We start from the raw sequence: 57671 nt of genomic DNA on the forward strand, positions 1-57671 counted from the left end.
TGTAAGTTTGTTGTATAAGCTTCTATTGTATGGTAATTGTTGCCTAATGAAAGATCGTAAAGCTGATTTATAAAACGGTTATCTCTTCGTTCCAAAAAGATTGAAAAGCTGTTGGCACTCGTATTTAAAATGTATTTCACAATCCTTGTGTTGAAGCAGAAATTTCCGCTTTCGATGATTTCCTCTAAATCAAAAATAGATTTTATTTGATGATAGTTAAGGAAATTCTCAACATTTGGATGAATATTTTTATTAACCAATTCGGCAAAATAAAGCATGTGGATTTCGTTCTTTAAACCATATTCCTTTGCCATTTTAAGAATCATTCTTTCATGGCTTCCGGTAATCTTGATATCATCCAGAAACAAGAGTGTTTTGCCTTCTAAAAAATCTTTGTCGATGTGGAAAGAATCATTGCCGATCAACATCATCCGCTCTTCTGCGCTCAGTTCACCATAATCTTCCTTATAGGTAATGGTTCTGTGCACCTTAGCTTCTTGAATTGATAAACCGCCATTTTCGACCAGCCAGCGGTTCAGCTGACTTACGAAATAGTTTTTCATGGCAAAAGTTGCCGTTGGAATAAAACTATATGGGCTGGAAATAACCACAATCTGATCGGTGATTAAATTATCGGCAAGATAATATTTAATAAAACCATCGGCCAAATCTTTGCCGAATGATCGTGCAACCAAATCGTCGCCAAACTTAAAACGACTATAATCGTTGGCATCGAAACCAAAATCGACTGTGTTATCTATTTTATGGAGTGAATAGCTATATGGAATCATGAGAGTAGGTGTAAAATAGATAAATTATTTGAATTGATAAGCAAACCATTAATACCAATTGCATGTGCGCCCTTTACATCGGCTACGGGGTTATCCCCAACATGAATTACTTCTGTAAGTGCAAGCTCTGGATGTTTCTGCCTATCGATGGTATTTAACATCAACTGGAAGAATTCTGGATTGGGTTTAGACATCCGCACTTCATCAGAGTAAAGCTGAAAATCTATAAACTGATCGATCTGTAAATGATTTAATACTTTTCTCAATGTTTTACCTTTTATAAAACCAGTGTTGCTCAATATATTGGTTGAGCTTTTGCTTTCTGATTCTTTAATTTTAGATAGAACGGGAATGCAATTGTTACAGTATAACAGAGGCATGTGCGTAAGCAAAAGATCTTCCATTTCCAGATAAAGCGCATTTAAATCTACCTCATCATAATTGAAAGAAAAATCATTGATCATTGTGATGACCATGAGATACATTTCATCAGCATCTACATTTTTACCTGTTTTTTCGTTAATGGCATTTACCATTAAATCAACCTGACGGAATATTACAGCAATCTCTTCAATGCTTTTTTGCTTAGCATTAAAATTTTTAAAAAAGTATTTCGTTCGTTCCTGTTTAAACGTAGGATTAGATTTAATCAGCGTTAACCACAAATCGAACGAGTAATGTTTGTAAAAAGCCATTAATGGTTTGTTTTCCTTATCTAGTGTAAAATGAATACTAATATTACAAATTAGACTTACAATTTGAAATATGTGTATATAGAATTTACATTAAAGACGTACCCAAATTTAAGATTGCTCTAAAACCTCCTCAGCTTTATCAGCTACTTGGATATCGCTTTTATGTTTTTTGGGATAGTTAAATAATAAGGAAGAAAGTACGGGTAGAATAAATATGGCAACGGTAAAAATTGAGACAAAAAGGTCTGTTTTTTCGCCTTCTATTGCATGAGAAATTGGAGAATCGGGTTGAAAATGGGTAAATAACGATGAGGTTAATTTTATTCCCAAAACGCCGATAACAATGAAGGCAACGGTTTCTAAGAAAGTAAATTTTTCCATCAGTTTCACAAAAGCCTGAGCAACAAAACGCATGGCTAAAATACCAATGAAAACACCAATATAAATTAACCAGATGTGATCGGTAAAGGCAACCGCAGCAAAAACATTATCGATCGAGAAGGCAAGATCCATTACTTCTACCAAAGCCACAGTAGCCCAAAAAGTACCCACTAAGCCTACTGTAGATTTGTAAATCCAGCTTTTGCTTTTATCTACCTCTTCTTCGGCTTCATTATTCTTTGAATTTTTCTTTCTGAAATAATCAAAGGCAAGGTAAAGCAGATATAATCCGCCAAGAGGCTTAAGCCACCAAATTTTAACTAACCAAGCGGCTAAGAACAAACAAATTCCGCGAAAAACATAAGCACCTATTATTCCGTATTTTAATGCTTTATCTCGCTGGCTTTTAGGCAAATCCATTACCATTGTTGCTAAAACGGCAGCATTATCAACAGAAAGAAGACTTTCTATAACGATTAGATTTAAAATAATAAGTAGTCCAGCCTGAATATCATCGCCTAAAATTGTGTGTAAGAAATCCATAGATCTAATAGTAAGTTCGTCAAATTAAATTTAGTACAGCAAAGAAACAAATTATTCCCGTTCCTAAAAGTTTTGATCATTATATTTTGTATCAATAATATTGTTTATTAGAACATAGTAGAAATAAACTGTTACAAATTGTAAGTTTTTTTATTGTAAAAACTTACACTCGTTTTGAATCTAAGTGCAAATGCAATTGACAATCAACAACTTGACGATTAAAACAAAAATTAAACATCTGACATTCAGTTAATTATTTTATATTTGAATGTCCCATTCAATTATATTAAAACATATAACTCCCTGCATTAATATGAAGTATTTCATCATCCCACTTTTGTTTTTTTTTATTTTCACGGCTTGTAGAAAGCGAAACAATGGAGAAAACTCTGATGATCTTACCAATTCTACAATTGTTACTCCAGCTGGAAATGGAATTGCATCATCCACCACTCCATTCAAAGATTATATTGCAGTAAATGCATTTGAATGGGATGTTACCCAACAAAATCAACCAGATGTTATAGATGAAACTAGGCTTAATCTCTTAAAATCATTTTCAGGAATAAGGCACTATCTTGATTGGTCAAGAATAGAACCACAACAAGGCAAATATACTTTTAGTCCAACACATAACGGAGGCTGGGATTATGACGTAATCTACCAGAAGCTGAAAGATTCTGGCATTGATGTTTTAATTGATTTAAAAACCTGCCCAGATTGGTTATTCAATACTTATCCAGCTGATCAAAGAGATGCAGAAAATGTGCCTGCTCCTTACGGATCGGATAGAAGCCTCCCATCTTCTTATGTTATTCAAGCAAAAGCTGGCTTTCAACTGGCTGCGAGATACGGTACCAATAAAAATGTTGATCCTACCCTCTTCACTGTAGATGCATCTTTAAGATGGACGGGAGATAAAGCCAACACCGTTAAAATTGGTTTAGGTTTGATTAAGTATATTGAATGTGATAACGAACGAGATAAATGGTGGAAAGGAAAAAAAGCAGAACAAACGCCTGAAGAATACGCGGCTAACATGTCTGCTTTTTATGATGGAGATAAAGGCAAATTGGGTAAAAATGTTGGTATAAAAACAGCAGATCCAAATATGGTTGTGGTAATGGGCGGACTTGCTACAGCTGATCCTAACTATGTGATTAAAATGATTGAATGGTGCAAAAAAAATAGGGGAACAAAACCAGACGGAACCGTTGATTTATGTTTTGATGTAATTAATTATCATCTATATTCCAACAATGCCTTTGCGAATGGTGGAAATGCAACGGTTGGTGTATCGCCTGAGCTTTCTAACATTGGAACTGTTGCTGATAAATTTATTGCGATGGCCAAGGATAATGCCAACAATACTCCTGTTTGGATAACGGAAACGGGTTATGATATTGGAACACAAACACCACAAAGAGCTATTGCTATTGGAAATAAAACATCTTCTATAACACAAGCAGACTGGAATTTAAGAACATCGCTCTTATACGCTAGAAAAGGATTAAAGAGATGCATGTTTTACATGCTTGATGACGTTGATATCAACAGCACTACCCAATACTCATCTTCAGGTTTCGTAAATTCAAATTTAACAAGAAGACCATCTGCAGATTATATGCTACAAACAAAGAATCTTTTAGGGAATTACTATTATAATTCTACACTGAGCGCAGATCCGATTGTAGATTTATACAAACTAGACAAAAAAGAAATTTACGTATTGACGATTCCTGACCAAAAAGGTAGAACCGCAACGTATGAACTTAATCTAGGTGATGCTAAGCAGGCAATTATCCACACTTTGCAACCAGGTAAAGATGTTACCATAGATAAAACGGTTAATACCGTAAATGGAAAATTAACCATCGAAGTTTCTGAAACCCCGATATTTGTTGAGAAACTTTAATTAAAATAATCATAAAAAAATCCTCATTTGCTTTAAATGAGGATTTTTTTATGTTTTATTTGATTTCCAATTGAAAGATCGATCCTTTTTCTCCTGCTAGCACGATTAAATTTCCCTTCGGCGATTTTTGAACGGCATTAAAACTCTTATCAGAAATATGTTTCCAGTTTTGGCCATAATCGGTAGAAATATCGGTTCCGGAGGTTCCTGTAGCAACCAATGTTTTTTTATTAATGAAAGTAACGCCAGAGCGATAGCCAAAAACCGGAGTAGTTGGCTTTTGCCAGGTTTTGCCGCCGTTATTGGTTAACAATATATTGTTCGTATTTTCTTTGTCTTTAACATAATTACCACCAACTACAATTCCATTTTTAGCATCATAGAAATCCATTGAAAATGGACCTGTACTGTTTTCTCCCTGCCAAATTGGGCATTTGAATATTTGCCAGGTTTCTCCATAATCCGAAGAATAATAAATATTAGAAACCATTCCGCCGCTTGCAATCCAAACTTTTCCTCCTGGCAAAGTTTTAACTGTAGTACCACTAGCGGCAAAACCAGCTTCACCATCTGCTAATGGCAGTTTAAGATGATCTGAAATATCTACCCAAGTTTTACCGGCATCAGCGGTTTTCAATAATTGCATTTTATTTTTAATCGGATCACCAAAAATTATTCCGTTGTTTTTATCCCAGAAACCTAAGCCGTCTAAAAAAATAGCCGTATCTAAATTTTTATAGGTTTCAGTCCATGTTTCTCCTCCATCAATTGTTTTTAAAACATAAGCAGGAGAACCCGCATTAACAATTATTGCTTCTTTATCATTAAAGGCTTCAATGTCTCTAAAATCCAATTTGTCATATCCTTTAGGTTTTATCCATAGCCAGTTTAACCCGCCGTTAGTTGTTTTACCTACTGTTCCATTGCTTCCACTTACCCACATTACATGATCAGAAACGATATTTAATCCTCGCAAACTGGTTTTAGTATTTTCGTTTAACGCTTTAAGCGAATACGTTTGGGCAGCGCAAAAAAAAGGTGCTATTAAAAAGCACCAGATTATTTTTTTCATCAATTTTTTATTTAACTCTTCTGAATGTTTCCGATCGGCCAAGAAGTGAAATTCCAACATAACCGCGAACGTTTAAAACATCGTTCCCTTTTAAAGTCATGTTGCAACTATAAGTTTTACCACTTTTTGGATCGTAGATGGTTCCATCTGTCCATTTACCTTCATCGTAAACAAAGTCTTTCAAAATTTCTAAGTTTAACAATGGCCGTTTTTTTAGATTTTCTGCTGGATTATTAGCATCCAATTTTGGCTTTCCATTTAGATTTGGTTCTTTTAGCCAAGCCAGTTTGCCATAATATTTATCGCCTTTTTTGTAAATCTCGATTTGTCCTTCTCCTGATGGATTTAACCATTTACCCACAATGGCATCTTTATTTTGGGCAATTGCGTTATAAGATATCGCAACAAATAGTAGCATTAAAAATGGGAGCTTTCTCATAATAATTTTTAGTTAGTGTTTTTAAAGATAGTGATTTGACCTTTATAACAGTAAAAAACATCAAAAATTATGAGAAAGCAAAAATATCTTTAAAAATTACTTTGCAACCAGCATTGAAGTATAATTTTTACGATACGCATAAGCCAGAAATAAATTTGCCAAGAGCAAAACTACAGCCATTGGTAATTGGGCAGGGCCTAAAAATGCATGATAAAGCAAGATGTTTAAAGTAACCGGAAAAATAACCACTACTGCCAGCGGAACAAAGCGACCAATAATCAGCGCAAGCCCACATACAAGTTCGGTAATTTTAATTAATGGAAATAAATATACGGAAGCCATAACCCCCGACATAAACGTCTTTTGATCAGCAGACATTTCTGGCTGTTTCATTGGGAGATGCAGGAAATAAGCAACTGCTCCAAACACAAAAAGAGCTCCAAGAAGTACTCTGACAATGATAACTGCAATTTTCATAAAATCTAGTTTTGGTTAAGTGATGATTTGGTTAATTTAAATTTACAAAAAGCAAGATTAAAATCTCACTTTTTGTAAATTAAAGGAAAATTATTTCGTTTTGTAATCATGGTTAACCATCCACTGGATACCAAATTTATCTGTAAGCATTCCAAAAAGCGCTCCCCAAAACATTTTATCAAGAGGCATTGTTACGGTTCCTCCTTCCGATAAGCCATTGAAAAGTTTTTGTGCTTCTTCTTCAGTTTCTGCATCTACCGATAAAGAAATGCCCGTTCCATAAGTGGCAAGTGGCATTGGGGCAGTAACATCTGTACCCATCAAAACGTTTCCGCCAATTGGTAAAGCTATATGCATTATTTTCTCTTGCTCATCCGCCATCATGCCATCGCAAGCAGGGGTATCCTTAAAGCGCTGAACCGTTATAAATTCACCTCCAAATACTGATTTATAAAAGTTAAATGCTTCTTCTGTGTTGCCATTAAAATTTAAATACGAGTTAACTGTTGCCATTGTTGTTGTTATTTTATGCCCTAGGGCGGTTAATTATGGTTTGTTTTGTTCATTAGTTTTATCCAGTCTTTTACAAAGTCCTGAAGCTTACGAGCCTTAGCATTGATATCTTCCAAACTGTAAAATCTTGCCTCTCGCCTATCTTTCCACTCGCCTTGCAACAATCCATCACTTTCAATCATATTTCCATTATAAAAAATAAAAATAATCTGCACGTATCCTTTAGCTCGAAGATTAAATGCAGCCAAATCTTTTACATAATAAAAGCTTGGTGAGTTCCATTTTACCCTTTCCTGAAGCTGATTGCTGGCATCGAGAATTATAGACCTTAAAAGTTCAACCTCTGCTTTAAATGGATGTTCTAAATTAGCCATGTAGCGATCTACTTCTTCCCTTCCTGATAATTGAGTTTGCTTAGTCATTATCTATATAATTTATGCTAACTCTAACTTACTGTTAATATTTTTGAATTGCCAAACATGGCGTTGAGTATGCGCAATTACAAAATTTATGGCTTCTAATCTGGTTAAGTATCCATAAACTGGAAGTTTAAATGCCAAACAGGTTTTAGTTAAATCAAGATCTTTTGCTGAGGATGCGATATCATTTTTGATCGAAGTCAAGCTTTCTAAAAGCTCTTCTTTATGATATTCCTTTTTCTCAGGACAGATAAAATCTGGAGCATCCATCTTAATATCAAGGTTTAAAAAATCAGCCTTAATTTTGGCAACCATTTCATCTGCAGGCCTACTGGTTTCTCCCGTTGGTCCATTTAAAACCTCGCCAAAACCACTTGTAGCTAAAATTATGTGTTGTGCCAGTTGTCCGGCAGTCCAACTTCCTTCAAACGGAACCGCATTAATTTTATCTTTTCTTACAGAATTTAATTCGGATTGGAATGTTGAGAATGTTTCTTCTAATTCTTTAATTAGTTTTTCCATAATTTACATATAATTCATGCCGGGATAGTTTAACAACCTTCTCCATAAGGCAATTTGACCAATACAGTTTGCATCTCGGTAGGTGCTGAAGGATATCATCTCGAACAGTGTAATTTCCATGCCAGGCATTTTGTACATTTCATCTAATTTTTCTTCTGTAGCATTAATTAAAGCATCTTGTAGCAATGGAGAAATTTTTTCCCAATCTTTTTTAAGATCAGCTAAGCTTGGATAAACTGCATCATCAATAATTCCTTTATTATCTTTAAAAAGTTCATCCGTTACAGAATTTAATTCAATCCCAAATGATTTTGCCAGGTAATACCTTCCATATACTATACTTCCGGTAATCCACGCAATATGATTGGCTTTCGTATCCAATCTTTTTTGAGCATCTTCTTCTTTAATCCCATCCAATGCTCTAATTAAAAAATCTGTGTGCATTTCGAATAAAACTAAAATGCCGTACAGTCTATTACTAATTGTCTTTATTTTCATATCTATAATGATTGTTGGTGTAAGTAAAATTAAGTGATAATCCCGAAATCGGTACTTGCTGTAAAAGTCAATATTGGGGGGCATTTAAGACAAATTTTATATATTTATCCAAATTAAAATCCTAGCCTAATGATTAAAATAGCGGTATTACTCACTCAGCATTATAAATTATTAAGTGTTGCTGCAATTTTGGATGTTTTTGAAACAGCGAATAAGTTTCATCAAGAAATGGGAAAAGAATCGCCTTACGAGATTTACCTATTGAATAATGGAGACCATAAAAATGACTTTTTTAATGCTTATGCTTCAAAATCCATTGCCGAAGATGATGTATACAATTTAATTGTGATTCCTGCTTTTACCACCGATGATCTTAAATCTACACTAGGGTTAAACAGCCAATTTATTCCCTGGTTAAGTAAACAATATTATAAGGAGGCAGAAATAGCTACAGTTTGCACAGGTGCATTTTTACTTGGGTCAACAGGCTTACTGGATGGAAAAGTGGCAACAACTCATGTTGATGCGTGTTCGGCTTTTTCTAAAGCTTTTCCAGCGATAAAATTAAGACCAGATAAAACGGTTACACAAGATGGAAAACTTTATACAAGTGGTGGGGCAACTTCCTCGTTCCACCTGCTTTTACATTTACTTCAAAACCATTGCGGAAAAGAAATTTCGATAAAGGCCGCTAAAATTTTTGCAATTGATATGGATCGGCAAAATCAATCGTACTTTAGTTCCTTTCAGCCTGCCAGACATCACAATGATGATTTAGTGGCTTCAGCTCAAGAAAAAATTGAGCTTAATTATCAAGATGTGTCTACAATTGAAGAAATGATTAAGGATATTCCATCTAGTAGAAGAAATATTGTTAGGCGATTTAAACAGGTAATCGGCATTACCCCAATAGAATATTTACAACAAACCAGAATTGAGGCCGCAAAAAAACTTTTAGAACAAACGGCACAGCAAATGACAGAGGTTATATATAATTCAGGTTATAATGACCCAAAGGCTTTTAGAAAAGTTTTCCGCAAAGCTGTTGGTATGACGCCTTCTGAATATCGTGATAAGTTTCAGGCAAGATAAATGTGTTGTAGTAAAATAACTTTTAATGGGGTAAAGATTTTACCATCCTCAAATATCCAGATGAAGCTAGGCATTGTCTATATTAAAATACGTTTACTTTAAACATATAAAGTCTTATTAAAACCAAGTTTTATTTTATTAAAAACTTATCAATTAATGTTAGTAACATTTTGAAAATAAATGCGTTATTGAATAAAATTTATGATAACTTAACATTTAAATAACCTAACCAAATAATATTTCTTATGAGCACATTCCTATTAGCCGTTCTAATATTTTACGCTTTCTCATTTTGTATCATAACTTATTGCTATTATTCTGCCGAGCAGATTCCTAGATATTATGATGAATTTTAAATATTTTCGCTCTTATCTTCTTTAAAATTATTTATCCATATTAAAACATATTAATTTTTGATAGAGATGTGTTACGCCTCATGATTAGGCTTATGTTGGATTAAATTTTTCAATAAACAACCAATGCATATGGATAATGCCGGTTTACGAAGCTTCAGTCAGTTTTATTACCACACTCGTTCTACTCGAATTCACATCTGGATTAAAGCCAATCTTCATTAGAAAATCTCCACTGTAAATCTTGCTATCATCGATTGATGATTTCGTACCTGGATATAAATTGATCTCTTTAAGCTTATATCTTTTTGATGGGTCAAGTCCTTGCATTTTAATTGGAAACTTGCTATTTTCTCCAAACCTATTGTTAACCAGATAATTAAAAATGATACCGGACGATTTATCCGAATTTAAATACAACATGGATGCTATGCTTCCTTCTCTTGGATTTGATAAACGGAACTGATCTCCTTGCCAAATAACAGCTTTATTGTCATTATAATTTTTTATTGCCTCCTGGCAGTAACGAAGATCATTTTCTGGCAGTTTGCTCACCACAATATCGAAACCCAATTTGCCCATCATGGCCACATCCGTTCTAAATTTAATGGGCTGTTTGCCCCAATCGGTAACATGATTTGAACTGCTTATTGCTGGATAGAAATAGGAATACTCCCACTGAATAAAAATACGCTCCATTGGATCGGTATTATCACTAGGCCAAAATTCTGTAAAATATTTCAGTGCGGCATAATCTACCCTACCACCACCGCCAGAACAAAGCATCATTGGCACTTGTGGGTATTTGGCCCTGATTCTTTCCAAAACGGAATACAGCCCTTTAACATAATCGATATAAAAACTCGATTGATCTTTTAGGTGAGAAGAATAGGCATTGTAAATTACAGCGTTACAATCCCACTTGATGTAAGCCAGAGTTGGGTTATCGGTAAATAACTTATCTACAATTCCGTACACAAAATTTTGAACCTGCGGATTGCTCAAATCTAAAACCAACTGATTTCTAAAATAATATTCTTGGCGTTTTGGTTGTTTTATTACCCAATCTGGATGTTTTTCGTAAAGCTCACTTTTCGGATTGACCATTTCGGGCTCGATCCAGATTCCGAATTTTACATTATTATTCTGTGCTTCCTTAACCAAAGATGAAATGCCATTGGGCAATTTACTTTTGTTTTCCTGCCAGTCGCCCAAGCCTGCATGGTCATCGTTGCGTGGATATTTGTTTCCAAACCAGCCATCATCCAAAAGAAACATATCTACCCCAAGTTTTTTGGTATCCTTTAATAATTCGGCAAGTTTCTGTTCGTTAAAATCGAAGTACGTTGCTTCCCAGTTATTTAAAAGGGTTAATCGATCGCCCTTTCCATTCAGTAGCTGATAATTGCGAGCCCAGTTTTGAAGCTTTCTACTTGCACTTCCTTTTCCCTGATCAGAAAAAGTATACAGAAACTTTGGCGTAACAAAAGATTCGTTCGGTTTTAGTTTGTAGGGAGATGCATAATTATTCATCCCTGCAATAATGCGGAGGTTATCCTGATAATCCAATTCCAAATCGATGCGAAAATTTCCGCTCCATTCCATTGCGCCATACAAAACACTGCCCTGATTTTCAGTTGCAGGCTGATCTAAAGAAACCATAAATACAGAAGGCTGAAATAGATTTGCCCGAGTGCCCAACTTGCTATCAAGTGTTTTAATTCCGTGTGTTATTTTGCTTTCTTCGGGTTGCATTTCCTTTGCCCAATCGCCATGATATTGCCTTAACCAAAATTTTTCTGCCTTTAAATGTAAATTGGCCGAAGCAAATTTTTGTAATATAACATTTCCCTTTTCATGGTGTTCAATTTCTGTCCATTGCTCAATTACATCTTCTTTAAAGTATAATTTATAATTTAGCTTAACATAAAAATCGTAAGCAGGATCTTTAAGCACAATAGAAATAATAGATACGTTATCATCAATTTTTTGAGTGCCATGAGAAAGATATTCCAGATTGAGACTGTTATTTCCATCGCTATGTGTAATGGAAATTGCTGGTTCAACCAAATTTCTGGAACCTGATGGAGTATAAGCAGAGTTTAATTGTCCGGTGTAATCGCTGGTTTGCTTATATGTACCGCTTATTTCCGCATATTCTTTTTGCGAATTAAGTTTTTTACCAAAGTAAATGGTGTTTACATCTAAACCTGCCCCTATTTGAAGTACAAATGCATTGTGTTCGGTTTCTATCGGAATGATAACTTGAGCAATTGCAAGGTTCGAAATCACTAAAACGGTAAAAGTAATTCCAGTTCTCTTTATAAGGCTCTTAAGGGTTTTAGATAAGTTTTTCATTTGGTTATTTAGATTGGTAATCCGGTTATTCGCTTAAAAGGATTAATATAATAAAATACAATTTAGAAATTATTTTAGCTTTCTAATAAATGTTCGTCAATTCGGCTACAACATTTACCAACTTGGTTAATCCTGTATTTTCAGGGTGATTGATCTTTGTAATACAAATAAATCACAAAAAAAATGAAAACAATCTTCATCACAGGCGCATCAACAGGTTTAGGAAAAGCTACAGCTAAATTATTTCAGGCAAAGGGATGGCAAGTAATGGCCACTATGCGCAATCCACAAAACGAAACCGAATTACAGCTGTTGGAAAACATTTATTTATTGCCTTTGGATGTTACCAGTAAGGAACAGGTTGAAGCTACAATTCAAAAAGCGATTAATTTTACTGAAATCGATGTTGTGTTTAACAATGCTGGTTACGGTTTGGTTGGTCCACTAGAATCCTATTCGGAAGAACAGATTGCCCAGCAAATAGATACCAATTTAACTGGCGTTATCCGAGTAATCAAATCTTTTATACCATATTTTAAAACGCGAAAAAACGGCCTATTTATCACCACTACATCCGTTTGTGGATTTTCTTCCAACCCTTTATCACCGGTTTACAATGCTACAAAATGGGCATTGGAAGGATTTAGCGAGAGCATTTCTTACGATTTAGCTCAGTTTAACATTGGTATTAAAACCGTTGCTCCCGGTGGGATTAAAAGTAATTTTATTAGCGGAATGCAGGTAGCCGTAGATCCAGATTATGAAGTTTTAAACAAAAAACTGGGCGAGCTTTTTGCAGACGGAACCTTGATTGAATTTACCGAAGCAGAACGCATAGCCGAAGTCGTATATCAAGCGGCTACAGATGGGCAAGATCAATTACGCTATCTTGCTGGAAATGATTCTATAAAGATTGCGGAACAACGCCTGGAAAAGGGAAGTGAAAATTTCAGAAAAGATTTAACAAGAATGCTTAATCTTTCGGCTCCTAAATTAAAATAGAATTAAAAATAAGAACAAATCCATTAGATTAAACATGATAGTTATTTAAATTTGAGAAATGAAGAAGCACGATAACCAGGTTCAAAAATTCAGCTCGATAGCAGAGTTGCATAGAGCATTGGGCTTGCCAAAACCTTTACACCCTTTAGTAAGCTTGGTTAACTATGCGGATATTAAAACACCAGAAGAAGAGCTTCCAACGCGTTTGCTTCTAGATTTTTACAAAATTTCATATAAGATTAATCTGCAGGGGAAAATAAAATACGGACAGCATTATTATGATTTTGACGAAGGCGGGATATCATTCATCTCGCCGAACCAAATTATTGCACCAGCAGAAGATGAGAAGGATTATTCTGGCTATACTTTATTAATCCATCCTGATTTTTTCAGGAATTATCCCTTGGCGAAAACCATTGGTAATTACGGATTTTTTTCTTACTCGGCAAATGAAGCTCTATATCTTTCTGAAAAGGAAAAGATTACCATTTCTGAAGTTTTTGAACATATTATACAAGAGCTTAATGGCAGAATTGATGATTTTAGTCAGGATGTAATTATTGCCCATTTAGAGGTTTTGCTTAATTATAGCAATCGCTTTTACAAACGCCAGTTTATAACTAGAAAGGCTACAAACAACGATTTGTTGACGGATCTGGAAGATATTTTGAATAGATATTTTAATGATGAAGAAGCCTTGGAGAAAGGACCTCCAACCGTTGCCTATCTTGCAGACCAGCTAAATTTATCAGCCAGATATTTGAGCGATATGTTGCGGATGCTTACCGGACAAAATACGCAACAGCACATTCAGGATAAACTTATTGAAAAAGCCAAAAATTATTTGTCGCTCGATCATTTAACCGTTGCAGAAATTGCCTATCATTTGGGATTTGAACATCCACAGTCTTTTAGCAAAATATTTAAAAAGAAAACCAGCCAAACACCAGTAGAATTTAAACAATCCTTTTACAAAAATTAATTATGGCTTACTGCGATCATATAGAAACCATGCAACCCGAAGAAAGGAAGGCATTACACAAAAACTATCACGACAACCATTATGGTTTTCCTATTCATGATGATAATGAGTTGTTTGGCCGATTGATTCTCGAAATTAATCAGGCAGGTTTAAGTTGGGAAACGATTTTAAAAAAAGAAGCATCGTTTAGAAAGGCCTATAGTAATTTTGATGTTAACCAAGTGGCAAATTATACAGAACAAGACCGGGAAAGATTATTAAGTGATGCCGGAATTATCCGCAACAAGTTAAAAGTAAATGCTGCAATCGAGAATGCAAGAACCATCACATCCTTACAAAAAGAATTCGGTTCTTTCGAAAAATGGCTGGAAAGTCATCACCCTAAAACCAAGGAAGAATGGGTTAAGCTGTTTAAGAAAACATTCAAATTTACTGGTGGCGAAATCGTTAACGAATTTTTAATGAGTATTGGTTATCTGGGTGGAGCTCATTCGCCAATGTGCGCTATAAATAAGAAAATCGAAAAATTAAACCCAATGTGGCTAAAAAAATAATAATGGAAAATTTAGACTTTAAAATACTGAAAGAACGCTCGATACAACTTAGAGCACTTTACCATAAATTAGAACGGCAACACCACGGCACTGAATGGAGCGTTGAAGAAGATGCATTAGCTTTTTTAACTGATGCCGGATTGATTGGCAGACTAACCATGTCGCATCAGGGACGTTGGCCAAAAGGCGAAGGAACAGTTCCTGAATTGGAGCATAAATTGGGCGAATGTATCTGGTGGTTAACCGTATTGGCCGATCGAATGAACATCGATATTAATAGAGTAACTGATCAATTCCTTACTAAAACGGAAAACTTATTGAAATAAAACGGATAAAAAAACTACATCGTTAATTATTGGCTTCCTGGGTTAAATCTTCTATGATCTCTATAATCTCGGCTATTTGAAATGGTTTTTGAATAATGGCCTCTGGCCTGCAATTCACATCATCGATATCAATCAGCACGGCAGAAATAAGTATAATCGGAATCTCCGCAGTTGCTTCATGACTTTTTAAATAATTGCAAACAACTCTTCCATCTACCTTATCAATCCAAATATCAAGTAAAATTACATCAGGTTTAAAATCCGCAATAATGCCTTCAATATTTTCAATATTAAGGGCTGCACGGAGCTCATAGTTCCGTCCCTCAAACATCAACGGAAAAACTTCCTGCAGATCATTGTCATCGTCGATAATGAGAATTTTTTTTGTCATCATTTAGCATAACACAAAAACTTCTGAAATGTTTAAAAAGTAAAGGAAAAGGAGTGTTTTCTTTCGATGATCAGATTTCTTGGGAAACCAAAAAATTAATTTTCTTTTTTATGCAACCTTTTTGTTTTTTATGAGTCTTATATACAGTTTAGTTTAGTTAATAATATGACTATAAGGGGCCTCAATGGATATTGTGGCCCTTTTGAATTTTCAGTAAAGTTTAATTAATCGGATAAGTGCTCGTTTGAGTAATTTCTACTGAAAATTAAATAGGATATAATCAGCATCATCGGCACAAAATACCAGATTATTGTATAGAGGAAGCCTAAAAAAAGAATATTAAAAATTAGAAATATCCAAAACAAAAAACGTTTCATGTTATTGCCAATGGCATACATTATGCTTCTGTAGAGGAGTAAAATTGCAAACCCCAATAAGATGATGAGACCGCAATGATCAAAACGTTGAGTTGTAACTAACCATAAAATTTCTGGAAACAATATTACTGCGTAATTTAAACATGGGCCGAGAAACATTTTAATTTTACTAAAAGGAAAGTTATGCGAGAAATATAAAAAGTGCTCGTTGAAACCATATTCCTTGTAGATAATTATTGCATGTGCCGTAATCAGGATAATTATTGTTAAAGTGCCTACAGAAAACGCTCCAGCAGTTTCTGTGAAAAATAAAGAAACACAAATTATAAATAGATATGAAACAATCTTAGTGATCAAGAAAGTGAGTTTCATTTTATCCAATACTTGATACGTAAAAAGAATAAACAATGGTTTTGCCCATTTCTTGGTAAGTAAGCCCGCTGTTGTTGTTGCACTTTTTTGATCCAGACTGTTTATTTTCTGAACATAGCCATAAGCAATGAAGGCATTAAGAAAAGCCAAAAACAACAAAATGGATATTGGCAGGATATAATAACCATAAATTAAGCCAATAACAGTTGCAAAAATAGTGTAGATCCATAAGGGAAGAAAAATTTTGAACTGAACCAGAAACCAGCTTTTAAACTGAATATATTTTCTAAACGACGTTGTGCTGTAAAATAAAAACTCGTTATGGGTAACAGACAATTGTTTAACAACATATTGCCAGCTTTTGAAACCATAACCTAAACAAACTATTAAATAAATAATTAAAACCAGCGGACTGATTACTAAAGCCAAAGTGATGGCCAGATTCCATTCGGTTACTGCCCACATGGGTACAGTACCAAGCGTATTTATAAAAAAGAAATAAATTATTAGTGTAGAAAAAAGAAAAAGTAGTGCCCCGGCATGCATCTTATAAAAACCATTCGCAAATATCTTTTTGAGGATGTCTGTCATAAATCGATCAATTTGAAGGATGCAATTTTCCGTCTTTTAAAGAAAGTGTAGAGACCTTATTAAAGACCGAAAGATCCAAAGGCTGATGAGAAGAAAGAATAAACCCGGTATTTTCCTTTTCATATTTTTCCTTAATCCATTGATAAAGCACAGAGAGAGAATGAGTATCAATAGTTATCAAAGGTTCATCTAAACATATTAATGTAGGAGTTCCTAGAAAAGCCAAAACCAAAGAAAGCTTTTTGAGCATTCCGCTAGAGTATGTTCCGAGCGGATTGTTGAGATAACTGCCCATATCCATACTTTGGATATAATATTCGGCTTGGGTAATGCTACCAGATTTGGCTTTTAGAAACAACTTGATCATCTCATTACCCGTTAAAAACTCTGGATAAATGGGTTCGGCATCCGCGAAATTTATTTTTTTACGATAGTCTACTCCACTATTTTTCAAGCTAATGTTGTTTAAAGAGATTTCGCCTTCAAAGTGGAGAAAACCACATACTGATTTTAACAATGTACTTTTTCCAGATCCGTTAACGCCCTTTAACCAATAAATCCCATTGGAAAGTTCCATCTCTTCAATCTTAACAATTGTTCTCGAACCATAAGATTTAATAAATTTATTAAAATAGAGCATAAGTAAACTTGGTGAAAAATGAAGATTCTAAGTTTTATATGCTTTAAGATTTTTTAAATAAAGAATTGTTACAATGTTATATCTATTATTAACCCGGATACACTGCGTAACGGAGCAATCTGTTCCATGGCCTCGCGGGTAAAGAATCCCTGATGGGCGGTGATCAACACATTGGGAAAGGAAATTAATCTTGAAATAAAATCATCCTTAATAACATCTTCAGGTAAATCTTAGAAGAAGAGTTTTCCTTCCTGCCCGTAGTAGAAGATATGGGCATAAAAAACTGATAATTTTGGCCGACCATAAAACAGCAGGCCCGTAATTAACATTACAGGCCTGCCTCGTTATCTTAATAAAATTAAATTATTTATTACCGGTTAGCAAAATCTGGTAACTGAAAGATGTTGGTTTTGCATAAACCAAATAAGGCTCTAATGGTTTCGGACCGCAACCCCATGAGCCTACACCCAAAGTTTTGTGGCTAATGCATAAAACCGTACCCTTACTTTTAGGAAGATCGATTTTGTATTCTACATTTTCCATTTCCTCATCACTGTAAGGTAATGCTGCAACCTGAAATAAGTCTTTTCCGTGCTTAACGCTTAAACCAAAACCACTTGTAGCGGTAACATTTGCCCAGCGTACATCTTCATGATTTCCACTTTCCATGGGCTTCTCATAAGGTGTCATTTGTTTTGCAACGCTACTTGAATAATGGCCGATATCGAATCCACTTTTCCGATCCGCATAGTTTTCCATTGGTCCGCGACCCAAATAATCAAGGTTATTTAAATCCTTATCAAGGAAAAGACGCACGCCAATTCTGGCAAGTATAAGTTTTGGATCGCTAAAATCTACATCATTTACGGCGTTTATCAAACCATTGCCATTAACGGTATAAACCACATTGTGATGAATGGTAAAATCTTGTTTACCTGTTCCGGTTAGGCGTACTTTAATTTCTACAACACTTGCACTTAATTGAGTTGCCTTAACTTCGTCGGTTGTCCATTTTATAGATTTTAGTCCTTTTTTCATCCAATCATCGTAAGCCCACATATCGTCTTTACGGTGTGGCGCACGCCATAAATGGAGCATTGGACCTCCATTTTTTTGAAGAACGTTTTTGCCATTTTTTTCCATTTTAGAAAAAGTTCCCTGATCTTTATCAAACTCAAGAGCGAAATCAGATCCTTTTACGCGGATAAAATCTTTTGAATCATCTAAAGTTAAATTGCCAGAAACCGCAACTGCAGCCGCTGGAATTGAAATAGGAAGTTCAAATTGTTGAGAAGCAACTTCGTAACCTTTTTTAGCCCAGTTTTTATCGGTAGATAAATCAAATGAAATTCTTAAAAAGTACTCTGCTCCTGCTTTCGGGTTGACTTGATAAGGAATTTTTAGATCTTTTTCATCGCCTGGATTAATAGATCCCGTAGAGAATACGCCTGAAGAAAGCATTTTACCATCTTCTGTCAATTCCCATTTACCAGCAAAAGTGTTTGTATTGGTAAACTGATAACGATTTTTAATGGTAACCATTCCTTTCTTTAAATCTTTATCCCTAATGCTAATCCACTGATAAGCGTGTTTTAATTCAGGATAATGAGGCTTTAAAGATCTATCTGAGAACACAACACCTTTATGAATAAAATATTGATCGTTTGGATATTCACCAAAACCACCACCAAAAGCTGTAATTGGATGTTTTGGATCTCTATTGTTGTAAATTCCCTGATCTTGCCACTCCCAAATTGCACCACCTAATAAAGCAGGATATTTATCGAAAAGCTCGTTGTAAATATCTACAGACCCCATAGAATTGAACATGGCATGAGCATATTCGCACAAGTAAAAAGGTTTGTTTAGGCTTGCATCTTTTGCGTGTCTCTCTAAACTTGCAACATCGGTATACATTTGGCTATCAATATCCGCTGGGTTTCCATTGCCAATTCCAAAACCTTCATAATGCGTAGGGCGAGTTGGATCGATTTCTTTTATTGCTTTTAATGCCGCTCTGAAATTTACGCCACCACTTCCATTTTCGTTCCCCAAAGACCAAATCACAACCGATGGATGATTTTTGAAATTTTCTGTGTTGGCAACATTTCGATCTACAATGGCCGCTTTTATTCTCGGTTCATCGTTAAATTCGTTCATTGCGCCATGGCATTCCACGTTTGCTTCTGCAACCAAGTAAAGTCCGTATTCATCGCACAGCTCGTACCAACGCGGATCATCCGAATAATGGCAGGTACGAACATGATTACAGTTGGCCTGTTTAATCAGCAAAATATCCTGAATCATTTGGGCCTCCGTTACTGCGTGGCCAACATCTGGCCAGTTTTCGTGGCGATTTACGCCCTTAAGTTTTATGGCAACACCATTTACCAAAAATTGGCGGCCTTTAATTTCAATTTGGCGAAATCCTGTTTTCGATGAAAGAATCTCAACATCTTTAATTCCTTCCTTAAGTTTAATTACAGTTGTATAAAGTCTTGGCGTTTCTGCAGTCCACTTTTCAGGGTTGCTAACCTTGAATTTTAAATCGACAGTGACTTCTTCGCCTGGTTTTAGAGCGGGCACAGTTTTTTTTCCGGTAGACCCTGCAACCAAAACATTACCGTTATATAAGCTAGCCTCAACAATTCTAGGTTTCGTAACTGAGGTACCATAATTCTTTATTTTGGTTACAACAGCAACTTCGGCATTTTTAAACTGTTGGTCGAGATTGGTTTTAACAAAAAAATCTCTTATGTGTTGTTGTGGAGCACTCCAAAGGGTTACATTTCTAAAAATCCCACTTAAGCGCCACATATCCTGATCTTCTAAATAACTTCCCGTGGTAAAGCGATAAACTTCAACAGCCAGAGTGTTTTTGCCTGGTTGCAGATATTTCGTTAAATCGAACTCTGCAGCATTTCGGCTGTTTACACTGTAGCCCACTTTACGGCCGTTCACCCAAATAAAGAAACCTGCATCAACCCCATCAAAAGTGATAAAGATTTTACGTCCTTTCCAATCGGCAGGCACAGTAAAATCACGGCGATAACTCCCAACGGGATTTCTTTCTTTGTATGCTGTAAATCTTTCGGGAGGCGTGCTCATCACCCTTGGGAAATCTTTTTGAAAGATATAATTGTAATTGCTATAATACGGGGTACCATAGCCTTCTACCTGAAAATTTGAGGGTACTTTAATTTCTTTCCAACCAGAAACATCATAGCTTGGTTTATAAAAGTTTACAGGGCGTTTTTGAGGCCAGTCTACCCAATTAAATTTCCACATGCCATTTAAGCTTCTGCTAAAAGTAGAGGCATGTCTTTTAGCAGCAAGTGCCTGCTTTAAATCTGCATAAGGCATTAAAGTGGCGTGCGATGCTTCTTTATTAATACCGATGTTTTCTGGGTCTTCGATTTCTTTGGGAACTGAAGCGGTATCCTGTTTAGAAAGAAAGTTGCCTTCCTTATTTTGCCCTCTAGCAATGCTAGTGTTGCATATGGCAATAACAATCAAAGCGTTTAAAAAAATGTTCTTAAAATTTAGTTTGCTCATAATGTGTGTAATGGTGTTTGGTTTGGTTAATCTGAAAAAAAATGTTACCAATAACTAGTTATATGCCAGATGCATTAAATCTGATTTATCTGCCTACCAAATAAATAGCATCAAATTATTATTAGTAAATCGTTTTAATAGATTTGCTAAAAATACATTTTTTTTAATACGTTGTATCCATTCTTCAAAATTCAATAAGAAAATTACACACCAACCTAAAATTAAATACTTGTTTTAAACCTTCAGTATTTATAACCGTCGTACAGGCATGTCTGAAAAATCATTTACTCAACTTTTCTGCAAATCTTTCTTACTGATTGGTTTGTTCTTGTTATTTGGGTCAATCACCCCGGTTTTTGCTCAACAAGGTATGCCAAGAGCAAAACTCATGAAATGGAAAGTTGACGATACCACTAGAGAAGCATTGGTTTATATCCCAGCTGATGCAAAAACAAAGTCTTCTCCTATCATTTTTGTATTTCATGGCCATGGAGGTACGATGGGCAATATGTTTAAAAGCCGCGGTTTTGAAAAGCTTTGGCCAGAAGCGATTATTGTTTGTCCACAAGGTTTAAACACCCCTGGGCAACTAACCGATCCTGAAGGCAAATTGCCGGGTTGGCAAAAAGCGCCTGGTGATATGAACGATCGGGATTTGATCTTTTTTGATGCCATGCTGAAAACGCTTCGATCTGATTATAAAATAGATAACAAACGAATTTATGCAACAGGCCACTCAAACGGTGGTGGTTTTACGTATTTACTTTGGGCAACCCGCGGAGATGAATTTGCAGCCTTCGCACCATCCGCTGCTGTAGGTGGTCGGGTTGTAAATTTATTAAAACCTAAACCAGCTATGCATATTATGGGCGAACAAGATCCATTGGTAAAACCAGCGTGGCAAAAAGCAATGTGTAACAGAATTTTGAAGATTGATGGTTGCACGGATATAACCCATGCTTATGCCCCTAATGCAACATTTTATCCATCTACAACAAATACTCCAGTGGTTTTGTATGTTCACCCCGGCGGACATTTTTATCCTCCAGAAGCTAACGAGGTTGTAATTAAATTTTTTAAAAGCATACAGAAAAGCTAACTAAATTAAGTTTGGATTTATTAGCGTCTCGTATTTAGGACTCTCCTTCTAAATCTAATTTAACAATACACGCTTGTACTCCTTTAAAGGCAATAGTCATTTTTGGCTTGCCATTTGCAATACATTAAAAGGCAATACTTTACCTCAATAAATTGCTTACCGATAAGGAGGAAATGATATGAAAGACGAAAAAAGAATTTGGGAAAATCTAAAAACGGAAATCCAGAAATATAAACAACCGAGCTTCGGCAGGGATAAGAAGAAACTCTTCTCAAACCTAATAAATTCTTTTATTATTGGTTACAAACAAAAATCAAAAATTTCAGTTCCGACAAAATAAGCGAGGATGCTGATTACTATTGCGTTATAGAAAACTTCACAAGTCTCATTTTAGATTTGTTATTAAAACTTGCGAAGTCCCAAACCGGTATGGCATTTGAAACTTCGCAAATTGGTATTTCTTATTAAACCCTAACGGGGCTACTTCATAAATGAAGCAATTTTTTTATTCACATCCTCGCCTCGCAAATCTTTTGCAATTACTTTACCTTCTGGATCAAGCAAAACATTTTGTGGGATAGCTGTAATGCCGAACCTTACGGCAACTTCCGTTTGGAAACCTTTTACATCGCTAACCTGTGTCCAAGGCAGTTTATCCGAATCAACGGCATTCATCCAGTTTGCTCTTTTATCATCAAGAGAAACGCCTACAATTTCGAAATTCTTATCCTTTAGCTCTGCATAGGCTTTTAGTAAGAATGGATTTTCTGCACGACAAGGCACACACCAGCTGGCCCAAAAATCTACCAATACATATTTGCCTTTAAGTGAAGAGAGTTTAAATTCGTTCCCTTTTGAGTCAGGAAGTGTAAAGTCGATTACCTTCCCTACAGCAAATTGTTTTGCTTTCATGTACTTGTCGGTTATTTTTTTTCCGGCAAAACTCGAAAGCACTCTTTTACTCATCACTTTGTAATATGGATCGAATTTTACAACATCGATCACCATCATTTTATTCGCTAAAATTAAATCGGCCGTAACGTAAGAATCAGGGTGATTGAAAATAAAAGAATCTAAAGCAGCCTCTATTTTAGCATGTACCGGACGTGCTTCTGCCTGAATGGCTTTTATGGTTACCGTATCTTTAACTTTTGCATAATAAACTTTGGCAAAACGAGCGCTTATTTCCTTAAACTGAGCCAAAAGACTTGCCGTTTGAACATTATAATCCAGATAATCTTGTTGAACTTTGGTTCCTGTAATTTTAGCATTTACAAGACTATCAGTTCCTGTTATAGTATAATTACCTTTCTCCAAATAGAAATCAGTATAATCAGAATTTCTAGCCTTAGGTTCTCTTTTTATTGGCATTAATGTTAGGTAAGCCTTATTTCCAAAAGCTGTTGTTCCGCTTATCAAGAATTTACCGTTTTTTACTATTGCACTATCTTTAGCATTTTTACCTTCGCTGTTTACATAGTTTAATAGAATCATTTTATCCGCCCCAGCCTGAGGGATTGTTCCATTAATGGTAAATTTATCTTGGGCAAAACCTGTAGCCGTTGAGAACGCTAACAATACGCCAAAAATTAATTTTATTTTCATCTGTTTATTTTGATTTAGTATTGGTTAAGATGATGAATATATCATCTATGTTTTAATATTATTTAACGAATGCTTTAAGCTGATCGAGCAGGTTTTCACCTCTTAAGTTTTTGGCTACAATCATACCTTTTGGATCAATTAAAATATTTTGTGGTACGGAATTGATACCGTAAAGCTGTGCAACTTCATTTTTCCATCCCTTAAGATCGCTTACATGAATCCAGGGCATTCCATCTGTTTTAATGGCATTTAACCAAGCGGCTTTCATGCCAGGATAATCGAGAGAAACACTTACAATTTCAAAGTTTTTATCTTTTAATGCGGTATAGGCTTTTACCACATTGGGATTTTCAGCACGGCAGGGTGCACACCAGCTTGCCCAAAAATCAACCAAAACATATTTTCCTCGTAAAGAAGAAAGGGTAAACGGTTTTCCTTCAAGGTCGGTTTGTGTAAAATCAGTTGCTTTAGAACCTGCTTGGCGTCGTTTGCCAATCTCGATTTTTTCTATCGTTTTAAGGCCTAAAGGCGAAGACTTTAAACTGGTTGAAAATTTATGAAATAAAGGTTCAACTTGCGAGGCTTCAAATTTATTGTCAAGCACATACATGTTGTAAGCATATAAACCTGCAAATGAATTTAAGTGATCTTCAGCAAACTTTACGTTAATTGCTTTATTCATAGCCACCAACTTCTGTATGCTATCTCCAGCCATTTTACGGTCTTCTGCAGATTTTATGTAAACACCATTTGCGTCCTTTTTACCATAGTCCTTCTGCAATTTTATGATTTTAGCCGTAACTCTGCTAATCATGACTTCTCGTTCATGGTTTTCATTTTCAGAAGTTGATCCGCTTACAATTGCATTTTGGATTGAATCTGTACCAGAGATGGAAATTTTAGAATTCTCAAGAAAAAATCCTTGACGGTCATTTTCGCTTTTACTGTTGTTGCGTTTTACGGCAATCATCACTTGCTGAGGTTCTTGAACGCTCCCTTTAAACTCGAATTTCCCGTCCTTAATGTCGACAGAGTCCGTTTCTTTCCACGCTCCGTTTTGTATGGTTACCAGATAGGCTTTAGCAGGATCTTTTATTGACGATAGATTTCCATTGATGGTAAATTTATTTTGTGCCATACAAAAGCTAGCTGGCATTAATAAAAGGGCAATAACTGTATTTTTAATATTCATGATTGATAAAAATTATTTAATTAAAGCTGATAATTTCGCTGAAAATCTTCACCGCGAAGATTTTCAGCGCAAAAGTGAAATCAGTGATTTATTCATTTTTTGTTTTTAAAAACGAGCACGTTGATTAATTCCTAAACAAAATCCCGCTTATAAAAGCTACGCTGTAAGAATTTGCGCCTGAAACGTAAGGAGCTGCAGCTAGAACATTGATACGCACATATCTGGCGGTGGCTGGTGAGGCCAGAGTTATAACCGACATTCTATCTGCATTTCTAATATCTACAGCATAAGTACCTTTATCTACCCAGGTGATGTTATCTGAACTGGTTTCAATTTTAGCTGAGGTAGGGTAAGCTCCGAGGGTAGTATAGTTTACAGCCGTTGGAAAGTAGTACTCTAATCCAGAAAAAGTAACATCTCTTTTTAAATCAATATTTAACCATTGTGGTAAAGCTTGTGTAATGTTGCTCAGCCAATAGGTTCCTAGTAAATTCGCATCTACGGCATTATTGGCAACAAGAGTTGAATTTACCGAAGATGCAGTAGCAGTTATGGTATAAGCCGAATTATCCAGATAAAGTCCATCGCCTGTGGTTAATACATAGTAAACAACTTTGCGTGATCTTGGATCCTGTGTTACTCCGTCAACGGTTGTAATTGCTAAAGGAAGCACATAAGTGGTAAACTTTTTTAATGTTTTCTGAAAACTAAGGTTCAAAACGGCTGCGTCTGAAAGGCTACTGCCAGCGGCTATAGTTACTGTTGGTTTGTAAAAAAGGTAGCTTGATGTTGGAAGTAAAACTGCAGCACTTCCATACTTCGTTTTATAATCAGTAATTTTAGTGGTATCTGGTGCGAATGTTACATAGTGCGCATCCGAAGAGACATTACCCTGCAAAGATGCTTTCATTTCTAAGGTTACCAATCTTGTAGTCTTGATGTCATATGCTGTAGAAACAACCACTACATCAGTTGATGCTGGCACATTAAAAGATATACGTCCATCTGCTATAGTTTCGCGAACAGAATCATTTTTTTTACAAGCGGTTAGCAATATTGCAATGGTGCATATTGCCAATAAATTTAATTTATATGCTTTCATACTTTAAATCTTAATATTTATGGATTCTGTACCATGTCTGGGTTAAATGCCAAAACTTGGATCGGCACTTGTAGCGTATATTTGTTGCTATGAGGCTCTAGTGTACCAACGACCACATTTTGTGCATTATAACGAGTAATGGTTGGCATTTTATTCTCCATATCCAGTCTTCTCATATCGAACCAGCGTAGGCCATGGAATGGTAATTCTCGCCTTCTTTCCGCTAGTACTTCATTAAGCACAGCAGTCTGATCTGTCGAATTAAAATCTCTAGATGTAATTGGTGTACCAGTGTAACGATTACGGCGCACTTCATTTAGGTTGGTAAGTGCAGTAGAAAGATTATTGGCTCTTGCCGCACATTCTGCTATAACCAACCTCAGTTCTTGTACGGTTGTACCGGTATTCGTTAATTGAAAAGCTGGCGTAACCGCAGCGGCATAAAATAAAGTTGCTCCCCTAGCAGTTCCGGCCCAATTAGAATACAAAACCGTTCTTCTGGCATCATTGGTAGCGAACGTTGCTTTTAATTCTTGAGATATAGGCAACCCAGCTGCATTAGATGCTTTTCCATAAATCACGTCTGGATGGGATACTACATTGGTTGTTGTAGGAAAAGTAGTAGGACTGGTATAATCAATCATTGTTGCCTTGGTATTGTCAAGAGCAAGCTGTGCATATCTTTGTGCTTCAGCATAATCTCTTCGGTATAAATATACACGTGACAATACGCTGTATGCAGCAGCTTTTGACCCACGGAACCTCGCATTGCTATTATCAGCAGGGAGATTTGGGATAGCCTCATTAATATCATCGAAGATATGCTGATAAATTTCGGCAACAGTACTCCTTGGCGGTGTTTTTTGACTTACATCATCTGAGGTAACAAAAGGCACAGCTAAATCGGTAGCAGCTGTGGCAGCATTGTAAGGTTTGGCATACTCGTTCACAAGATAGAAATATGACTGTGCACGGCCTAACAAAGCTTCTGCCTTAATACTGGCTCTCTGCGATGCAGTTCCTCCTTCGGCAGCATCAATGCCTAACAATACCGTATTGTATAAACTGATTCGTGCATAATGATCGCCCCACAAATAAGTAACAGACGATACATCAGATGTAAATTGTGGTGCCCACGTATAAATCAGATTAGCAAGAGTAGTTGGTGGAGTACCAACAGTTGCTAAATCAATATTATCCGTCATATAATTCATAATACTTTGGGTCATTTCAGTAGTAAATGTGGCCCCGTTCAACCATAAATCGTAGTCATTGGTCGTTTTTAGCAATTGCTTGCCTTTTGGTGTTATATCAAGATATTTATCGCAACTACTCAGTACCATGCAGCAAAGCAGCGATAGGACGGCTATATATTTTAATTTTTTCATCGTCTAAATTTTAAAAGTTAGTAAATAAACCTAAGGTATAAGTAGGTGTAACATAAGATTTCGCATAGCTACCGGTGGCCGGACTGAAATTATATCTGTTTAAACCTACTGTATAAAGATTTGAACCCTGAACTTTTATTTCGAAGTTCTTAAAGCCAGCCTTTTTGATAAAATTCAGGTTGTTTAGTCTATATGAAACGGTAACGTCACCTAATGTGATGTAATCACCATGAACCACATAATTTTCGTTATAACGATAGGCTACCCCTGGATTGAAACTATTTAAGTCGGTTAAATTTGGAATTTCTGTATTCAATTCATCACCAGGAACCCTCCAATAATTATTTGATCCGATTAAAGGTCTATTTTCCGCTGGTGTTGGTCTTGGTACCCTTACCTTAAAACCACCATAATAGTTAATCATAGCGAAGAAGTAAAAACTGCCAACATCAACCCTGTTACTTAACCCAGCATTAATCGTTGGAATAGATGTTCCAGAGTATTGTGTAAGACCAGAGTCTTTATTAGACATCGCTGTAGTTATAGCAGCTCCTGTGGTGCTTGTGTTGACTACATACTGTGTACCATTCGGATCAACTATAATAGGATGTCCTTCATTATTAAGTCCGATCGTATTGTAAGAAAACATTGCGCCTACTGGATAACCACTCACATAGCCTAATAAATCGAGTACTGACGGATTGTATTGACCTGATCTATAAACATCAAGTACCTTGCTGTTATTTTTGGCTACTACAATACCAGTGTTCCAGTTAAAGTTTTTGGTAGAAATCCAATCTGCTTTTAGACTAAGCTCTAAACCATTGTTTCTAATGGTTGCATTATTAATTAATGCCGAAGTAGCGCCAAGAGTAGGATCGATTGTGGAATTACTCATTACATCGGTTGTCTTTTTGGTATAGTAATCAAGGCTACCTGTGATGTTTTTAAAAATACTGAAATCCAAACCTACATTTAGGTTCTCAGTTTGCTCCCAACGAAGGCCGTTATTAGCATTGGAAACTAAGATAAGTGAACTTAATGTTGGCGTATTGGATGTGTTATTCTGTGCTTGTGCAATTACCTGTGGAAGGGAAAGTTTAGCAACATTTCCATTAAACCCAAAAGCACCACGTAGTTTTAGTTGTTTAAGCCAGTTGATATTTTTCATTAAGTCTTCCCTGTCGATATTCCAGGCAGCACCTAAAGACCATAATGGTTTGTATTTATATTTTGGGTCGCTTCCAAAAAGGTTCGACTGATCGATACGAATACTTCCAGATAACGAATACTTATCCTTAAACGAATAAACAACATTAGAAAACGCAGATATATAACGATCTTCAGTATAAGTCTGGTTAAAGAAATTATTTAAAGACCCAAGTGTAAAACCAGTAACAAGTGTGCCCCTTACTGTAGCTAAACCGCTAATTATTGAAGCATAATCTACAGGTTGTTGCAACAGACTCTGATCGTTATAACCAAAATAAGAGGCCAGATTACCTTTACTTAAAATGCTTCGCATTTCTCCGCCGGCTATGGCATTAATAGAGTGATTACCAAATCTTTTGTTATAGTTTAATTGCGCACGTGCGGTATACCCCGTTGAGCTGGTATTCTGTTGACGAAGAAAATCACCATCAGGGATATTTCTTTTAAAGGCCAAGGTAGGATTAGCAGTAGTTGGCGTATTGGTATAAGTATCTACATACTGATTCACTTCTGAAGAGCCTTGACCGGCCAAATGCCTATTTTCTGAACGAGATGTTTCATACACGCCACCAAACAAAAAGTTAAAGCCTCTTCCAATATTATAAGTGAAATTAGCAGTGGTTTTAGCATTTAATGTTCTCGTTTTATCGCTTACGGAAGCCGCTTCTACCAATGGGTAATAGTTCAGATCCAATAAGCCCTGAGAAATAATATAATTGTTGAAAACTGGTGCATAACTTTGTGAAATGATGGCGCTAGGATTGCCATTTACGTCATCATAGTGTTCATAACCTGCATAAGAAGCTGGGCCCGGTACAGGAACACTATTAGCACGCTGTTCTTGATATTCTGTAGTCAATTCCAAACTTAGTCGTTTTGCTAACTTAAGCGTAGTTCGTCCCGTCAATAAGAATCTTCCATTGTCATTCCCAATTGTGTTATTGCGGTTGCCCGTATAATTAGCAGTAATATAATAAAGGGCGCTTGGTACACCACCTGAAACATTCAATGTATGCGTTTGTGTAACTGATGTTCTTAAAAACAGTCGACTATAATCTTCAAGATTATCATAATTAGCCAGCTCAGCAAAGGAGCTTTCAGCCTGTGCAGACGAAATGATACCCGCAGCTAGTTGCGCTTGGATAAAGAAAGGGATAGAACGCCTAATGTTGCCTTGCCCTGTCGTAAACAATGTTGACCATGTTGTGGGGGTAATAATAAGCGACTGCCTTTCTCGTGTGTAACTGGCATTGATAGCTGATGCCGCTGGATCCCAACGATATCGGCTGTAATCTTCCTCTGGTTTAAGACCAAATGTAGTCCTAAAATTAATTTGCGCTGCCCCTGGGGTAGCTTGCTTTCTTTCTATAATAATTACCCCGTTAGATGCCCTTACTCCGTATACGGTAGCGGAGGCGGCATCTTTAAGAATAGTTACAGACTTAATCTCGTTTGGATCAATCATATCCAGCGTTAGCTCTGTTGGATAACCATCAACTACAATTAGTGGGTTTTGGTTGGCCGACATGGTAGAGATGCCTCTAATGTTAAACAAAGGCCTAGTAGATTGGCCTGCGCCAGGAACCGTGCTTGTAAATTGTACATCGTTGTTGATCAACAAGCCTGGTAACCTATTTACCAGTCCATCAAGAAAATTACTACTTACTCTTGATTCATATTCTTTTGTCCCAATTTGCGCTATAGAACCTGTACTCTGTTCTGGCTTAATGCGTTGGTAGCCCGTATTAACTGTTACAGCAACATCTTGAAGTAAACCAACATCTAACCCTAACCTAACAACGCCAATGTTTTTACTGGCCCTTACTTCCTTGGTTTTATATCCGGTATAACTAATAGAAAGTATCGAACCTTCATCTACATTCTGCAATTTGAAAGTACCATCAACTCCTGTTCTTACCCTTTGTCCTTTAACCGTAATATTGGCGCCAGACAATGGATTTCCACTTAGCGAATCGACCACTGTACCCGAAACCTCAATAGCCATTAACTGACCGATAAGTTTTTCGAAAGATGATTTCACTGCAGGTTTAATTACAATGTTATTGTTTTCAAAAATGTAGGTCATATCGGTTCCACTCAAAACCACATTCATTACAGTTTCTAATGAAGCATTTTTAAAGTTGGTATTGATTTTTGTAGAAGTTTTAAAATTTGTGCTTTCTACAAGTACATTAATATTGGTTTGTTTCTTAATTTCTCTTAAAACTCTCTCAATAGAAACATTATTATCAACAAGATTTAGCCGCTGTCCAAAGGTGGCAGCACTTACCTGCATTAGCGAGAATAATAATATGAACGTAGTCAGTTTCATCATCAATAGCAATTTGGGTATATAGCCGGTTGGCTTATAGAAAATTTTTGTATAGGTTTTATGCATATTCATCGATTTGTTAGCAGACAATTCTCCTTTTACGGGCGATGATTACACGCTCATACCATATTGCTTTAATGGGCAATATTAGCTAAGTTTGAAAGTCTGTTTGGCTTTTGCATCAGTTTTTAGTAGGACGTATGCATTGCCGAGTTAATAAAACTTTGTTTGATCAAATTTTTGTCGTACAGATTTTTTAGGGTTTCGATAGCAGTCGAAGCCCTTTTTATTTGTCAACGAGCTTTGAGGGCGCTCAGGGAATAGCTTCTTTTTCTTTCATGTTTAGTTTGGTTTGTTTGTTGATAAATAAAAAATGGATGGTTATTCCATTTATTGATTAATTCTTTTTGCTCACAGTAATCTGCTTGCCTTGTATATCAAATGTTGCGCCTTCAGTTTTCTGCAATAGCTTTAGCATTTCCGAAAGCTTATCAAAGCGGCTGATCGATCCAAAAAAAGTTTTTTGTTTCAATGCAGGATCTTCATAACGTACTTCAACATCATACCACCGCGATACTTTCTTCATAATGCTCTCCAACGTTTCGTTATTGAACATAAATGAGCCATTTTTCCAAGCCACCACATCATCAACCTCTACAGCCTTAACATCAAGATTCATATCTTTTATGGTAGCCTGCTCTCCTGGCACCAATAGCATTTTATTTTTAGAACTTACATTAGATATCAACACACTACCTTCTAACAGAGTGGTTTTAACCGATGGCTCATCAGCGTAGCTGTTAATATTAAAAATTGTTCCTAAAACCTCTACGGTTTGATTGTTGGCTTCTACTAAAAATGGGTGCATTTTATCCTTGGAAACTTCAAAATAACCTTCGCCAGTTAAAACAACTTTTCTCTTTTGTGCTCTGGCAAAGCTGGTTGGGTATTTGAGTGATGATGCTGCATTTAAAAACACAACTGTTCCATCTGGCAGTTGCACCTGTGTTTGTTCGCCACGAGAAGTACTTAAAGTATTGTAACCAATGGTCCCGTTATCTACACCGGATATTTCATATCTAATCTGTCCATCTTTCGTTTTGAAAATTTTAACACCAGATTCGTCAGCGATGTTACCTGCAACAGCGTTTTCTATGTATATTTTCTTACCGTTCGCTAAAGTTAATGTTGCGCCGGTTTTTCCGGGTTGAACATCGTTGGTATACTGAAGGTGTGAGTCGTTGTCTTTTAAAGCCCAAAAAGTTGCCGAAATAACTACGGCCAAAAGCGCAGCTACAGCTGCAATTCGAGGCCACAATTTTACTGTTGGCTTTTTGTAATGCAACGGAAGATTTGATCTCAGCTTATTTACAAGCAAGGCCTCCTTTTCTTCTGATAGTTGTGCTTTGCTATCTGATGCAAATTTTAGATACCAAATATCTAGCGCAGTCTTTTCATCCTGCGTTAAGGTTCCATCATTATATTTTCTGATCAGTTCAGCAATTTGCTGTTCGTTCATTGGTTTTTGTATAAGGTTGATCGATAAGTTAATTATAGTAAAAGCTGGGTAGACAACCTTGTTCAATACCAATTTACTTAAAGATATAGCTAAGACCGCTATACCAGTTAATCGTCATACGTGTTTTAAAAAAAAATTACAGAAAAGGAAACAAGGCCAAAAAACCATCTATTTTAGGTTTAAGAATCTTCATGGCCTTGTATACTTGTTGTTTGGCCGTTTGGTCGCTAATGTTTAACCGTTCAGCAATTTCCTTATAAGTAAGTTCTTCTTTTTTATTAAGAATAAATACCTCACGCATTTTAGCAGGCAAGGCTTCAATTTCCTTGGCAATGAGTGCCGAAAGCTCCTTTTCCATTAGTCGGTCTTCTACAATATTGTATCCCTCAACCATAAAAGAATTTATTGATTCTGCATACCTAAGCACAACTTTTTGGTGCGCAAATAATTTGAAAATCCGGTTTTTAACTGCTGTAAAAAGATAGCCCGAAAGCGATGTGGTAAATTCAATAGCATCATGCTTTTGCCACAAGTGAAGAAAAACATCCTGAACAACATCATAAGCTTCCTCATCATTGGAGAGCAGACGGAAAGCATGGCGAAGGAGAACTTGGTTGTACCGCTCAAAAATCTCTGTATACGAATACACATCTCCTTTTTTGAGCAAGGCAGTGAGTTCGTGATCTTTAAGTTTAGGGTAATTCATTTAAATCCTCAGCGTCTGCAAGTTCGCAAAATATATTGCAAATACGAATAGTCTTATTACAAAACCTTCTCGCAGATCTTCTAGAATTTAGAAAAAGGAAAAATTGTCAACACTTTTGTTCTGTATTTTATCAAATCCAAAAGTTTTCACAACAAAAACGCATGTTTTTTCAGAAAATAGTTTAAATAATTGTATCGTTTGGAGTGATTCTTTTTAAAATAACAGATAATATAATGGCATAAGCCACATACCCTACAAAAACAAAATATCCGGGTTGTAAAGAGGTATTATTTTCAGTTATGGTTGTAAGTACATCATTATGGATTTCCAGATTGGACAGCTGACTTTGTAATATACCGTTTAACCCAATATAAGTCATCAATATTCCAACTACCATTACATCAGCCATATCCCATTTACCAGATTCGAAAGCCAAATACTTTAAAACTTTGTTTTGGCGGATTTGATCATTACTCAGAATATGAATTCCTTTTGCAATTAGTCTTAAAATTGGCAGAGCGATAACAAAAAGTAAAATGAGTGATCCTATAACAACCGAATCTGGTTTGGGCTGTTGGATCAACACTTCAATAATACCCAAAATACTTTTACTTTGAAAAAACAGCACTTGGTTTTCAAATGCAATTTTCTCGCCCAATATGGTAAAGTTCAAGGCATGGATTCGTGCATCAACTTCTATAATTGGCGCCGTTACACCAACCACTAACAGCACAAAAGCAAATAAGAGCGACATAATAAAAAGCGTGGTATGAAGGCGGACCTGCTTGCGCATAATAAGCCAAAGGCCAAGCGCCACAATTACGCAACCAAGCATAGCAAAAGATGAATTATAGGTTGCTTTATTTATAAAAGCCAATTGCGTATTAATTCGATCATTAAACTCAACCGGATCGGCAACATGGTACTTTTTTGAAATGTATTTGGTAACAGCGTTGCTGGCAATCTCGGTACTATCGTAAGTTTCTTTCTCTAACTGATCCAATTTGCTGGTGGCGATGTTTTTGAGTCTCTTTGTACTTGCCGGACTGTTAATTTTGGTGATAATGGTTTTCGCAAATGAAGGCACCTGGGCCTGGATTTTTTTAGGGTCAACAAACTGTTTTACGGCAAATTTTGTCAGTTTACCTTTAAGCGATTTTTGAGGCTTGTTAATCTGTGCAAAGGTTTTGGAAACCAGTCCATGAAGTTGATTTTCGACTTCTTTCTGCAATTCCTTTTTTTGCTTGCTGGTCATTCTAAAATCAGTTACCTGATGATTAACCACTTCAGAAATTTTATCTCGCCATTGGTTTACCGAAAAAATACCAAAAGTAATGTTATTAATCATGCTGTAATCTTCCTTAATCTGCTCTCTTTCAATAGAATTCTGGCGTAAGCGAAAGCCATAATAAGCCTCTCCGCAAAGCAGGATACTTAATCCGATGATCAGTATGATATTGGATAAACCACTTTTTTTTGAAGGCGAATCTTGTTGATGAGTTGTCAATGTTTTTGCAGTTTAAATGATAGATTGATGATTTGAAACCACAATTTAGTGAGAATCGTGTCGTGTAATAAACTTTAATATGGTTGATAAAATAAGTCCGTAAAGCACAAAACTTATAAAAATGATATAACCAGGCTGCAATGCTGTATTGTTTGTGGTAATGATGGTTAGAAAATCACTTTTGATATTCAAGTTTGCCAATTGACCTTCTAACAAACCGTTTAAACCAATGTAAACCATCAATATGGCGATTACAATCACATCGGCCATACTCCATTTTCCAGATTGAAAAGCAAAATATTTAATCACCTTGTTTTCGGCCAGTTTCTTTTTACTTAAAAGATGAATCCCGGTAGAACTTAATTTCATAACCGGAAAAAGAATGCTGAAAACCAGGATTAAAATTCCGACCAAAATCGAATCTACGGCAGGCTGTTTTACAAGCACTTCTACAACATCTAAAATGCTTTTACTTTGGAAAAACAAAACCTGATTTTTAAAAACCACATGTTCGCCCAGAAGCACAAAATCAAGCGATTTAATGCGGGCATCAACTTCAATCATAGATGCAGTAAGCCCAATTGCAAGCAGTATAAAAGCAAACATCAACGACATGATGAAAAGTGTGGCATGTAGATCAACACGCTTTCTAAGAAACCACCAAAGGGTAAGTACAACCAATATGCAGATAAGCATAATGAAAGAATAATAATATGTTGTGGTACGAATGCTATCTAAGGAGGCAGTAAGTTTAGTGTTAAATTCATCTGCAGATGAGACCTGATATTTTTTGTACATCTGCTTAACCATCGTATTTTTAACGGTTAAAGTGCTATCAATATCTTTGGTTTGTTGCAATGCCCTAAACTCACCCAAAGCCATTTTACTCAACTGCTTTTTGTTTTTTGGATTGTCTACCTGAGCAATAATTGTTTTCGCAAAAGTGGGTACCTGAGCCTTGATGTCATCCGTATCAACGAAATTTCTAACGGCAAATTTTGTTAGCTTTCCACCAAGCGACTTTTGGGGTTTGTTAACGATGGCTTCAGCCTTATTGATGAGGGCCAGAATAATCTGCTCAACTTCTACCTGCAGATCTTTCTTTTGCCTGGCTGTCATTTTGAAATCGCGGACCTGATGTTTCACAATACCTGCAACTTCATCTCGCCATTGATCTACCGAAAACAAACCAAAGGTTATGTTATTCATTTCTGAATAATCTTCTTTTAACTTTTCCTGTTGTTTAGAAAGTGTATGGAGCTGATAGCCAAAATAGCCTTCAACGCTCAACAACAGTGTTAAACCTAATATTAAAAAGATTTTCGGAAGAAATGATTCATGTTTCTTTCCAATATTTTCTGTTGTTGCCAAGATAATTAGATTACGAAGGGATGGAATTAATTGTTAATCAATTTCAATAAACCAAGATTGATGAAAATAGTTTTAACTTGTTAAAAACAAGTTAAATTAATCCACATAAATTCCAAAAAACACTTCTTAATCTGATACTTAATTTAATTCTCCAATTTCAAATAGATTTTAAAAACAGAACCCTTATCCAATTCACTTTCAACTTCAATTTTACCCCCAGAATAATCAACAATTTCTTTAACCAGATAAAGTCCAACCCCAGAGCCCTCCACAGATTCGTCCAACCGTTGGTACTTGGTAAAAACAGCCTCCAAATTTTCTGGGGCTATCCCCACGCCATTATCGGCAACTGTAATCATCATGTATTCTTCCTTTATCTCAGTTTTGATCAATACCTCGGGTTTTCGGTTAGGAGAACGATATTTTATTGCATTGTTGACTAAATTATATACAATGCTTCGCAACTTTCGTCTAACAAAAAACACTTCAGATACTTTAACATCTGTATGGATTACCGCATTCGATTCCAATATCTGTGGTGCCAGAGTTAAGCGGGTATCTTCGATAATATGTTCGAAACTGACCAATTCAGCAACTGCCTTGTATTTATGTTGATGATTTCTTGAGTCGGTCAAATCAAAAATCACATCTTTCATTTTCTTTAAGCTATTCTCCACTTTCTCTAGCAAAAGCGGGAATTTCTCCATTTTTTTATTCGGAAGTGCCCTTAACAGTTCGATGGTAAGCCCTAAACTGGTTAGCGGGGTTTTTATATCATGAGAAATGGTATCAAGCAAAAGCTCGTGCTCAGCAATCAGCCGTTCTTGTTCTTTTAAATCCCGAATTCTCATGGTAATTTCTACAAAAGTGATGATTACCCCATTGGTTTTATTGTCTTTTCTTACAAGGTAAGGGAGGATATTCATTTGGTACCACCTAAAATCAACAGTCTGAATTTCTTTCTCTAAAATTTCTCCAGAATCAATTACCTGCTGTATATTTTCCAGAATGGAAGGAAAACGAAAGTTTTCTTTTACATCAACAATAGGCTTCCCAATATCGCTATCTTTCAAGCTAAACTGTTTCATGGCCGGTGGTGTAAATTTTCTTAATGTAAGTGTAGCATCAACAAAGAGCTGGGGAATAATGGTATTGCGAAAATAGTTTTCAAGCTCTTCATTTAGATCAATGAGATCACTGACCTGCTTTTTTTGACTATTCATTCTCTTAGGTTATTTATAGATTTTAGATATTGAAAATGTTGGCAGATTTAAATTAATCCAATTTATGAATAAAATATCTTTCATATACCAAACTGTTAGAAATACATTCATTATCCGTATTAAATCGTAATTATTGCTTTAGGAACGTTCAGCTCGTTTAAAACAAAGTGGTCTTTTAAAATATGGAACATTATCTTTCTCGCATCCGAATCAAATTGATCTACAGAAAACAAAGAAGTAAAATGTAGTGTTGTGCACACATATTGATCAGATAAACATTTAACTTATGAAAGGATTATCTCCGTGGGCAATAACAGCTATGCATCAGTTGAAACATAGCGTTGAATTATTTGCCTGGCAAGATGAAATACTAAATTTTAGAATACTAAAAACAAGTGATTCCATCTGGATTTCAGTGTCAAATTTAGATATCGAACCGATATTCTTTAGGGCTTGTTTCGTAGCCGACGGTATTTTAACCGAGCCTATTTTAAAAAAAAACAAAGATAAAATCACCATTGCAGTGGATTCTGTTTTAGGAAAATTCGACATAGCCATTTCCTTATCGAAAGATAAATTTTCATTCTTGAATTATTCCTGTACGCTTACTCCTGCATATGATCTTTTTATACCTTTTTGGCCTAGAGATTTAATTACAACCGATAATCCGAACGCTACTTTAAAATCGCTGGGCGAAATTCATAAAAGCCAAGTTGGTACAAGATCGGGTTTAATCTATTTCTCCCTACCTGAACGGAATCTACGAATTTTATATTTTCAAAATTTAACCGCACTGTCTCCCTACGCAGAACAAACAGGCACATCGTTGGCAGATGTGGTTGGCGGAACATTGCCAGAAATTGGTTTAGCACTACCAAAAACCCAAGAGAAGCCTCTTAAAGCTGGGATAGAAGTTGTGCTTTCGGATGCTATAATTGCTTTTAAATCTGGAAGTATAGCAGAATCAGATCAAGCTGTTGATTATTTAGATTTGCTGAGCGAGGTTTACATCAAGATTAAAAAACCAGAAACGCACTATTTACATTGGCCGGAAATTTTGAAAAAAGGGCTTAATGATTTGATTGATAACCCTGGATGCTGGTCTATGGTTGGTGGAAACAGCTACTTAAATGCCTATGTTAGCGATTATGATACACCACCTGAAATTATGGTTCAGCTTGCGGTACTGCTGCCGCTTCTGGATTATGTAGAGTGGAGCGGCAAATCGCTCGATGTAATGAAAACCATTAAAAAAGGTTTAGCCCCATTTTATAGTGAAAAATTAAAAACGCTCGTACGCTGGCATCCAGCGGCAGAAGATAAACTAAAAGGCGAAGAAGAGCAAAAAATGCCTATGGTTATGGATTCCTGGTATCTCCACCACCCATTGCTCAATCTATCCAGGCTTGCACTGAAAGGCGACAAAGAGGCAGAAAAGCTTTTCATGGATTCGCTTGGCTTTGCAATTAAAGTAGCTCAAAAATTTAAATACAATTGGCCTGTTTTTTACAAGATGGATACACTTGAAATAATTAAAGCAGAAACTAAAGAAGGCGAAGGAGGAGAGCAAGACGTACCAGGACTTTACGCACATGTGATGCTTCAGGCCTATGAGCTCACCAATGATAAAAAATATTTGCTAGAAGCAGAAAGGGCGGCAAAAAAACTTGATGATGTTGGATATAACATCATGTATCAGGCAAACAATACCGCATTCGGAGCCGGTGCTTTATTGCGCCTGTATAAGATCACTAAAAATCAATTGTACTTAGATTTAAGTTACCGGTGTTTAGCTTCAATTTTTCAGAATGTGCAGCTTTGGAACTGCAATTATGGTTTTGGAAAGCACATCCCTACTTTTTTTGCTCTGTATCCTTTAAGCGATGCGCCCTATACAGCAGCATACGAAGAACAAGAAGTTTTTTGTGCTTTTCACGATTACCTCCTGCATGCTAAAGATGTTGAAATTCTACCAAGTGTAAGATTACTTTGTGCAGAATTTATTCGTTATTTAGTTGAACGAGCTCCATACTATTATCCACCCATGTTACCAGATGAGATGATTTCAGATGAGGTAAAAACAGGTGAAGTTGATCGGAACTTATGGATTGCGCTCGAAGATCTTCATGATGGAGTTGAAAAGAGCGGTTCAGTTGGTCAGGAAGTTTATGGTGCTGGCAATGCCTTTGGAATTCTTCCAAGACATTTTATCCGATTTGAGGATGAAGCATTTCTTATTTTTACAGATAGTCCGATTTCAGGCATTAGAAAAAGTAAGGGTTCTGTGATTTTCCATTTGCAGGGAGATGAACGGATTAGCTGTAGATTAAGGATAATGCCAGATAACGATCTGCAAAAAACACTCAAACAAAAGTTTAAAATGGATCTGGGAACGGGTAAGCTTAAAGCTGCTAAAGATAGAAAAGGTGATATCGAAGCTTTCGTAAAGGGAAATGAAACTGTTAAAATTAGCTGGACGAGAAAATGATAAATAAAATTAAAAAACCGATTTAGGCGCAGCAGTTATCGTGATTTTGCTTTTCTACCCCGTGCAAAACTTCCCCGCATAAGAAACTGGAAACTCCTGAAATCTCATCCATAATACTACAATCTACCGGAGAATGCAATGCTTCAGGATAATCTGCCATGCCTATTTGTAATACAATAAAAAAAATAAATTGTTTTATTAGATTTTCTTTTTCCCCTCAACCTTTAACCGTATTGCTTTTTCCATGCCATTTTCTGCTCCGCATACAAAGGCTCCTGTTCAGCTTTTTTCCAAAAAACATAAAAAATTGACGCCGCCTCGGCTTTTTCAGAATCTCCTGTTCCACGTTCTAATGGCTGATAATCCTTCGCCTTATCATATTTTTTGCCTCCTTTATAATTGGCATAACGTCTGGCACGCGTATAGCCCATCTGAAGATATTTCCTGGACAGGTCTGCTCCTACAAAATCACCTTTAACAACAAAATCTTGAAACATTTGATAAATTGTTTTCGCACTATTTTCCGCAATTTCAGCGCTTTTAAATCTCCAATGTGGCCCAATAATAGATTTATATGGCTCGCAGATCAACACGCCCTGCTCACCTTTTCCTACCCGATAGGCTTCGGGATTTTTTTGATAATCTATCCCGGGTTTCCACGGATAATCTGAAGCATCAAAATTAAGATATGATGGCTTACGATTGGGTTTATCTTTGTCTTCCATATAAGAAAATAAAATTAGTAGACATCAATATCTGCAGAGCTAAACAAAACTTATTTTTGGTAAAATGCGTTTATCTAATATGAAAGCATTTAATATTCACATCATCCATAAAAATGAACGGATTACCTTAACCATTATCCCACATAACGACTATTTTAAAATCGTTTATTTCGAGGGCATAATTGGTGCTGTAAAAAAAGTAGGCTCAAAATGGAACTTAATGCCAGAAGAAGCCATAGAACCTGGAGAATTTGCTCCATACGATTACAAACTGACCACAGATGGAGGAAAGATAGTGCTCGGCCCAAGTGAAGTGAATCAAATAGCCGAGCAAATTGAAAATCAACTCACTTAAATTATTTTTTGGTCTCTGGAAGTCTTGGTGTATTGGAAATACTATCTTGGTATTTATCCTTTCCTACGGTATCCTGAGGCAAATGCTTTGAAGTGTCAGAATATTTATAAGAGGTATCTTTTTGCCCGTCTTTTCCGTCTGCACGGTTGCCTGAACATGAAACCACAAACGTTGCAACAAGTGTAAGGCCTAATAAGAAATGCTTTTTCATAAGTATATTTATTTTTTAAGAATCAATTTTAAATACAACATGTTATGAGCTGAAAGGTTTAAATTAATTCCAAGCTGTAACATCCCTTTTTAAATAAAAAACCTTAAATTGTTATTTTAACTCTTTCCTTGATAAAATATGTTGAGATTTAAATGTTGTCTAGCCATTATTCTTTGTCTAACTATTGGCCTAAATTCCATTGCCTTAAGCCAGATCACAAACGGGGCGAAGCCCAATATCATTATTATTCTAACAGATGATATGGGTTTTAGTGATATTGGCACATTTGGAGGTAAATTTGTTCCAACACCCAATATTGATCGTCTTGCACAGGAGGGAATAAAATTAAATCAATACTACAGTTCAGCACCTATTTGCTCCCCATCAAGGGTTGGAATGCTTACCGGAATGTATCCGGCCAGATGGAATTTTAGCACCTACCTTGATAATAAAAAACACAATCAAAATGCCGAACAAGCTGACTATTTAGATCCAAGTGCCCCAACCATGGCCAAAGTTTTTAAAAGTGCCGGATATGCAACTGGGCACTTTGGAAAATGGCACATGGGTGGCGGAAGGGATGTAAAAAATGCGCCGGGCTTCGAAAAATACGGATTTGACGAACACTCGAGCACGTACGAAAGTCCAGACCCTGATCCGGCAATTACGGCAACAGACTGGATTTGGTCGGAAAAGGATAGCATTAAAAGATGGGACAGAACAAAATATTTTGTAGATAAGACTTTGGACTTTATGCAAAAACATAAGGATCAGCCTTGCTTTATAAACCTTTGGCCCGACGATGTTCATACGCCATGGGTACCAAGAACGGAGACCGAATACACGGGTAAATTCCCTATGAACCCGGAAGAAGAACAGGCCTTTAAGGGTGTACTTAAAGAATATGATGTCCAGATTGGAAGATTATTGGAGGGGCTTAAAAAAATGGGAAATGAGCGGAACACAATTGTCATTTTTACGAGTGATAATGGTCCCTTGCCTAGTTTTAGGGGCACAAGAGCCGAAGGTTTAAGAGGTTCTAAACTCTCGCTTTACGAGGGCGGAACAAGAATGCCGTTTATCATCCGTTGGCCGGGGCATACGCCTATCGGCAAAATCGAGAATAGTGCTGAAGTAAATGCAATTGATTTGCTTCCATCATTGGCTAAAATGGCTGGAATTCCATTACCAAAAAATTATAAGGGCGATGGAATAGACAGAAGTTCTGTATTTATGGGAATCGCAAGCCCAAGAAAAAAAGATATGTTTTGGGAATATGGCCGAAATGATATCGCATTCAAATATCCCAAACCGATGGATAAAAGTCCAAACCTGGCCATCCGATCTGGCGAATGGAAGTTGTTAATGAATCACGATGGAACAGATGTTCAGCTTTATAATATCCCAAAAGACAAAGGTGAAACGCATAATTTGGCTAATGAACAACCCAAGTTAACCGCAGAACTTAAAGCCAAACTTTTAGATTGGTGGAAATTGTTACCAAAGCTTAAATCAGAATAAAGAAAGATGTTTATTATAAAAGCTTTCTTATTCTAAAAACCAGATCATCAATATCAAAAGGTTTGGATACAAAATCATCAGGTTGACAATAACCTTCTTGAATAGATCTTGCCGCATGGCTTGCGGAAATCATGATCACTGGAATATGCGATGTTTCTGAATTGGACTTAACCAAATGACAAAGATAGCGCCCATCTACATTACCAAGTAAAACATCTAGCAAAATGGCATCGGGTTTGTGTTCAGCAACCAAGCTTTCGGTTTCCAATCCATTCTTAGAACTCACAACTTCGAAACCATCCAATTCTAAAATCATGGTTACCAGTTCTAAAATATCTGCATTATCATCAATAACAAGAATTTTTTTCTCCATAATTACAAATTATTGCGAGTTGGAACGGTAAAAGAAAAGGTACTGCCGAAATCAAAAGTACTTTCAACGGTGAGTTCGCCACCATGTCTCTGGATAATTTCATGCGAAATATAAAGGCCAAGTCCCAAACCTGAAACTTGTTTTCCTTGTGGATCAACCTGATAGTACCGATCAAATAAATGTGCAAGTTTCTCTGGTGGTATTCCTGCTCCAAAATCTTGAACAGAAACTTTCGCGAACTTCTCGCCTTGCGAAATTATAACCTTAATTATTTTAGATTCAGAGGCATACTTAAGTGCATTGTTAAATAAATTTACAAGAACCTGCTCAATTCTCTGCTGGTCTACCAAAACCGATAATTCCATTTCACCCTCAATTACGAGCTTTACGGGAGTATGATTAAGGATTTGTTCGGCGCAGGAAATTACTAATGATGCCATATTGGTTTCTTCCAAATTTAGTGGAAGTGGTCCATGCTGAATTTTTGAAACATTCATTAAATCATCTGCCAAATGCACCACTTTTGCCAAGTTGGAGTTTGCTTTTTGAATAAGCATAGGAATTTTCTCTGAACCCAGATTGGTTTCCATTACCCGAGTAAGCAATTGCATCGAAGCTTTTAGTGAGGTTAATGGGGTTTTAATCTCATGGCTGGCCACACTAATAAATTCATCCTTTTGAAAGGCTATTTTTCTTCGATTGGTTACATCAGTAAAGGTCATAACAACGCCGATAAAAATTTCGCCATCGTAAAGCGGACTTGCATTTATAGAAATATACACCGATTCATCCTTATGATTTCGGATCATAATCTCATGATCGTAAACCGGTTTTTGGTTTACCGACATGATGTAAATTGGATGCTGTTCCCTTTGCAGGGTACTTCCATCTAAAGAAAAACACTCCGATTGAAGTGTAAAATAATCGCGTAAAAGAATTTCTTCTGCGCTAAGGGCAAAGATTTTCTGAGCCCTGGGATTTGCAAATGTAACTTGGCCAATGGTATCTAATATGCAAAGGCCTTCGCCCATGGTGTGTAAAATACTGGTTAAGCGTTGCTCGTTCGATCGAAGCACCTCTTCTACCCTAACCTTATCTCTAATATTGGATTCCAATTCCTGCGTTCGGGCTTTTACGGTAGCTTCTAAATTGCTGTTTAATTCTTCAGCAATCTGTCTGGCAATTTCGAGTTCTTTATTTTGAATTTCAAGCTGAGACTGGCTTTTCTTTAACGCTGTAAGATCGGTTAAAATTACACTTAATGACTTTCCTTCATCAAGCTCTAAAGCTTTTAATGAGATTTGTACCGATATTTTTTCACCCACATAATTCTCCAGCCGAAGCTCTGCACGGGTATCAACATCCCATGCGCCACCAACAACTTCCATAGCAAAACTTCGATCTTCGTGAGTAACCAATGCAGAAAAATTCATTCCGATCACTTTTTCAAGGGGAATGCCTAAAAGCTTCGCAAACTGCGAGTTACTATATAAGATATTGTCGAATTTATCGAGCGTTAAAGCGCCCTCGCTCATTTGTTCGATAAAAATACGATAAGTATGATCCGCACTTTTGAGTGTAAAAAGTTGATGTCCTTCACTTCCCTTTACAACAAGTGCATCTATTTCACCAGTTCTAATGGCATGGATTACATCATTTGCTTCTTCCAATTCGGCTTTTAACTGCGAAAAAGCCTGTTCAAGCGCAATATGTTCTTTTGACTTTTCCATTAACTAAAATCTTAAGCCAAGACCTTTTAACACTTTCTCTTTGTCCGAACAATCGCCAATTAATTTCTTCTTTGGCGAAGGGGATTTCTTAATCAACATCGGGAGCGCTGTAACATCCTCATCCCTAACCATAAGTGGCTGTTGATGGGCATCAATTACATTAAGCTCATATCTACCTTTTAGGTATTCATCACAAATGGCCTTAATATTAACTAAAGCCCTTGTAGAAACAGGCGACGCACCAGCAATAAATAATCGAAGCGAATAAAATTCTTCATCGCCGACATTTCTGTTATTCTCCTGTTCTTCCGACATAATTTAGCTCACTAATTTCGGACGAATATCTAGGCCCACTAAAACTTTTTCCACATTCGAGAGGTCTCCGATAATTTTCCTTACCGGTTCTGGAACCTTTTTAACCAGCGTTGGGATAGCAAATATCTGGTCTCCTTCCGCAAGCTGAGGCTTTACCAAAAGATCAATCACTTCAATACTATATTTGCCCTTTAAGTGCTCTTCGCAAATCTTCTTCAGATTTTCAAGAGCAATAACGGATTTGCTTGTTTTTCCGGCTACATATAGCCTTAATTCATATAACTTACCCACTACTTTTTATTTTTTTTTGATGAAGGTTTTTGAATATTCCCAAAATCGGTGCGGCGAAGATCTGTCATTTTAGACAATGTATCTCCCATAATCTGTTTTTTTAGCGCCTCTTCAACATATACTTTATTGAGTTCCTCCTCAACCGATTCATACTCTGATCGTAACCCATCAATTTTAGATTCAAGAACCTTACGTTTACGAACAAGTTCCCTGTCTTTTCTACTTACCGCCTGTGCATGTATTACTTCACCGGTTTGTTCAAGCAACAGTTTCGCTTCTCTTGCAGATCCTGTTAAAATACCGTCTTCACTTAAGAAAACATCAATTAAATCTAGTCCATTATCCGTAATTACAAATTCTCTGATTTGGTTGGAATGTTTCATTCCTCTTGATTTCATGATGTACAGTCCACGGTTTCTTTCGCCATTATTTTCTATGTCACGAATCAACAGCCAGGCATCTACCAACGAAGAAACTCCTTCATCCGTCTGCTCATTAATAACCGTATTAAGCGTCAAAGCGTTAAACATCACAGTAATCTGTTCAGCTTGTAAAAAATCAATTAAACGAACCAACATGGTTTTTACCTCGCTAACCGAGCCAATGGTAATTAAGTTTGTAATGGGATCTAAAACAACAACACTTGGTTTAAATCTACGAATAGCCTTATGTATCGCTACCAAATGCATTTCCAAACCATATAACGTTGGCCTAGATGCATAAAACTCAAGATAACCCTTATCTACATGTTTTTGAAGATCAATACCAATCGACCTCATGTTTCTTATAATTTGTTTCGGAGATTCCTCAAAGGCAAAAAATAGACATTTTTCTTTCCGAAGACAGGTTGCATTGGCAAAAGTTGCCGAAATACTGGTTTTGCCGGTTCCCGCTGTGCCCGAAACCAAAATACTGCTTCCTTTATAAAAACCCGAATTTCCCAGCATCCGATCAAGGGCATCAATTCCCGAAGAAAGGCTTTCTGAAGATACTTCCTTATTTAGCTCCAATGAGGTTACCGGTAGTACCGAAATGCCTTCATCATCAATTAAAAATGGATATTCGTTCGTACCATGAACTGAGCCCCTATATTTAACAATTCGGAGCCTTCTGGTCGAAATTTGATTGATAATTCTATGATCCAAAAGGATTACGCAATCAGAAACATATTCTTCAAGACCCTGGCGGGTTAAGCTTTTTTCGCCACGTTCGCCGGTAATAATCGCGGTAACACCTTTTGATTTTAAAAATTGAAAAAGTCTGCGAATTTCTGCTCTTAGCACACCTTCATTGCTCAGTCCCGAAAAAAGATTTTCTATCGTATCCAATACCACGCGTTTAGCACCGATACTGTCAATTGCATATCCAAGGCGGATAAATAAGCCTTCTAAATCATATTCGCCTGTTTCCTCGATTTCCGAACGATCTATATGTACATAATCTATGCGGATTTTTTTTTCTCGTTCTAATTTATCAAGATCGAAACCTAAAGAGGCTACATTGGTTTTTAATTCATCAGCCTTTTCTTCAAAAGCCATAAATACGCCAGGCTCACCATAATCCAGTGCGCCTTTTACTATAAATTCGATTGAGAAAAGTGTTTTACCTGATCCCGCCTCTCCACAGATAAGTGTTGGTCGGCCAGATGGAAGTCCGCCAAGTGTAATTTCATCTAATCCGGAAATACCTGTTAGCGTTTTAGAGATTGCACCTGAAGAAGGGATTTCCAGTTGCTTTTTGGATTTAGCCATTCATAAAATATTAGGATTTAAAGCTATAAAATATCTTTTAATTGAGCCAGACATTTATAAACAAACAGGGAATAGATGAAATTGTTTTTTGATCTTATAGATATCCGTTATTAGAAATTTAAGTGGAGTTTTTTAAATATCGAAAAGGTGTTTATGGAGATCTTAATGCTCATGACTTAAGAAGATTTGTCTGTCGTTCATAACCTCCGATATTGCCATAAAATTTCCGGATCAAACTTGGCAGTACAATAAGCAGTAACGGAAGTGCAACTATAAACCCACCAATAACAGCAATGGCCAATGGTTGATGCAGTTGTGCGCCGGCGCCTATACCCAAAGCCAGTGGCAAAAGCGCAATAATTGCGCCCAGTGCAGTCATCAATTTCGGCCTTAATCGTGTTGAAATGGCGAACGTAATGGCCTCGTCTACAGCTTTATGGTGAAGAGATTCCTTAAACTGCAGAAAAGTAAAAATTGCATTTTCGCCAATAATCCCAACAATCATAATCAGGCCCGTATAGCTCCCTACATTTAAAGGTGTATTGGTAATCATCAATGCCAAATAGCTTCCCGAAATGCCCAATACTGCGATTAATAGAATTAAAAAGGCTATTTTAAAATCTCGAAAAAGAAAAAGGATTACACTAAAAACCAATAAACTCGAAGCAATTAATATGGTAAGAAGTTCGGAAAACGATTGTTGTTGCTCTTTATATGCCCCTCCGTATTCGATGTGGTAGCCTGATGGAAGATTAACCTTCGCACGCACAACAGTTTGAATATCTTTCATTACACTTCCCAAATCTCGATTGTCAAGCCTGGCTGTAATGGCACCAATGGTTTGCAGGTTTTCCCGTTCTACCTCGGCATTGCCGATCTGCAGATCAACCTTTGCTAGATTCTGAATCGGGACGGCCGTTCCATTCGGCAAGAAAATTTTGAGTGCCGAGATATCGGATACACCAAAGTTTCGGCTTCCTGGATAAACCATTCTAATGGGAGAAAGCTGTTGTTTATCATAAAGATCGCCAATTACATTGCCCTGCATGGCAGTTTGCAGTTGCGCCTGAAAGGAAACTGGGGTAATGCCGTATTGGGCAAGCATGGCAAAATTAGGCTGAATATTAACTGTTGGCCCTGAAAGTATAATTCCATCAAAAACATCAGCTGTTCCGCTAACTTTAGAAATCAATTCGGAAACCTGTTTGGAAAGTACCTGAAGTTTTTGCTGGTCGTTCCCAAAAATTTTGACTTCAATAGGCTGAGTAGAACTCATTAAATCGCCTAACATATCGCCAATAACCTGACCAAAATCTACAACCAATGCAGGTTGAGTGCTTTCTATATGTGTTCTAATTTCAGAAATTACTTCATCCGTACTTTTTTTATGGTTCGGTTTTAACTGAATTAAGTAATCTCCGGTATTTGGCTCGGTAATAAAAAATCCCATTTGCGTACCCGTTCTTCTAGAATAAGCCTGCACGTCAGGAATTTTAACAATCTCTTTTTCCACCTCCTTGAGCATTCTATCTGTTTCCTCAAGTGATGTGCCCGGAGGAGAGGCATAATCCAGTACAATACTGCCTTCATCCATTTCGGGCAAAAATCCCGTCTGTAACCTTGGAAAAACCAAAACAATTGATGCAACCAAGACTAAAATAAAAATGTAGGAAATGTATGGGCGTTTGATAAAATAACGAACCCAGTTTTGTGCTTTTACCTCATGTACGGCAGCGTCAATTCCCGAAGCGTTATCATGTGAGTTTTTGGTGAGCAAGAGATAAATTACAGGAAGCCCAATCCAGGTAACAAAGAAAGAACAAACCAGCGTAATAATCATGGTATTTGTCATCACCTGAAAATAGGAACCCGCTACGCCCGTCATCAATATAAAGGGAATAAAAATTACAATTGTACTGATGGAAGAGCCCAACATTGCCGGAAAAAGGTAGTTAACGGCTCTGTAGAGTAAAATGACTGTCGGTTCATCGGGGTGTTCTTCATGCGTTCGATGGATTTGTTCCACCACCACAATAGCATCATCAATGATCAATCCGATGGCGGCCGCGATAGCACCAAGAGTCATGATATTGAGCGAATAACCAATAAAATAAAGTACGATAACCGTAAGGCAAAGTGTAATGGGAATGGTAATTAATATGGTTGCGCTGGCCTTTACAGATCTAAGAAAAATAATGGCTACAATAATGGCTAGTGCCAATCCAATCCATAAACTATCTCGAACGCTTTTAACCGATTCGTTAACAAAATCGGCCTGTACATAATAGGGCTTAATGCTTACGCCAGCAGGAAGCAAACTTTTAAGTTGCGAAACCTTCGCCGTCATCTCTGCAGAAAGATCGACCAGATTTGCATTTGGTTGCTTAATTACTGCAATGAGTATCCCATCCTTTCCGTTGGCATTAATTCGGGTATATTCTACGCTTTGTTGAATATTCACCTTGGCTAAGTCACCGATTTTAAGGATACGGTTTCCCTTTCTGGTTAAAACTAGTTGCTCTAAATCGCTTTTAGTTTTTACCGTGGCATCTGTAACCGATAAGTAGAGAAAGTTGTTATCGGATAGGTAACCATTTGATTTGATAAAATTGGTTTGAGCAAGTGCGTTAGAAATTTGATCGGGAGAAATACCAAGCGACTGCATTTTCTGCACATCAAGCTCCAGCCAGTATTCTTTGGTTTTGCCACCAATAACCCGAATTTCTGACACGCCATCTACCTGAGATAAAAAGGGTTTGACCGTATAGGTTGCTATTTTTTTAAGTTCTGCTGGCGAAAAATTATGACTCTCCAAACTGTATCCACTAACTGGAAGTATAGATGGATTCATTTTTTCTACCGAAATGTTTACCCCAGCTGGAAGACTGGCCGAAATTTTGGCAATCTGCGATTCTATCCGTTGTTGGCTTAAATCAATGTCTGCACCAGAGTTCATATAAGCAGAAAGTTCACAACTGCCTCTACTTGTAGTGCTCCTAACCAACTGTAAATCTGGAACCTGTTTTACGGCGTTTTCTAAGGGGCGGGTAACCGTAACCACCATCTTATCTACAGGCTGAAGCTCGGCCTCAGCAATAATTTTGATTTTGGGAAAAGTTATCTCTGGGAATAATCCAGTTTTTAACTGCTCAAAAGAATAAACACCACCAACAAGGATAATAACCAAAACCGCCAAAATTGGGTTTTTATGGGATATGAAGAAATTTTTCATAGCTAACGTTGTATTTTAACCTTGGCTGTATCGGCTATTCCATAATTCCCTGTGCTGATGATTCGATCCTTTTTTGAGAATTTTGGCTCTAATATTTCCGTAAACGAAGTGCTTTCTATACCTTTTTTAACATTGATTTTAACTGCCGTGGAATCGTTGATCATTTTCATTACCCAGAATTCATCCTCAGTTTCGTTAGAAAGTACGGCCGATTTTGGAAGAACCTGCGCTTGCACATGATTCAGTTTGGTTAACCTAACTTTAGCCACCAATCCTTCAGGAATCTCTTTTCCAGCTGAAACTTTAATAATATAACGTTGAGTCTGCGCCAACGAATCAACAGATGGCATGGTACCCGATACAGTTCCAGCAAGCTTAGTTCCATCAGGCAATAAAATCTCCAAAGTTTTATTCTGATGGATAATCTGATTCAGTTCGTAAGGAAGATCGAGCAGAAAAACCAGGCTATTGCGATTGCTAATGGTTGCCAGCGCTTCTCCATCCTGTACATAATCTCCGTTTTGATGGTTAACCTGAACAATGGTTCCGGCCTGTCCCGATCTGATGTTGGAAACCCCAGAAAATTTAAAGTCAGGATCGAGTTTGTTGACCGTATTTCCGATAGAACGTGCTTCCTTTGTAATCAGCGAGAACAATAATTGCCCGCTCCCAACCTGTTGTCCGGTCTTTGCATTGGTCTGCTTAACATATCCATTAATATTTGCCTTAACGAAACTCTTTTCCAGATAAGCCGAAACGGCTGAAAGTTCTACATATTCTGAAAGCGAGCTGTCTCTTGGGCTTGTTACTTTTACTGGAATAACAGGCGATGGCGCTTCTGTTTCATCTATAGGATCTGCACTGTGGCATGCTGATAAAGAAAATATAAGCAGAACTGCACCATACATAAATCTTAAATATTTTTGCATCATTTTATCTGTTCCAGTAGTTAAGTTGATTAATCAGTTTCAGTCGGTTTATATTTGTCTGCCTTAAAAGGTTTTGTGCAGACAGATAGTTGTTGATTGCGTTGATAAAATCGGAGACCTTCAGATCTCCGGTATGGAGCAATTTGTCATCTACATCTATCAATCCTTTGCTAAAGCGAATCTGCTCGTTAATTTTTTCGAAAAGCGCATCGGTATCGGTAATCTGCTGACGAATAAGGCTAAGTTGTTGGGTTTGCTGACGAAGGAAAAAATCTCGATAATAAGAAACCGTATTTGATGAAATTGCCAGCTTATCGTATTGCATTTTTTTCTGGTTGCCATCATAAATGGGAACAGAAAAAGTAAAGCCCACGCTTGCACCGAAATTTTTATAGGGTTGAAAAACCAGCGATGAACTGTATCCACCATTGGCATAAACACCAAGCTTTGGCTTATAATTAAGATTAATCCCTGCCTTTAAATTCGAGTTTTTTAAACTGTCTAATTCAAAACGTTTTACAAAAAAGTTATTGGTTAACGCTTGTGGTTCGCTCGGTAACTTCGGCTGGGCAAGTCTGGCCTGAACGGTATCAGTTATGCCTGCAAGATAGTTGAGCATGGCATAATCATTTTTAAATTGAAGTTCTGCCTGTTTCAAACTCAGCTGTTGTTGTTGCAACGTAACCAAAAAAGTTAAATATTCTGATTGTTTGTAAATATTGCTTCGGGTAAGGGTTTTCAGCAATTTTTCTTCCTTATCTAAAAGGACAACAACCTCTCTATTAAAATCTACCTGCTCCTGACTTGCAAAGGCAGTAATGTACTGATCGGCAATGGCTTTATTGAGATCGTATATCGATAGCTGTGTGGCATATCGAATAGAATCACTTTGAATCTTAATTCCCTGAAGTTGGTTGTTGATCCGTTTTTTATTTAGCAAATCGTAATTTACATTAAGCATGGCTTCCAAAGCCTGCCCATTGGTAATCACCTCATCATAACCATAACCCCGGATAATGGGCGCATACGTACCGGCACCTGTACCAGTTACTTGTGGCTTTGCCGTAGCTTTAACAATAAGGCTATCTATGCCGGCTGATCTGCGTTGGTTTTCGAAATCTTTTAACACAGGGCTAGAAATCCGGGCTTGCCCAAGATAATAATCCAGATTTTTTATCGGTTCCTGAGCCATAGCAACCTTAGCCAACATCACAAGAAAAATAATAGCAAGTGTTTTACAGATGGTTCGCATTTAGGTTTTATTTAATTTATCCTTCATAATTTTTCCAATCTGTTAGCTAAACTAAGATTCAATTATGGAGAAATTCTGAAGATTTAATCGTCCGTATTTAATGGGTTTAGGTTCACCCTAAAACCGTCCCGATAACATGAGTCCGTTGGTTCCGGGTTGGTGGAAAGGCATCAAGGTAAAATTCCCTGCTTTTTTTGTTGTGAAAAGGCTTTTCATATAAGGATAAACCAAATAAGCTATTTTTGTTGATGCAATACCAAAGCCAGCTCCGGCAACAACATCACTAAACCAGTGCTTGTTATTGTACATCCTTAGTGTTCCTGTAGCTGTCGCAACAAAATATCCGGCATAACCAATCCAAGGGCTCACATCCTTATATTCCTGATGCAAAAATTCAGCAGCCATAAATGCGGATGCGGTATGCCCCGAAGGAAATGAGTTATTGCCATTATTATTGGGGCGTTCTCTTCCAACACCTTGTTTAACAAAATGGGTAGATACACACATAATGGTTGCCGAGGTAACGTAAAGCATTGATGCATCAAACAAATTGTGTTTTCCCTTTACGCCAGAAAGATTTAAAGCATATACTGCGGCGGCTGGTGCAAATTGAAGGTAATCATCTACATGGGCAGCAAAAAGTGGGTGATCTTCCTGAAGCTCTGCCTTTGTACTCACATCCAACTGCATAAGCGCACCATGATCGTATACCGCAGCAAAACCATAACCCATTAAAACAGCTGGAGCAATAAAAGCAACCGGTTTAAATTTGCTTTTTGGCATCGGGTTCCCTGCGTACCACTTGGCCGTTGAATCTACAGGAGCAATAGAAGTAGAATCTATTACCTGTGCGGAACAAATGGAAAAAAAACCAATGGACAGTAATAAGAAAAAAAAGAATCTGCGCATGGATTAAGATTTTACCAAGTTTCCTTTTGCATCAAATAAAAAATCCTTTCCTTTCACTTCGGCCTCATAGCATACGCTTCCATCTGCCTTTGTAATTTTCGCAGCTTCTGCAATTTTTTTACCTTTTAATTTGGCAAGAACCGGAGCCGGAAGTTCGTGGGCAGCGATTGAAATTTCGGTTTCCAATAACGCTCCAACAGGCGAATAAACCTCTGAAGTTTCTTTACCGTTTAGTACGAAACCTGCCTCGTAATTGGATTTCTCCATTTCCCATTTTACACTTGTAGATGCGTGTGCCTTTTGGAATGCTGATTTAACTGCAACTGGTATTTTGGCTGCGCTGATTTTCTGAGCCTGAGAGGAGATCACCATCCCACCCATCAATAACAAAATTCCGAATAGCTTTTTCATAGTTCTAATTTTTTAATCAAAACTATAAGCCAATTTTGTAGTAATCCTGTAGTTAATGTGAGTTATGGGTCTTATTTTTTTGAATTATGCATTCACATTTAGCTAAGCCAAAGCAGAAAATCCCCGTTCTACCTATAATCGGCCTAACAAATTTTTCGGGAAGCACGGATAAAGCCCTTGCACTAACTTTAAAAGAATAATTTTCAACCGACAATTTTTGTTACTTTTTGTTGTCAAAAAGTAAAAAGCCCGTCTGGCCAAGACAACAAAAATGTTTTAAATCGCTACAAATGGCTTTTTTTCAATTAACAAAATTGAATAGACCCATAACTCACTTTAGTTAAGGCACTTAATTCAGAATAATTTCAAAAAAATGCATGCCATCTGAATTGCTATATTCAATATCGAATCCGTAAAGATTACAGATCTGTTTGCTGATGGCAAGTCCAAGCCCCATACCTTCCGATTCTGTTGATTTTGAAAAACGATCAAACATCCTATTTTGAAGATGGGAGGTTTTACCCGTATTGGAAACCGTAAGCCGATCTGCCGAAAGGCTTACCGTGATTTTTCCGCCGGCTATATTATGCCTAACCGCATTGCTAAAAAGATTGTTTAATAAAATATCGGCCAGGTAACGGCTCATATTTACCTTTCGTGAGGATAAATGGAGCGATACATTAAGTTTGTCTCGCTCAAAAAGTTCTTGAAACTGGCGGGTTTTAAGTTCGATCATGTCCTTAAAATCAATTTCCTGCGTATCTGAAATTAAGTTGTTCTCAATCTTAGCCAGTAACAATAAGGATTGATGAAGTCTGGAAAGTCTACCCGTTGCTTGGTAGATGTCTTCCAACAGAGCGCCCTGTTGCTCGGTAAAAGATTCTGTCTGGAGTAAAGAATCAAGCTTTGAATTGATTACGGCCAAAGGTGTCATCATTTCATGCGATGCATTATCGGTAAAGCTCTTAAGCTCTTTATAATCTTGCCTAACTTTTTCGGCCATTGCATTTACCGATTTATTTAGCTCGTTAAATTCATCAATTCGTGTTGGTTCTTCTATGATGTGTTCCATTTTGGTTACCTCAAAAGCTTTCATATGATGGAGAATGGCATAAAAAGGTTTCCAAAGCCTATTTAAAACAAAACGATTGATCAATAAAAGTGTTATCAGTAAAAAAATCATCACCGCTAGGGTAATAAGCAGAATAATCCGAACCAAATCTTCTGATTCGACACGCGATTTGGTAATGGTTACGATGATGGTTTTGTCATTAAGATTAACAGTTGTTACCAAGCGTCTGCCAGGTTCCTGTTCATTTTCTTTTGGGTTTAAGTAAGTGGTGTAACTAAACTCCCGAATGTCATCAGTATTACTTTTAGGCCTACGATAAGAAACCTGCTGATCTAGGTAGGTTGCTGGCAAGGGTAATTTTTTGTACGTACGGGTGTACTGCCTGATCTCGTTCTCCTCAACGGCCAAATCCTTATCAAGTTTATTGGTCAATATCAAGTGGATAAATAAATAGTAAATTATCCCAGTAATAATGAGAACCACAATTGAAGTTAAAATATTGACTCTGTTGTAACGGGTAGATAGTTTCATTGGTCGCTAAATTTATAGCCTATTCCATAAACCGAACGCAAATAGTCTTTTGCACCACCCTCACTAAGTTTTTTCTTTAGATTTTTAACGTGGGTATAAATGAAATCGAAATCATCCGATAAATCCATTTCATCGCCCCAGAGATGTTCTGCCATGGCATTCTTGGTAACCACTTTGTTCCTGTTAGATAGAAAATAAACCAGCAGATCAAACTCCTTTTTTGTTAAACCCACTTCGGTTTTACCAACAGTTGTTTTCATGGCCACAACATCTACATTAATGTCATTAAAGGTAATAATGTTGTTTCCGTCAAAATTTTTCCGCCGTACTATGGCACTTACCCTTGCCTTAAGCTCCGAAAGGTGAAAGGGCTTAACCAAATAATCATCTGCTCCAAGATCAAGCCCAGCCAATCGATCATCAAGAGAATGCCTGGCAGATATAATTAAAACACCATCTTTCTTTTTAGAATTTTTAAGATTGGTTAAAAGTTCAAGTCCTTCTCCATCAGGAAGACCGAGATCCAATAAAATACAATCGTAGTTATACAGCGATATTTTTTCTGATGCCGAAGCAAAATTTACGGCATGCTCACAAATGTTTCCCTCGCCTGTAAAGTAATCGAGGATACTTTCGTAAAGTGCAGGTTCATCTTCTATAACCAAAATTTTCATGGTGTAAATTATCAAATTAAGCCGAAATTATAAAGCCTTTCTAACACTAGAACCCGCTGTGGCGACATTTAAAATCGGAGATTAAGTAATTCTTTTAAGTAACAGGGATATGTTATCTGCTTTCTTTTCCTGTAAAACTGTTTTTCCAAATATGGTAAAGTATTCGTGCTGCTGAAGCATATGCAGATTAAGTTTATCCCATGCAAGCTGGGAATATTCCAAATCGAGATTTTCTTTCCACTCTGCTTTTAACCTACTGGCATAATCCTGATAGTTTTTAAGTGAAAAATGAAAGAAATCGGCATCGCAGATTACAGCTTCAAGCTCATTTTTAGGGTTTTGAGGGAACTTTGTTGCCAAAATACAGTTCCTAACCATTTCTGTTCTTTTCGCATCAAAACCGTTTTGCATTAAAAATGCAGTGGCTATATTTGCGCTCGCTTCCTCATGACCTGCATATTTTTCGGTGTACCCTACATCATGCAAAAACGCTGCAAGGATAACCACCAATTTCTCCTCTTCTAAAAGTCCAATGGCATTCCCTATAATTTGAACGCCCTCTACAACAAGTAATGTATGTTCTAAGTTATGGAAATACATTTTCTCTGAAAGCCTATTTCTCAGCTGTTCCCTAACGAAATTTTCTACTCTGTTTAATAGCGGCTCAACTGTTTTGTTCATTCAGATTAATTTAATCTGGTGCAATAATAAAGGTGAATTCTGGAGTAAATCTGTAGCAACAATTTGATTTTGGATCGAGATTCAACTTTACTACAGAATTGAAAGGTATATTGGAATTTGAACTTTAATTTTGAAATATGTGGAAATATTATGCAATCTTATCGGCATTCTTTGCGGCAGCAACAGCAATATTGGCCAAAATCGGGATAAAAGGTGTAAACGGAAACCTTGCTACAGCCATTAGAACAGTTGTAATCCTTTTTATTGCTTGGGGAATTGTGCTGGCCAGCGGAGAAATTTCCGAACTGAAAACACTTAGCAAAAACAACCTCATCTTTCTTGCACTTTCAGGTGTAGCAACAGGCCTCTCCTGGATCTTTTATTTTAAGGCTTTAGAAACTGGAAATGTTTCAAAAGTTGCGCCAATTGATAAATTGAGTGTTGCAATTGCAATGGGACTTGCATTTTTAATTCTCAAAGAACCAATTGATACTAAAACGTTAATTGGCGGATTAATGATTGTTGGTGGAAGTCTGGTTATTCTATTGTAATTCCGAACCATAATGGTTACTTATTTTACCCAAAGCCGATTACTAATCTGAATTACAAAAAGCTTTTGAAAACTTATTAGTAATTTTGCGCCCATGATTTTTTACAAAACCGAAGAACAAGTAGAACTGATGCGAATCAGTGCACTTTTAGTAAGCGAAACCCTATCCGAAATCGCGAAGATCTTACGTCCAGGCTTACAGACTATTGAAATTGATAAACTGGCGAATGAATTTATTTTGGATAATGGCGCTGTACCATCATTTTACAATTACCACGGCTTCCCTCACCACATTATAACCTCGGTAAATGATGTTGTGGTACACGGTTTTCCAGGTAAGGAAACCTTAAAAGATGGTGATATTATTACGGTTGATGTTGGAGTAATCAAGAACGAATATCACGGAGACCATGCCTATACCTTCGTAATTGGCGATGCAAGTGAAGAAGTTTTAGATCTGGTAAGAACAACAAAGGAATCACTTTTTGTAGGTATAAAAGAAGCCGTTGTGGGTAAAAGGTTAGGTGATATCGGTTTTGCGATTCAAAATCATAAT

Annotated in this window: 52 protein-coding genes (2 of these 52 running past the window's edge); 12 read left to right on the forward strand and 40 right to left on the reverse strand. The window is 36.8% G+C overall.

The genetic code is table 11. The features are described from left to right. From DF947_RS18135 to DF947_RS18145, 3 genes are all read right to left on the reverse strand, one after another. Positions 1–791, reverse strand: partial view of a phosphoribosyltransferase family protein gene (locus tag DF947_RS18135; RefSeq protein ID WP_109931557.1) — the 5' portion only. The gene continues 46 nt to the left of window position 1, outside the view; only the first 791 of its 837 coding nucleotides appear in the window; its start codon is at positions 789–791; its stop codon lies off the left edge, out of view. Continuing rightward, complete coding sequence (locus DF947_RS18140; RefSeq protein ID WP_109931559.1) at positions 788–1486, reverse strand: HAD family hydrolase; 699 nt, start codon at positions 1484–1486, stop codon at positions 788–790. Before DF947_RS18140 ends, DF947_RS18135 begins: the two co-directional genes overlap by 4 nt. A 108-nt stretch (positions 1487–1594) precedes the next feature. Next, positions 1595–2410 carry a TerC family protein gene (locus tag DF947_RS18145; RefSeq protein ID WP_109931561.1) on the reverse strand — a complete coding sequence of 272 codons (816 nt, stop codon included), beginning with the start codon at positions 2408–2410 and terminating at the stop codon, positions 1595–1597. Positions 2411–2723: 313 nt separating this feature from the next. Between DF947_RS18145 and DF947_RS18150 the strand changes: the two genes are divergently transcribed. Continuing rightward, positions 2724–4325 (forward strand): beta-galactosidase, encoded by a 1602-nt coding sequence (locus DF947_RS18150; RefSeq protein ID WP_109931563.1) that lies wholly within the window; start codon positions 2724–2726, stop codon positions 4323–4325. Positions 4326–4380: 55 nt separating this feature from the next. Here the strand turns inward: DF947_RS18150 and DF947_RS18155 are convergent, their stop codons facing one another. The 7 genes from DF947_RS18155 to DF947_RS18185 all read right to left on the reverse strand — a co-directional run bounded on the left by DF947_RS18155 (position 4381) and on the right by DF947_RS18185 (position 8265). Next, a complete protein-coding gene (locus DF947_RS18155; protein WP_167398027.1) occupies positions 4381–5397 on the reverse strand; it encodes a WD40/YVTN/BNR-like repeat-containing protein in 1017 nt (338 codons plus the stop codon). 7 nt (positions 5398–5404) lie between these two features. Then, entirely contained in the window at positions 5405–5836 is a 432-nt protein-coding gene (locus DF947_RS18160) for a DUF2147 domain-containing protein (RefSeq protein ID WP_109931565.1), read from the reverse strand. 96 nt (positions 5837–5932) lie between these two features. Further along, positions 5933–6313 carry a DoxX family membrane protein gene (locus DF947_RS18165; protein ID WP_109931567.1) on the reverse strand — a complete coding sequence of 127 codons (381 nt, stop codon included), beginning with the start codon at positions 6311–6313 and terminating at the stop codon, positions 5933–5935. 90 nt (positions 6314–6403) lie between these two features. Beyond that, positions 6404–6826 (reverse strand): VOC family protein, encoded by a 423-nt coding sequence (locus DF947_RS18170; protein WP_109931569.1) that lies wholly within the window; start codon positions 6824–6826, stop codon positions 6404–6406. Between the two features lie 29 nt (positions 6827–6855). Beyond that, the gene (locus tag DF947_RS18175) at positions 6856–7248 is read right to left on the reverse strand and encodes a DUF1801 domain-containing protein (RefSeq protein ID WP_240615410.1); all 393 of its coding nucleotides are present in this window, start codon (positions 7246–7248) and stop codon (positions 6856–6858) included. Positions 7249–7260: 12 nt separating this feature from the next. After that, positions 7261–7767, reverse strand: a complete 507-nt coding sequence (locus DF947_RS18180; RefSeq protein ID WP_109931573.1) for a DinB family protein — start codon at positions 7765–7767, stop codon at positions 7261–7263. 3 nt (positions 7768–7770) lie between these two features. Further along, the gene (locus tag DF947_RS18185; RefSeq protein ID WP_109931575.1) at positions 7771–8265 is read right to left on the reverse strand and encodes a DinB family protein; all 495 of its coding nucleotides are present in this window, start codon (positions 8263–8265) and stop codon (positions 7771–7773) included. Between the two features lie 129 nt (positions 8266–8394). Between DF947_RS18185 and DF947_RS18190 the strand changes: the two genes are divergently transcribed. Continuing rightward, positions 8395–9357 carry a GlxA family transcriptional regulator gene (locus DF947_RS18190; RefSeq protein ID WP_109931577.1) on the forward strand — a complete coding sequence of 321 codons (963 nt, stop codon included), beginning with the start codon at positions 8395–8397 and terminating at the stop codon, positions 9355–9357. A 500-nt stretch (positions 9358–9857) separates the two neighbouring features. On the opposite strand, the gene DF947_RS18195 is transcribed toward DF947_RS18190, so the two are convergent. Next, the gene (locus tag DF947_RS18195) at positions 9858–12068 is read right to left on the reverse strand and encodes an alpha-galactosidase (protein WP_109931579.1); all 2211 of its coding nucleotides are present in this window, start codon (positions 12066–12068) and stop codon (positions 9858–9860) included. 183 nt (positions 12069–12251) lie between these two features. Here DF947_RS18195 and DF947_RS18200 point away from each other — a divergent pair, with 183 nt between their 5' ends. The 4 genes from DF947_RS18200 to DF947_RS18215 are packed head-to-tail and all read left to right on the forward strand — an operon-like array spanning position 12252 to position 14932. Continuing rightward, the gene (locus DF947_RS18200) at positions 12252–13070 is read left to right on the forward strand and encodes an SDR family oxidoreductase (protein WP_109931581.1); all 819 of its coding nucleotides are present in this window, start codon (positions 12252–12254) and stop codon (positions 13068–13070) included. A 58-nt stretch (positions 13071–13128) separates the two neighbouring features. After that, positions 13129–14052 carry a helix-turn-helix domain-containing protein gene (locus DF947_RS18205; RefSeq protein ID WP_109931583.1) on the forward strand — a complete coding sequence of 308 codons (924 nt, stop codon included), beginning with the start codon at positions 13129–13131 and terminating at the stop codon, positions 14050–14052. 2 nt (positions 14053–14054) lie between these two features. Next, entirely contained in the window at positions 14055–14606 is a 552-nt protein-coding gene (locus tag DF947_RS18210; protein ID WP_109931585.1) for a DNA-3-methyladenine glycosylase I, read from the forward strand. A 2-nt stretch (positions 14607–14608) separates the two neighbouring features. Further along, positions 14609–14932 (forward strand): nucleoside triphosphate pyrophosphohydrolase family protein, encoded by a 324-nt coding sequence (locus tag DF947_RS18215; protein ID WP_109931587.1) that lies wholly within the window; start codon positions 14609–14611, stop codon positions 14930–14932. A gap of 22 nt (positions 14933–14954) precedes the next feature. On the opposite strand, the gene DF947_RS18220 is transcribed toward DF947_RS18215, so the two are convergent. The 4 genes from DF947_RS18220 to DF947_RS18240 form a co-directional block, all read right to left on the reverse strand. After that, the gene (locus DF947_RS18220) at positions 14955–15326 is read right to left on the reverse strand and encodes a response regulator (protein WP_109931589.1); all 372 of its coding nucleotides are present in this window, start codon (positions 15324–15326) and stop codon (positions 14955–14957) included. A gap of 221 nt (positions 15327–15547) precedes the next feature. After that, on the reverse strand, positions 15548–16663 hold the full coding sequence (locus DF947_RS18225; protein ID WP_109931591.1) for a hypothetical protein: 1116 nt from the start codon (positions 16661–16663) through the stop codon (positions 15548–15550). A 7-nt stretch (positions 16664–16670) separates the two neighbouring features. Then, a complete protein-coding gene (locus DF947_RS18230) occupies positions 16671–17303 on the reverse strand; it encodes an ABC transporter ATP-binding protein (protein WP_109931593.1) in 633 nt (210 codons plus the stop codon). Between the two features lie 363 nt (positions 17304–17666). Beyond that, on the reverse strand, positions 17667–20858 hold the full coding sequence (locus DF947_RS18240; RefSeq protein WP_109931595.1) for a glycoside hydrolase family 2 TIM barrel-domain containing protein: 3192 nt from the start codon (positions 20856–20858) through the stop codon (positions 17667–17669). A 268-nt stretch (positions 20859–21126) separates the two neighbouring features. Here DF947_RS18240 and DF947_RS18245 point away from each other — a divergent pair, with 268 nt between their 5' ends. Continuing rightward, positions 21127–21957 carry an alpha/beta hydrolase family esterase gene (locus DF947_RS18245; protein ID WP_205940817.1) on the forward strand — a complete coding sequence of 277 codons (831 nt, stop codon included), beginning with the start codon at positions 21127–21129 and terminating at the stop codon, positions 21955–21957. Positions 21958–22437: 480 nt separating this feature from the next. Here the strand turns inward: DF947_RS18245 and DF947_RS18250 are convergent, their stop codons facing one another. The 10 genes from DF947_RS18250 to DF947_RS18295 form a co-directional block, all read right to left on the reverse strand. After that, positions 22438–23562: a TlpA disulfide reductase family protein gene (locus tag DF947_RS18250; protein WP_109931597.1), complete on the reverse strand. Its 1125-nt coding sequence runs from the start codon at positions 23560–23562 to the stop codon at positions 22438–22440. A 58-nt stretch (positions 23563–23620) separates the two neighbouring features. Further along, on the reverse strand, positions 23621–24754 hold the full coding sequence (locus DF947_RS18255; RefSeq protein WP_240615411.1) for a TlpA disulfide reductase family protein: 1134 nt from the start codon (positions 24752–24754) through the stop codon (positions 23621–23623). A gap of 124 nt (positions 24755–24878) precedes the next feature. Continuing rightward, positions 24879–25856, reverse strand: a complete 978-nt coding sequence (locus tag DF947_RS18260) for a discoidin domain-containing protein (protein WP_109931599.1) — start codon at positions 25854–25856, stop codon at positions 24879–24881. Positions 25857–25873: 17 nt separating this feature from the next. Then, positions 25874–27244 carry a RagB/SusD family nutrient uptake outer membrane protein gene (locus tag DF947_RS18265; RefSeq protein WP_109931601.1) on the reverse strand — a complete coding sequence of 457 codons (1371 nt, stop codon included), beginning with the start codon at positions 27242–27244 and terminating at the stop codon, positions 25874–25876. Between the two features lie 10 nt (positions 27245–27254). Then, entirely contained in the window at positions 27255–30791 is a 3537-nt protein-coding gene (locus tag DF947_RS18270) for a SusC/RagA family TonB-linked outer membrane protein (RefSeq protein ID WP_240615412.1), read from the reverse strand. A gap of 394 nt (positions 30792–31185) precedes the next feature. Further along, positions 31186–32307: a FecR family protein gene (locus DF947_RS18275; protein WP_109931603.1), complete on the reverse strand. Its 1122-nt coding sequence runs from the start codon at positions 32305–32307 to the stop codon at positions 31186–31188. Between the two features lie 136 nt (positions 32308–32443). After that, positions 32444–33013, reverse strand: a complete 570-nt coding sequence (locus DF947_RS18280) for an RNA polymerase sigma factor (RefSeq protein ID WP_109931605.1) — start codon at positions 33011–33013, stop codon at positions 32444–32446. 181 nt (positions 33014–33194) lie between these two features. After that, entirely contained in the window at positions 33195–34520 is a 1326-nt protein-coding gene (locus DF947_RS18285; protein ID WP_109931607.1) for a paraquat-inducible protein A, read from the reverse strand. A gap of 45 nt (positions 34521–34565) precedes the next feature. Next, positions 34566–35891, reverse strand: coding sequence for a paraquat-inducible protein A (locus DF947_RS18290; protein ID WP_109931609.1), 1326 nt, complete (start codon positions 35889–35891; stop codon positions 34566–34568). Between the two features lie 143 nt (positions 35892–36034). Beyond that, positions 36035–37114: a sensor histidine kinase gene (locus DF947_RS18295; protein ID WP_109931611.1), complete on the reverse strand. Its 1080-nt coding sequence runs from the start codon at positions 37112–37114 to the stop codon at positions 36035–36037. 286 nt (positions 37115–37400) lie between these two features. On the opposite strand from DF947_RS18295, the gene DF947_RS18300 reads away from it, so the two are divergent. Then, positions 37401–39602 carry a hypothetical protein gene (locus DF947_RS18300; RefSeq protein WP_109931613.1) on the forward strand — a complete coding sequence of 734 codons (2202 nt, stop codon included), beginning with the start codon at positions 37401–37403 and terminating at the stop codon, positions 39600–39602. A 224-nt stretch (positions 39603–39826) separates the two neighbouring features. Here DF947_RS18300 and DF947_RS18305 read toward each other — a convergent pair whose 3' ends face one another. After that, complete coding sequence (locus DF947_RS18305) at positions 39827–40327, reverse strand: DUF4385 domain-containing protein (RefSeq protein ID WP_109931615.1); 501 nt, start codon at positions 40325–40327, stop codon at positions 39827–39829. 79 nt (positions 40328–40406) lie between these two features. Here DF947_RS18305 and DF947_RS18310 point away from each other — a divergent pair, with 79 nt between their 5' ends. After that, a complete protein-coding gene (locus DF947_RS18310) occupies positions 40407–40682 on the forward strand; it encodes a hypothetical protein (protein WP_109931617.1) in 276 nt (91 codons plus the stop codon). 1 nt (position 40683) lies between these two features. Here the strand turns inward: DF947_RS18310 and DF947_RS18315 are convergent, their stop codons facing one another. Further along, positions 40684–40893, reverse strand: a complete 210-nt coding sequence (locus tag DF947_RS18315) for a hypothetical protein (RefSeq protein ID WP_109931619.1) — start codon at positions 40891–40893, stop codon at positions 40684–40686. A gap of 138 nt (positions 40894–41031) precedes the next feature. Between DF947_RS18315 and DF947_RS18320 the strand changes: the two genes are divergently transcribed. Next, entirely contained in the window at positions 41032–42414 is a 1383-nt protein-coding gene (locus tag DF947_RS18320) for a sulfatase-like hydrolase/transferase (RefSeq protein ID WP_109931621.1), read from the forward strand. Positions 42415–42427: 13 nt separating this feature from the next. Here the strand turns inward: DF947_RS18320 and DF947_RS18325 are convergent, their stop codons facing one another. The 13 genes from DF947_RS18325 to DF947_RS18385 form a co-directional block, all read right to left on the reverse strand. Then, on the reverse strand, positions 42428–42787 hold the full coding sequence (locus DF947_RS18325) for a response regulator transcription factor (protein WP_109931623.1): 360 nt from the start codon (positions 42785–42787) through the stop codon (positions 42428–42430). A gap of 2 nt (positions 42788–42789) precedes the next feature. After that, a complete protein-coding gene (locus DF947_RS18330) occupies positions 42790–44517 on the reverse strand; it encodes a PAS domain-containing sensor histidine kinase (protein WP_109931625.1) in 1728 nt (575 codons plus the stop codon). Positions 44518–44520: 3 nt separating this feature from the next. Then, positions 44521–44832 (reverse strand): circadian clock KaiB family protein, encoded by a 312-nt coding sequence (locus DF947_RS18335; protein ID WP_109931627.1) that lies wholly within the window; start codon positions 44830–44832, stop codon positions 44521–44523. A 3-nt stretch (positions 44833–44835) separates the two neighbouring features. Beyond that, positions 44836–45123, reverse strand: a complete 288-nt coding sequence (kaiB, locus tag DF947_RS18340) for a circadian clock protein KaiB (protein WP_109931629.1) — start codon at positions 45121–45123, stop codon at positions 44836–44838. After that, a complete protein-coding gene (gene kaiC, locus DF947_RS18345) occupies positions 45123–46874 on the reverse strand; it encodes a circadian clock protein KaiC (RefSeq protein WP_109931631.1) in 1752 nt (583 codons plus the stop codon). The genes kaiB and kaiC overlap by 1 nt, the downstream gene beginning before the upstream one ends. A 169-nt stretch (positions 46875–47043) precedes the next feature. Next, a complete protein-coding gene (locus DF947_RS18350; protein ID WP_109931633.1) occupies positions 47044–50106 on the reverse strand; it encodes an efflux RND transporter permease subunit in 3063 nt (1020 codons plus the stop codon). 2 nt (positions 50107–50108) lie between these two features. Beyond that, complete coding sequence (locus tag DF947_RS18355; protein WP_109931635.1) at positions 50109–51038, reverse strand: efflux RND transporter periplasmic adaptor subunit; 930 nt, start codon at positions 51036–51038, stop codon at positions 50109–50111. 1 nt (position 51039) lies between these two features. Further along, the gene (locus DF947_RS18360; RefSeq protein WP_109931637.1) at positions 51040–52287 is read right to left on the reverse strand and encodes a TolC family protein; all 1248 of its coding nucleotides are present in this window, start codon (positions 52285–52287) and stop codon (positions 51040–51042) included. A gap of 117 nt (positions 52288–52404) precedes the next feature. Beyond that, positions 52405–53196 carry a phosphatase PAP2 family protein gene (locus DF947_RS18365; protein ID WP_109931639.1) on the reverse strand — a complete coding sequence of 264 codons (792 nt, stop codon included), beginning with the start codon at positions 53194–53196 and terminating at the stop codon, positions 52405–52407. A 3-nt stretch (positions 53197–53199) separates the two neighbouring features. Beyond that, complete coding sequence (locus tag DF947_RS18370; protein WP_109931641.1) at positions 53200–53607, reverse strand: hypothetical protein; 408 nt, start codon at positions 53605–53607, stop codon at positions 53200–53202. 349 nt (positions 53608–53956) lie between these two features. Beyond that, entirely contained in the window at positions 53957–55210 is a 1254-nt protein-coding gene (locus DF947_RS18375) for a sensor histidine kinase (protein WP_109931643.1), read from the reverse strand. Then, positions 55207–55884, reverse strand: coding sequence for a response regulator transcription factor (locus tag DF947_RS18380; protein WP_109931645.1), 678 nt, complete (start codon positions 55882–55884; stop codon positions 55207–55209). The genes DF947_RS18375 and DF947_RS18380 overlap by 4 nt, the downstream gene beginning before the upstream one ends. An 81-nt stretch (positions 55885–55965) precedes the next feature. Continuing rightward, on the reverse strand, positions 55966–56565 hold the full coding sequence (locus DF947_RS18385) for an HD domain-containing protein (protein ID WP_109931647.1): 600 nt from the start codon (positions 56563–56565) through the stop codon (positions 55966–55968). 137 nt (positions 56566–56702) lie between these two features. Here DF947_RS18385 and DF947_RS18390 point away from each other — a divergent pair, with 137 nt between their 5' ends. Together DF947_RS18390 and map are read left to right on the forward strand one after the other, a co-directional pair. Then, positions 56703–57116: an EamA family transporter gene (locus DF947_RS18390; protein ID WP_109931649.1), complete on the forward strand. Its 414-nt coding sequence runs from the start codon at positions 56703–56705 to the stop codon at positions 57114–57116. Positions 57117–57209: 93 nt separating this feature from the next. After that, positions 57210–57671, forward strand: partial view of a type I methionyl aminopeptidase gene (map, locus tag DF947_RS18395; protein ID WP_109931651.1) — the 5' portion only. Its footprint extends 336 nt past the window's final position; 462 of the gene's 798 nt are visible here — the first part of the coding sequence; its start codon is at positions 57210–57212; the stop codon falls past the right edge of the window.

The sequence above is a fragment of the Pedobacter paludis genome, assembly GCF_003173575.1.
GTDB classification, from domain to species: Bacteria; Bacteroidota; Bacteroidia; order Sphingobacteriales; family Sphingobacteriaceae; genus Pedobacter; species Pedobacter paludis.

Excerpts from the sequence above, each read along its gene's own strand:
- DF947_RS18140 (WP_109931559.1), bottom strand. The coding sequence starts at position 1,486 with ATGGCTTTTTACAAACATTACTCGTTCGATTTGTGGTTAACGCTGATT.
- DF947_RS18145 (WP_109931561.1), bottom strand. The coding sequence starts at position 2,410 with ATGGATTTCTTACACACAATTTTAGGCGATGATATTCAGGCTGGACTA.
- DF947_RS18150 (WP_109931563.1), top strand. The coding sequence starts at position 2,724 with ATGAAGTATTTCATCATCCCACTTTTGTTTTTTTTTATTTTCACGGCT.
- DF947_RS18155 (WP_167398027.1), bottom strand. The coding sequence starts at position 5,397 with ATGAAAAAAATAATCTGGTGCTTTTTAATAGCACCTTTTTTTTGCGCT.
- DF947_RS18160 (WP_109931565.1), bottom strand. The coding sequence starts at position 5,836 with ATGAGAAAGCTCCCATTTTTAATGCTACTATTTGTTGCGATATCTTAT.
- DF947_RS18165 (WP_109931567.1), bottom strand. The coding sequence starts at position 6,313 with ATGAAAATTGCAGTTATCATTGTCAGAGTACTTCTTGGAGCTCTTTTT.
- DF947_RS18170 (WP_109931569.1), bottom strand. The coding sequence starts at position 6,826 with ATGGCAACAGTTAACTCGTATTTAAATTTTAATGGCAACACAGAAGAA.
- DF947_RS18175 (WP_240615410.1), bottom strand. The coding sequence starts at position 7,248 with ATGACTAAGCAAACTCAATTATCAGGAAGGGAAGAAGTAGATCGCTAC.
- DF947_RS18180 (WP_109931573.1), bottom strand. The coding sequence starts at position 7,767 with ATGGAAAAACTAATTAAAGAATTAGAAGAAACATTCTCAACATTCCAA.
- DF947_RS18185 (WP_109931575.1), bottom strand. The coding sequence starts at position 8,265 with ATGAAAATAAAGACAATTAGTAATAGACTGTACGGCATTTTAGTTTTA.
- DF947_RS18190 (WP_109931577.1), top strand. The coding sequence starts at position 8,395 with ATGATTAAAATAGCGGTATTACTCACTCAGCATTATAAATTATTAAGT.
- DF947_RS18195 (WP_109931579.1), bottom strand. The coding sequence starts at position 12,068 with ATGAAAAACTTATCTAAAACCCTTAAGAGCCTTATAAAGAGAACTGGA.
- DF947_RS18200 (WP_109931581.1), top strand. The coding sequence starts at position 12,252 with ATGAAAACAATCTTCATCACAGGCGCATCAACAGGTTTAGGAAAAGCT.
- DF947_RS18205 (WP_109931583.1), top strand. The coding sequence starts at position 13,129 with ATGAAGAAGCACGATAACCAGGTTCAAAAATTCAGCTCGATAGCAGAG.
- DF947_RS18210 (WP_109931585.1), top strand. The coding sequence starts at position 14,055 with ATGGCTTACTGCGATCATATAGAAACCATGCAACCCGAAGAAAGGAAG.
- DF947_RS18215 (WP_109931587.1), top strand. The coding sequence starts at position 14,609 with ATGGAAAATTTAGACTTTAAAATACTGAAAGAACGCTCGATACAACTT.
- DF947_RS18220 (WP_109931589.1), bottom strand. The coding sequence starts at position 15,326 with ATGATGACAAAAAAAATTCTCATTATCGACGATGACAATGATCTGCAG.
- DF947_RS18225 (WP_109931591.1), bottom strand. The coding sequence starts at position 16,663 with ATGACAGACATCCTCAAAAAGATATTTGCGAATGGTTTTTATAAGATG.
- DF947_RS18230 (WP_109931593.1), bottom strand. The coding sequence starts at position 17,303 with ATGCTCTATTTTAATAAATTTATTAAATCTTATGGTTCGAGAACAATT.
- DF947_RS18240 (WP_109931595.1), bottom strand. The coding sequence starts at position 20,858 with ATGAGCAAACTAAATTTTAAGAACATTTTTTTAAACGCTTTGATTGTT.
- DF947_RS18245 (WP_205940817.1), top strand. The coding sequence starts at position 21,127 with ATGTCTGAAAAATCATTTACTCAACTTTTCTGCAAATCTTTCTTACTG.
- DF947_RS18250 (WP_109931597.1), bottom strand. The coding sequence starts at position 23,562 with ATGAAAATAAAATTAATTTTTGGCGTATTGTTAGCGTTCTCAACGGCT.
- DF947_RS18255 (WP_240615411.1), bottom strand. The coding sequence starts at position 24,754 with ATGAATATTAAAAATACAGTTATTGCCCTTTTATTAATGCCAGCTAGC.
- DF947_RS18260 (WP_109931599.1), bottom strand. The coding sequence starts at position 25,856 with ATGAAAGCATATAAATTAAATTTATTGGCAATATGCACCATTGCAATA.
- DF947_RS18265 (WP_109931601.1), bottom strand. The coding sequence starts at position 27,244 with ATGAAAAAATTAAAATATATAGCCGTCCTATCGCTGCTTTGCTGCATG.
- DF947_RS18270 (WP_240615412.1), bottom strand. The coding sequence starts at position 30,791 with ATGATGAAACTGACTACGTTCATATTATTATTCTCGCTAATGCAGGTA.
- DF947_RS18275 (WP_109931603.1), bottom strand. The coding sequence starts at position 32,307 with ATGAACGAACAGCAAATTGCTGAACTGATCAGAAAATATAATGATGGA.
- DF947_RS18280 (WP_109931605.1), bottom strand. The coding sequence starts at position 33,013 with ATGAATTACCCTAAACTTAAAGATCACGAACTCACTGCCTTGCTCAAA.
- DF947_RS18295 (WP_109931611.1), bottom strand. The coding sequence starts at position 37,114 with ATGAATAGTCAAAAAAAGCAGGTCAGTGATCTCATTGATCTAAATGAA.
- DF947_RS18300 (WP_109931613.1), top strand. The coding sequence starts at position 37,401 with ATGAAAGGATTATCTCCGTGGGCAATAACAGCTATGCATCAGTTGAAA.
- DF947_RS18305 (WP_109931615.1), bottom strand. The coding sequence starts at position 40,327 with ATGGAAGACAAAGATAAACCCAATCGTAAGCCATCATATCTTAATTTT.
- DF947_RS18310 (WP_109931617.1), top strand. The coding sequence starts at position 40,407 with ATGAAAGCATTTAATATTCACATCATCCATAAAAATGAACGGATTACC.
- DF947_RS18315 (WP_109931619.1), bottom strand. The coding sequence starts at position 40,893 with ATGAAAAAGCATTTCTTATTAGGCCTTACACTTGTTGCAACGTTTGTG.
- DF947_RS18320 (WP_109931621.1), top strand. The coding sequence starts at position 41,032 with ATGTTGAGATTTAAATGTTGTCTAGCCATTATTCTTTGTCTAACTATT.
- DF947_RS18325 (WP_109931623.1), bottom strand. The coding sequence starts at position 42,787 with ATGGAGAAAAAAATTCTTGTTATTGATGATAATGCAGATATTTTAGAA.
- DF947_RS18330 (WP_109931625.1), bottom strand. The coding sequence starts at position 44,517 with ATGGAAAAGTCAAAAGAACATATTGCGCTTGAACAGGCTTTTTCGCAG.
- DF947_RS18335 (WP_109931627.1), bottom strand. The coding sequence starts at position 44,832 with ATGTCGGAAGAACAGGAGAATAACAGAAATGTCGGCGATGAAGAATTT.
- kaiC (WP_109931631.1), bottom strand. The coding sequence starts at position 46,874 with ATGGCTAAATCCAAAAAGCAACTGGAAATCCCTTCTTCAGGTGCAATC.
- DF947_RS18350 (WP_109931633.1), bottom strand. The coding sequence starts at position 50,106 with ATGAAAAATTTCTTCATATCCCATAAAAACCCAATTTTGGCGGTTTTG.
- DF947_RS18355 (WP_109931635.1), bottom strand. The coding sequence starts at position 51,038 with ATGATGCAAAAATATTTAAGATTTATGTATGGTGCAGTTCTGCTTATA.
- DF947_RS18360 (WP_109931637.1), bottom strand. The coding sequence starts at position 52,287 with ATGCGAACCATCTGTAAAACACTTGCTATTATTTTTCTTGTGATGTTG.
- DF947_RS18365 (WP_109931639.1), bottom strand. The coding sequence starts at position 53,196 with ATGCGCAGATTCTTTTTTTTCTTATTACTGTCCATTGGTTTTTTTTCC.
- DF947_RS18370 (WP_109931641.1), bottom strand. The coding sequence starts at position 53,607 with ATGAAAAAGCTATTCGGAATTTTGTTATTGATGGGTGGGATGGTGATC.
- DF947_RS18375 (WP_109931643.1), bottom strand. The coding sequence starts at position 55,210 with ATGAAACTATCTACCCGTTACAACAGAGTCAATATTTTAACTTCAATT.
- DF947_RS18380 (WP_109931645.1), bottom strand. The coding sequence starts at position 55,884 with ATGAAAATTTTGGTTATAGAAGATGAACCTGCACTTTACGAAAGTATC.
- DF947_RS18385 (WP_109931647.1), bottom strand. The coding sequence starts at position 56,565 with ATGAACAAAACAGTTGAGCCGCTATTAAACAGAGTAGAAAATTTCGTT.
- DF947_RS18390 (WP_109931649.1), top strand. The coding sequence starts at position 56,703 with ATGTGGAAATATTATGCAATCTTATCGGCATTCTTTGCGGCAGCAACA.